Source organism: Paraburkholderia sp. GAS206C (assembly GCF_050435645.1).
In the GTDB taxonomy this organism is placed as follows: domain Bacteria; phylum Pseudomonadota; class Gammaproteobacteria; order Burkholderiales; family Burkholderiaceae; genus Paraburkholderia; species Paraburkholderia phenazinium_B.
Genome location: NZ_JBNDKR010000009.1, coordinates 56,033 through 113,703 on the forward strand (window position 1 = coordinate 56,033; position 57,671 = coordinate 113,703).

50 protein-coding genes, 3 tRNA genes and 1 pseudogene (2 of these 54 running past the window's edge) are annotated in these 57,671 nt (G+C 55.6%); 38 read left to right on the forward strand and 16 right to left on the reverse strand.

From position 1 onward, the window contains the following. From P3T20_RS24850 to earP, 3 genes are all read right to left on the reverse strand, one after another. A protein-coding gene (locus tag P3T20_RS24850; protein ID WP_074263853.1) for a CsbD family protein crosses the window boundary here: on the reverse strand, nt 1-10 show its beginning. Its footprint begins 194 nt before the window's first position; 10 of the gene's 204 nt are visible here — the first part of the coding sequence; it begins with the start codon at nt 8-10; the stop codon falls past the left edge of the window. Nucleotides 11-298: 288 nt separating this feature from the next. Further along, nucleotides 299-856 carry an elongation factor P gene (gene efp, locus P3T20_RS24855; RefSeq protein ID WP_074263854.1) on the reverse strand — a complete coding sequence of 186 codons (558 nt, stop codon included), beginning with the start codon at nt 854-856 and terminating at the stop codon, nt 299-301. A gap of 141 nt (nt 857-997) precedes the next feature. Further along, the gene (gene earP, locus P3T20_RS24860; RefSeq protein ID WP_074263855.1) at nt 998-2,164 is read right to left on the reverse strand and encodes an elongation factor P maturation arginine rhamnosyltransferase EarP; all 1,167 of its coding nucleotides are present in this window, start codon (nt 2,162-2,164) and stop codon (nt 998-1,000) included. Nucleotides 2,165-2,357: 193 nt separating this feature from the next. Here earP and uvrC point away from each other — a divergent pair, with 193 nt between their 5' ends. The 7 genes from uvrC (at nt 2,358) to P3T20_RS24895 (ending at nt 7,780) form a co-directional block, all read left to right on the forward strand. Beyond that, a complete protein-coding gene (gene uvrC / locus P3T20_RS24865; RefSeq protein WP_074263857.1) occupies nt 2,358-4,664 on the forward strand; it encodes an excinuclease ABC subunit UvrC in 2,307 nt (768 codons plus the stop codon). 188 nt (nt 4,665-4,852) lie between these two features. Next, nucleotides 4,853-5,446: a CDP-diacylglycerol--glycerol-3-phosphate 3-phosphatidyltransferase gene (pgsA, locus tag P3T20_RS24870; protein WP_074263858.1), complete on the forward strand. Its 594-nt coding sequence runs from the start codon at nt 4,853-4,855 to the stop codon at nt 5,444-5,446. Nucleotides 5,447-5,608: 162 nt separating this feature from the next. After that, nucleotides 5,609-5,684, forward strand: a tRNA-Gly gene (locus tag P3T20_RS24875). An 85-nt stretch (nt 5,685-5,769) separates the two neighbouring features. Then, nucleotides 5,770-5,845 (forward strand) — tRNA-Gly (locus tag P3T20_RS24880). Nucleotides 5,846-5,959: 114 nt separating this feature from the next. Continuing rightward, a tRNA-Cys gene (locus P3T20_RS24885) sits at nt 5,960-6,033 on the forward strand. 302 nt (nt 6,034-6,335) lie between these two features. After that, nucleotides 6,336-7,085, forward strand: coding sequence for a TraB/GumN family protein (locus tag P3T20_RS24890; RefSeq protein ID WP_074263859.1), 750 nt, complete (start codon nt 6,336-6,338; stop codon nt 7,083-7,085). A gap of 200 nt (nt 7,086-7,285) precedes the next feature. After that, on the forward strand, nt 7,286-7,780 hold the full coding sequence (locus P3T20_RS24895) for a GNAT family N-acetyltransferase (RefSeq protein WP_074263860.1): 495 nt from the start codon (nt 7,286-7,288) through the stop codon (nt 7,778-7,780). A 59-nt stretch (nt 7,781-7,839) separates the two neighbouring features. Here the strand turns inward: P3T20_RS24895 and P3T20_RS24900 are convergent, their stop codons facing one another. Continuing rightward, nucleotides 7,840-8,301 (reverse strand): copper chaperone PCu(A)C, encoded by a 462-nt coding sequence (locus tag P3T20_RS24900; RefSeq protein WP_074263861.1) that lies wholly within the window; start codon nt 8,299-8,301, stop codon nt 7,840-7,842. Between the two features lie 39 nt (nt 8,302-8,340). Continuing rightward, nucleotides 8,341-8,985 (reverse strand): SCO family protein, encoded by a 645-nt coding sequence (locus P3T20_RS24905; RefSeq protein ID WP_083611503.1) that lies wholly within the window; start codon nt 8,983-8,985, stop codon nt 8,341-8,343. 417 nt (nt 8,986-9,402) lie between these two features. On the opposite strand from P3T20_RS24905, the gene otsB reads away from it, so the two are divergent. Together otsB and otsA are read left to right on the forward strand one after the other, a co-directional pair. Continuing rightward, nucleotides 9,403-10,152, forward strand: coding sequence for a trehalose-phosphatase (gene otsB, locus P3T20_RS24910; protein WP_074265973.1), 750 nt, complete (start codon nt 9,403-9,405; stop codon nt 10,150-10,152). Between the two features lie 55 nt (nt 10,153-10,207). Then, nucleotides 10,208-11,650 (forward strand): alpha,alpha-trehalose-phosphate synthase (UDP-forming), encoded by a 1,443-nt coding sequence (gene otsA, locus P3T20_RS24915; protein ID WP_429288162.1) that lies wholly within the window; start codon nt 10,208-10,210, stop codon nt 11,648-11,650. A gap of 152 nt (nt 11,651-11,802) precedes the next feature. On the opposite strand, the gene P3T20_RS24920 is transcribed toward otsA, so the two are convergent. Next, nucleotides 11,803-13,638, reverse strand: a complete 1,836-nt coding sequence (locus P3T20_RS24920; RefSeq protein ID WP_074263863.1) for an ABC transporter ATP-binding protein — start codon at nt 13,636-13,638, stop codon at nt 11,803-11,805. Between the two features lie 715 nt (nt 13,639-14,353). Here P3T20_RS24920 and P3T20_RS24925 point away from each other — a divergent pair. Then, entirely contained in the window at nt 14,354-15,418 is a 1,065-nt protein-coding gene (locus P3T20_RS24925; RefSeq protein ID WP_074263864.1) for a glycosyltransferase family 4 protein, read from the forward strand. A 235-nt stretch (nt 15,419-15,653) separates the two neighbouring features. Further along, nucleotides 15,654-16,553: a hypothetical protein gene (locus tag P3T20_RS24930; protein ID WP_074263865.1), complete on the forward strand. Its 900-nt coding sequence runs from the start codon at nt 15,654-15,656 to the stop codon at nt 16,551-16,553. 61 nt (nt 16,554-16,614) lie between these two features. On the opposite strand, the gene P3T20_RS24935 is transcribed toward P3T20_RS24930, so the two are convergent. The 6 genes from P3T20_RS24935 to P3T20_RS24960 all read right to left on the reverse strand — a co-directional run bounded on the left by P3T20_RS24935 (nt 16,615) and on the right by P3T20_RS24960 (nt 24,262). Continuing rightward, a complete protein-coding gene (locus P3T20_RS24935) occupies nt 16,615-17,643 on the reverse strand; it encodes an alpha/beta hydrolase (RefSeq protein ID WP_074263866.1) in 1,029 nt (342 codons plus the stop codon). 33 nt (nt 17,644-17,676) lie between these two features. Beyond that, on the reverse strand, nt 17,677-18,102 hold the full coding sequence (locus P3T20_RS24940; protein WP_074263867.1) for an organic hydroperoxide resistance protein: 426 nt from the start codon (nt 18,100-18,102) through the stop codon (nt 17,677-17,679). Nucleotides 18,103-18,276: 174 nt separating this feature from the next. Beyond that, a complete protein-coding gene (locus P3T20_RS24945) occupies nt 18,277-18,843 on the reverse strand; it encodes a TetR/AcrR family transcriptional regulator (protein WP_074263868.1) in 567 nt (188 codons plus the stop codon). A gap of 105 nt (nt 18,844-18,948) precedes the next feature. Beyond that, complete coding sequence (locus P3T20_RS24950) at nt 18,949-20,850, reverse strand: ABC transporter ATP-binding protein (protein WP_074263869.1); 1,902 nt, start codon at nt 20,848-20,850, stop codon at nt 18,949-18,951. Nucleotides 20,851-21,203: 353 nt separating this feature from the next. Beyond that, nucleotides 21,204-21,938 (reverse strand): hypothetical protein, encoded by a 735-nt coding sequence (locus P3T20_RS24955; RefSeq protein ID WP_143787480.1) that lies wholly within the window; start codon nt 21,936-21,938, stop codon nt 21,204-21,206. Nucleotides 21,939-22,732: 794 nt separating this feature from the next. Continuing rightward, nucleotides 22,733-24,262: a hypothetical protein gene (locus P3T20_RS24960; RefSeq protein WP_429288163.1), complete on the reverse strand. Its 1,530-nt coding sequence runs from the start codon at nt 24,260-24,262 to the stop codon at nt 22,733-22,735. A gap of 219 nt (nt 24,263-24,481) precedes the next feature. Between P3T20_RS24960 and P3T20_RS24965 the strand changes: the two genes are divergently transcribed. The 3 genes from P3T20_RS24965 (at nt 24,482) to P3T20_RS24975 (ending at nt 28,035) form a co-directional block, all read left to right on the forward strand. Beyond that, nucleotides 24,482-24,886, forward strand: a complete 405-nt coding sequence (locus P3T20_RS24965) for a hypothetical protein (protein ID WP_429288164.1) — start codon at nt 24,482-24,484, stop codon at nt 24,884-24,886. Nucleotides 24,887-24,909: 23 nt separating this feature from the next. Then, the gene (gene trfA, locus P3T20_RS24970; RefSeq protein ID WP_429288165.1) at nt 24,910-25,866 is read left to right on the forward strand and encodes a plasmid replication initiator TrfA; all 957 of its coding nucleotides are present in this window, start codon (nt 24,910-24,912) and stop codon (nt 25,864-25,866) included. Nucleotides 25,867-27,321: 1,455 nt separating this feature from the next. Beyond that, entirely contained in the window at nt 27,322-28,035 is a 714-nt protein-coding gene (locus P3T20_RS24975; protein ID WP_429288166.1) for a site-specific integrase, read from the forward strand. 398 nt (nt 28,036-28,433) lie between these two features. Here P3T20_RS24975 and P3T20_RS24980 read toward each other — a convergent pair whose 3' ends face one another. Both P3T20_RS24980 and P3T20_RS24985 read right to left on the reverse strand, forming a co-directional pair. Continuing rightward, nucleotides 28,434-28,652 (reverse strand): hypothetical protein, encoded by a 219-nt coding sequence (locus P3T20_RS24980; RefSeq protein ID WP_429288167.1) that lies wholly within the window; start codon nt 28,650-28,652, stop codon nt 28,434-28,436. 683 nt (nt 28,653-29,335) lie between these two features. Beyond that, on the reverse strand, nt 29,336-29,581 hold the full coding sequence (locus P3T20_RS24985; protein WP_429288168.1) for a hypothetical protein: 246 nt from the start codon (nt 29,579-29,581) through the stop codon (nt 29,336-29,338). A gap of 910 nt (nt 29,582-30,491) precedes the next feature. Here P3T20_RS24985 and P3T20_RS24990 point away from each other — a divergent pair. From P3T20_RS24990 to P3T20_RS25030, 9 genes are all read left to right on the forward strand, one after another. Continuing rightward, on the forward strand, nt 30,492-31,004 hold the full coding sequence (locus P3T20_RS24990) for a hypothetical protein (protein ID WP_429288169.1): 513 nt from the start codon (nt 30,492-30,494) through the stop codon (nt 31,002-31,004). A 99-nt stretch (nt 31,005-31,103) separates the two neighbouring features. After that, complete coding sequence (locus P3T20_RS24995; RefSeq protein ID WP_429288170.1) at nt 31,104-31,802, forward strand: hypothetical protein; 699 nt, start codon at nt 31,104-31,106, stop codon at nt 31,800-31,802. Between the two features lie 91 nt (nt 31,803-31,893). Further along, nucleotides 31,894-32,175 carry a hypothetical protein gene (locus tag P3T20_RS25000; protein ID WP_429288171.1) on the forward strand — a complete coding sequence of 94 codons (282 nt, stop codon included), beginning with the start codon at nt 31,894-31,896 and terminating at the stop codon, nt 32,173-32,175. A 416-nt stretch (nt 32,176-32,591) separates the two neighbouring features. Beyond that, nucleotides 32,592-32,852, forward strand: coding sequence for a hypothetical protein (locus P3T20_RS25005; RefSeq protein WP_429288172.1), 261 nt, complete (start codon nt 32,592-32,594; stop codon nt 32,850-32,852). 117 nt (nt 32,853-32,969) lie between these two features. Continuing rightward, nucleotides 32,970-33,647, forward strand: a complete 678-nt coding sequence (locus tag P3T20_RS25010; RefSeq protein ID WP_429288173.1) for a hypothetical protein — start codon at nt 32,970-32,972, stop codon at nt 33,645-33,647. A 45-nt stretch (nt 33,648-33,692) separates the two neighbouring features. Beyond that, on the forward strand, nt 33,693-34,214 hold the full coding sequence (locus P3T20_RS25015) for a hypothetical protein (RefSeq protein WP_429288174.1): 522 nt from the start codon (nt 33,693-33,695) through the stop codon (nt 34,212-34,214). A 15-nt stretch (nt 34,215-34,229) separates the two neighbouring features. Next, nucleotides 34,230-34,472 carry a hypothetical protein gene (locus tag P3T20_RS25020; RefSeq protein WP_429288175.1) on the forward strand — a complete coding sequence of 81 codons (243 nt, stop codon included), beginning with the start codon at nt 34,230-34,232 and terminating at the stop codon, nt 34,470-34,472. 14 nt (nt 34,473-34,486) lie between these two features. Then, nucleotides 34,487-35,002, forward strand: a complete 516-nt coding sequence (locus P3T20_RS25025) for a hypothetical protein (RefSeq protein WP_429288176.1) — start codon at nt 34,487-34,489, stop codon at nt 35,000-35,002. 207 nt (nt 35,003-35,209) lie between these two features. Then, nucleotides 35,210-35,623: a hypothetical protein gene (locus P3T20_RS25030; protein ID WP_429288177.1), complete on the forward strand. Its 414-nt coding sequence runs from the start codon at nt 35,210-35,212 to the stop codon at nt 35,621-35,623. 741 nt (nt 35,624-36,364) lie between these two features. On the opposite strand, the gene P3T20_RS25035 is transcribed toward P3T20_RS25030, so the two are convergent. Further along, nucleotides 36,365-36,856 carry an Lrp/AsnC family transcriptional regulator gene (locus tag P3T20_RS25035; protein ID WP_429288178.1) on the reverse strand — a complete coding sequence of 164 codons (492 nt, stop codon included), beginning with the start codon at nt 36,854-36,856 and terminating at the stop codon, nt 36,365-36,367. 159 nt (nt 36,857-37,015) lie between these two features. Between P3T20_RS25035 and glmS the strand changes: the two genes are divergently transcribed. From glmS to P3T20_RS25100, 13 genes and pseudogenes are all read left to right on the forward strand, one after another. Beyond that, complete coding sequence (gene glmS, locus P3T20_RS25040) at nt 37,016-38,845, forward strand: glutamine--fructose-6-phosphate transaminase (isomerizing) (RefSeq protein WP_429288179.1); 1,830 nt, start codon at nt 37,016-37,018, stop codon at nt 38,843-38,845. Between the two features lie 574 nt (nt 38,846-39,419). After that, a pseudogene (gene istA / locus P3T20_RS25045) lies at nt 39,420-40,942 on the forward strand (IS21 family transposase). 6 nt (nt 40,943-40,948) lie between these two features. Next, nucleotides 40,949-42,046: an IS21-like element helper ATPase IstB gene (istB, locus tag P3T20_RS25050; RefSeq protein WP_429288180.1), complete on the forward strand. Its 1,098-nt coding sequence runs from the start codon at nt 40,949-40,951 to the stop codon at nt 42,044-42,046. 959 nt (nt 42,047-43,005) lie between these two features. Further along, nucleotides 43,006-44,277, forward strand: coding sequence for a hypothetical protein (locus P3T20_RS25055; RefSeq protein WP_429288181.1), 1,272 nt, complete (start codon nt 43,006-43,008; stop codon nt 44,275-44,277). A gap of 20 nt (nt 44,278-44,297) precedes the next feature. Continuing rightward, on the forward strand, nt 44,298-45,560 hold the full coding sequence (locus tag P3T20_RS25060) for an aspartate aminotransferase family protein (RefSeq protein WP_429288182.1): 1,263 nt from the start codon (nt 44,298-44,300) through the stop codon (nt 45,558-45,560). 24 nt (nt 45,561-45,584) lie between these two features. Then, complete coding sequence (locus tag P3T20_RS25065) at nt 45,585-46,988, forward strand: HAD-IA family hydrolase (protein ID WP_429288183.1); 1,404 nt, start codon at nt 45,585-45,587, stop codon at nt 46,986-46,988. A gap of 57 nt (nt 46,989-47,045) precedes the next feature. Next, nucleotides 47,046-48,569, forward strand: coding sequence for a class I tRNA ligase family protein (locus P3T20_RS25070; RefSeq protein WP_429288320.1), 1,524 nt, complete (start codon nt 47,046-47,048; stop codon nt 48,567-48,569). Between the two features lie 17 nt (nt 48,570-48,586). Continuing rightward, nucleotides 48,587-49,441 (forward strand): hypothetical protein, encoded by an 855-nt coding sequence (locus P3T20_RS25075; RefSeq protein WP_429288184.1) that lies wholly within the window; start codon nt 48,587-48,589, stop codon nt 49,439-49,441. Nucleotides 49,442-49,875: 434 nt separating this feature from the next. Then, complete coding sequence (locus tag P3T20_RS25080; RefSeq protein ID WP_429288185.1) at nt 49,876-50,007, forward strand: hypothetical protein; 132 nt, start codon at nt 49,876-49,878, stop codon at nt 50,005-50,007. A 74-nt stretch (nt 50,008-50,081) separates the two neighbouring features. Then, a complete protein-coding gene (locus P3T20_RS25085; RefSeq protein ID WP_429288186.1) occupies nt 50,082-51,251 on the forward strand; it encodes a hypothetical protein in 1,170 nt (389 codons plus the stop codon). Nucleotides 51,252-51,334: 83 nt separating this feature from the next. Continuing rightward, entirely contained in the window at nt 51,335-52,627 is a 1,293-nt protein-coding gene (locus tag P3T20_RS25090) for an HlyD family secretion protein (protein ID WP_429288187.1), read from the forward strand. Then, on the forward strand, nt 52,627-54,765 hold the full coding sequence (locus P3T20_RS25095) for a peptidase domain-containing ABC transporter (RefSeq protein WP_429288188.1): 2,139 nt from the start codon (nt 52,627-52,629) through the stop codon (nt 54,763-54,765). The genes P3T20_RS25090 and P3T20_RS25095 overlap by 1 nt, the downstream gene beginning before the upstream one ends. Nucleotides 54,766-54,818: 53 nt before the next feature. After that, nucleotides 54,819-55,844: a hypothetical protein gene (locus P3T20_RS25100; protein ID WP_429288189.1), complete on the forward strand. Its 1,026-nt coding sequence runs from the start codon at nt 54,819-54,821 to the stop codon at nt 55,842-55,844. Between the two features lie 340 nt (nt 55,845-56,184). On the opposite strand, the gene P3T20_RS25105 is transcribed toward P3T20_RS25100, so the two are convergent. Further along, nucleotides 56,185-56,367 carry a hypothetical protein gene (locus tag P3T20_RS25105; RefSeq protein ID WP_429288190.1) on the reverse strand — a complete coding sequence of 61 codons (183 nt, stop codon included), beginning with the start codon at nt 56,365-56,367 and terminating at the stop codon, nt 56,185-56,187. A 761-nt stretch (nt 56,368-57,128) separates the two neighbouring features. Between P3T20_RS25105 and P3T20_RS25110 the strand changes: the two genes are divergently transcribed. Together P3T20_RS25110 and P3T20_RS25115 are read left to right on the forward strand one after the other, a co-directional pair. Then, nucleotides 57,129-57,641: a hypothetical protein gene (locus P3T20_RS25110; protein WP_429288191.1), complete on the forward strand. Its 513-nt coding sequence runs from the start codon at nt 57,129-57,131 to the stop codon at nt 57,639-57,641. Further along, nucleotides 57,638-57,671, forward strand: partial view of a hypothetical protein gene (locus tag P3T20_RS25115; RefSeq protein WP_429288192.1) — the start only. Its footprint extends 254 nt past the window's final position; only the first 34 of its 288 coding nucleotides appear in the window; its start codon is at nt 57,638-57,640; its stop codon lies off the right edge, out of view. The genes P3T20_RS25110 and P3T20_RS25115 overlap by 4 nt, the downstream gene beginning before the upstream one ends.

The following is a 57,671-nucleotide window of genomic DNA, read 5'->3' on the forward strand; positions in this document are numbered from 1 at the left end:
CGTTGTTCATGACGCGTCTCCACATAGTGAGAAAAAAGAAAAGCCTCTTGGGCCTGTCCTTCCCGAAGCAGGGAGCGTGCCATCCACAACTACTTAAGCTTATCAATGGTTTGTCGCACGGGATGCGTTCTGCGATGCAATCGGCTTGGCAAAATCGAAAACCGCACCGGTAAAGTTTTCCTCAACCATACACGGTCACGCAAAAAAGAAAAAGCGCCCAGGGGGGCGCTTTTTTAATTCGACCCGGATCCCGCAGCGTTGCGGGACGGGCCTGGCAGGATCCGGTGCCTGGTGAAGCTTAGGCGCGGCTGCGGTATTCGTGGGTACGCGTGTCGATTTCGATCTTGTCGCCGATGTTGCAGAAAAGCGGCACTTGCAGTTCGAAGCCCGTGTTCAGCTTGGCGTTCTTCAGCACTTTGCCCGACGACGTATCGCCCTTTACAGCCGGTTCCGTGTAGATGATTTCGCGGATCAGCGTGGTGGGCAGTTCCACCGAGATGGCCTTCTCGTTGTAGAACACGACTTCGCAACCCATGCCGTCTTCGAGGTAATGCAGGGCGTCGCCCATCATTTCGGCCTCGACTTCGAACTGGTTGTAGTCGGCGTCCATGAACACGTACATCGGGTCAGCGAAGTACGAGTAGGTCACTTCCTTGCGGTCCAACAGGACGACGTCGAACTTGTCGTCGGCCTTGTAGACGGTTTCCATGCCTGCGCCGGTCAGCAGGTTCTTGAACTTCATCTTGACGACGGCGGAGTTACGGCCCGATTTGTTGTATTCGGCTTTTTGCACGACCATCGCGTCGCTGCCGATCATCACGACGTTGCCGGTGCGGAGTTCCTGTGCGGTCTTCATAAAACTGTCCTGTACGAAATAAGTAGCTTCAAACTGTGCTCAACGGCATACGGCGCAAGCGGGCTCGGCGCTGATCACACCCCGGCGCCTAGGTGCGCCGCCATCGTGCCGCGCTTGCGTCGTCGGCCGTTGGATAACCGCTTATTTTAACTGACTTTTTGTGAATCCGGCCAGATTTCCGGCGAGGTCGCCGAGTGCCGCCAGTTCCAGCGCCCATTCGGCCGCGCGCCGCGCGAGAGTCGCGCGGTGGCGCTGGAAATCCGCCCAGTCAGGATTGCCGACGCCGTTCCATGCGTGCCAGAAGCGCGCTAGCGCGGCGTGGGCCTCGGCGGGCAATGGGTCGGCATAGTGGGCGAGAGCAGCGTCGAGCTTCGGCAGGTGAGCGGCGTCGGCTTGCGGGTAGATATGCCAGACGAACGGGCGCGCCGCCCATTGGGCGCGCACAAACGAGTCTTCGCCGCGTACGAAGTTGAGGTGGCTGGCCCATAGCAGCGCGTCGTAGGCCGGCTGCTCGGTGAAGGCCAGCGCGTGGGCGCGCAGGCTGCCGCGCTCGACATGCGAACCCGCGGCGAACGACGTCGGCGGCAGACCGAAAAAGCGTGCGACCGCACCCGAAATTCGGCCCTCGGGCACCAGCAGCACGATGGGCGTGGGACTGTCACGCCATTGATCGAGCAGGCTGTCGACGGCCGGATTCTCGTACGAAAAGAGTGAGATGACCGTGCTGTCCGGCCCGGGTGCGGGTTGGCCGGTTGTCTGGCGCCACCATGCGTCGCGCGTCTGAGGTGATGCTTCGAAGGCTGCGCGGGCGGCATCCAGATGGCGCTCCTTCAGCACGCCGCCCGTGCCGGCGCCGAGTCCCGGGAAAAAGAACGTCTTGGTGAGAGGGTAGCGCGGATGCGGCGATTGGCGCAGATGAAAGTCCGCGACCCAGTCCTCGGCGCTCAGGTATTCCAGATTCAGCCACACGGGCGCGCGCTCGCGGCGGGCCATCGCGGCCACGTAGACGTGCGGTACTTCGCAGCCAAACGCTTCGATGACGACGTCCGCCACTTCCAGCGTGTCGCCCACGTGAGCCGGTTCGTGCCAGTGCTCGACGACGATGCCGCTCACCGTCTGGCGGCTGCGATCGACGGCGAGCGCGGGGCAGAGCTTCTGGAACGCGTGGAGGTCGTCGACGAAAACGCGCACCTGCCAGCCGTGCTCGCTCGACAGTTGGCGTGCCAGACGCCAACACACGCCGATATCGCCGAAGTTGTCGATCACGGCGCAAAAGATATCGCAGGCGATGCCGGCGTTTGCCGGCATCGGCGTCGGCGTCGGCGCAGACGCCGACTCCGTGGCTTGCGGGAGCGGCGTGGACGAGGCGGGCGGGCGGCGGGAGGGCATGATGGCCGGCATCCGGGTCTCGGACGCGTGCGGAATGTTCTAAACTGGCGATTCTAAAGCACTCACCCCAATCTCCGCGTGAACCCTGACGCGGTGCTCAGTCCGATTCTGCATGACCTACTCAGACGTTCCCGAAGCGCCAGACACGCCTGAAGCGCCCGAGGCATTCGAGCCGAAGAAGGTGCTCGCGCAGCTACCGCATCTGCCTGGCGTCTATCGTTATTACGACGCGCATGACGCTGTGCTGTACGTCGGCAAGGCGCGCGACCTGAAAAAGCGCGTCTCGAGCTATTTCACGAAGACGTTGCTGTCGCCACGCATCGCAATGATGGTGACGCGGATTGCCCGCATCGAAACCACGGTCACGCGTTCCGAGGCCGAGGCGCTACTGCTCGAAAATAACCTGATCAAGGCACTCACGCCGCGCTACAACATCCTGTTTCGCGACGACAAGTCGTACCCGTATCTGAAGCTGACCGGGCACAAGTTTCCGCGCATGGCGTACTACCGGGGTTCGGTGGACCGCAAGAACCAGTACTTCGGACCGTTCCCGAGTGCGTGGGCGGTGCGAGAGAGCATCCAGATCCTGCAGCGCGTGTTCCAGTTGCGCACCTGCGAAGACTCGGTGTTCAACAACCGCACGCGGCCTTGCCTGCTGCATCAGATCGGGCGTTGCACGGCGCCGTGCGTGGGCGCGATCAACGAGGAAGATTACGCACGCGATGTCGCCAATGCCTCGCGCTTCCTGCTCGGGCGGCAGAGCGAAGTGATGAAGGAGCTCGAAGAGAAGATGCATGCGTTCGCCGGCGAGTTGAAGTTCGAGCAGGCCGCGGCGGTGCGCAACCAGATGAGCTCGCTTTCGACGGTGCTGCATCAGCAGGCGATTGAAGTGGGCAGCGATAGCGACGTCGACATTCTCGCGGTCGTCGCTTTGGGTGGCCGCGTGTGCGTGAATCTCGCGATGGTGCGAGGTGGACGTCATCTGGGTGACAAGGCGTATTTCCCGGCGCATGTGGAAAGCGCGTTGACCATTGATGAAGGCGGTCTCGAAGACGAAGATGCCGATGCGCAAGGTGTATTGAAGGCGGCGGTGGCGCAGGGCCTGCGGGTGGCGGAGGAGGCCGCATTGGCGAGCGCAGTGGCGAAGCGCAGAGCGGATGCCGCGGACGTTGACGACGACACGATTGATGCTCTGGCGATAGCGCGTGATTTGCCTGCTGAAACTGATGAGTCCGATGAAACCGCCGAGACCGAGGACGAAATCGCCGATGCGGACGACGAAGCCGGTGAGTCTGTCGATGACGAACCCCAGGACACCGACAACGAAGCCGCCGCGACACCCTCCGGCAAGCGCTCGCGCAGTCTCGCGACGGGCATCGAATCAGAAGTGCTCGAAGCTTTCATCGCCCAGCACTACCTGGGCAACCGCGTGCCGCCGGTGCTCGTGGTCAGTCACGCGCCGTCGAATCGAGAACTGGTCGATCTGCTGATCGAGCAGGCGGGCCACAAGGTCACGGTGCTGCGCCAGCCTCAGGGACAAAAGCGCGCGTGGCTCGCGATGGCCGAACAGAACGCGCGGCTCGCGCTGGCGCGGCTGTTGTCCGAGCAAGGCTCGCAGCAATCGCGTACACGCACGCTCGCCGATACGCTGAGTCTCGAATGCGACGACCTCGCGCATCTGCGGATCGAATGCTTCGACATCAGCCACACGATGGGCGAGGCCACTCAGGCGTCGTGCGTGGTGTATCACCATCACAAGATGCAGTCGTCTGAGTACCGGCGTTACAACATCACCGGCATTACGCCCGGCGACGACTATGCCGCCATGCGCCAGGTACTCACGCGTCGTTACGAAAGAATGGTGGCGCAAGCCGCCGCGAACGCCGCGGATGAAGCGCTCGAGCGGCCCGCAGCAGACCCCGCAGCCGATCCCGCCCTCGCGACCGATGCCGTCGAACCGGCCGCTGGCGGCACGTTGCCGAACATCGTATTGATCGACGGCGGTAAGGGCCAGGTGGAGATTGCGCGCCAGGTGTTCACCGAACTGGGTCTCGATTGCGGGATGCTGGTCGGCGTCGCGAAGGGCGAGGGACGCAAGGTCGGCCTCGAAACGCTGGTTTTCGCGGACGGCCGCGCGCCGCTCGAACTCGGCAAGGAAAGCGCGGCCCTGATGCTGGTCGCGCAGATTCGCGATGAGGCGCACCGTTTCGCGATTACCGGCATGCGCGCGAAGCGTGCCAAAACGCGGCAAACCTCGCGCCTCGAAGAACTCGAAGGCATCGGCGCGAAACGTCGTCAGCGCTTACTGGCGCGCTTCGGCGGCTTGCGCGGGGTGGTGGCGGCGAGCATCGACGATCTCGCGAGTGTCGAGGGGATTTCACGCTCGCTCGCCGAGCAGATTTATCGGCAATTGCACTGATTGCGCGAAATACGGCGCGACCCCTGGTGGGCGCGCGGCATCCGCGCAGCGTCTCATAGGCCAGTTTGACCGATGTTTGTGTGCCGTTTGCGGCCGGTTTGCCGTGTGTTTGCCGCCTGTTTGCTTGTGGCAGGCCTGATGACACGGCACAATTGCAACTCCTCTCTTGTCAGACCCTGCGCCTGCCCATGCCGTTTAATTTCCCGATTTTCCTGACGTGGCTGCGGATTGTTCTGATTCCGCTTGTCGTCGGCGTGTTTTATCTGCCAGACATGATGATGAGCCCCGCCCACCGCAATCTGGCGGCCGCGACGGTTTTCATCCTGGCTGCGCTGACGGACTGGTTCGACGGTTACCTTGCTCGCAAGTGGAATCAGACCTCGGCATTCGGCGCGTTCCTCGACCCAGTGGCGGACAAGCTGATGGTGACCGCCGCGCTGCTCGTGCTGGTGCAACTGGCGCGGCTCGACTCAGCTATCGCGCTGGTGATCGTCGGTCGCGAGATTGCCATCTCGGCGCTGCGCGAATGGATGGCGCAAATCGGCGCCTCGAAGAGCGTCGCAGTGAATTCGCTCGGCAAGTTCAAGACTACCTGCCAGATGATCGCGATTCCCATGCTGCTGTTCTATGGCCCGCTGCCGCTTGCACCCGGTTTCGCGATCGATACGCGCGTGTGGGGCATGTGGCTCGTCTTGTTGGCGGCGTTCCTGACCATATGGTCGATGCTTTACTACATGAAGCTCGCGTGGCCGCAGATTCGTGAACGGGGCGGGATCGTGTGAGCGAAAACTGTTCGGAAGAACACCCGCGTCAAAGGGGTTGACACGTTTCAGCGCTTTATACATAATCTCGTTTCTCCGATGCACGCAGGTTTGAGTCGGAGTGCAGTAGTTAGCAAATAAGTTGTAATTGAGTGGCAAATACGCAGTAGATAGCAGCAAAACGCGGGAGTAGCTCAGTTGGTAGAGCGCAACCTTGCCAAGGTTGAGGTCGCGAGTTCGAGACTCGTCTCCCGCTCCAGATTTTTGAAGCAGCGTTTTGTGTGATGCCTTGGCATAGGGCATCAGGTAGTGACGCAGTAGCAGAACGTTGTTAGCAGCACCATGCGGGAGTAGCTCAGTTGGTAGAGCGCAACCTTGCCAAGGTTGAGGTCGCGAGTTCGAGACTCGTCTCCCGCTCCAGACATTCGGGGAAGCAACGCTTCCCTTTTTGTTTGGTGGACCGACCGGCCATCGAACAAATCTGCGAATCCGTTGTACGTGCAACTTGTTGCGACGGTTCAGCAGTCCGCTTACGGCGCGATAGCAAAGCGGTTATGCAGCGGCCTGCAAAGCCGTTTAGGCCGGTTCGACTCCGGCTCGCGCCTCCAGAAGTTAAAAAGAAAAGCCCCGACTTGTCGGGGCTTTTCTTTTTCTGCGTCGATTTTTGCGTCTGATTCGATCATCGAGACATGCTTCTCTAACGTGGTGGAGGGCTGTCTGTAGTTGATCAAGAAGGAAAGCGTAGAGCGACAGGCATATCGGCTCATTGGCAGTCGCGCGAATTCTCGCCCGTAACTATTTGAGAGATCGTTCGCATAACGAAAGAGATACTCACCGAAGACATCGCCCGCTCTCTCCGGCTGTGAAATACTGTCGTTCAATCCCAAACCTACGGCGTCGATCTCGATCCATGTATTTTCAGCTCACCGGTACCCATGTGCGGTTGCTCGGCTCGATGCATCTGTTTTCCGCTTCCAGTCCGCGAACGCCCGCTTGGGTCGTGCAGGCGTTCGATTGGGCGGAAGCGCTGGTCTTCGAGTCCGATGCGCAGGCCATCTTGCCGTTTCTCAAGCGAGAGGGCGGGCAGTCGCTTGAGCACGCGTTGCCGCAGGAGGTCTGGCGCAGACTGGACGCATCGTGGCCGTCCGCCGGGGTGCTGGCGCCGCTCGGCGAGTTGCGTCCTTGGGCCGCGATGATGGCGGCCCCTACGCTGTGCCAACGGGTGGTAGAAGGTGTCGAGCCAAGGATGCTCAGGGAAGCCGCGGCGCAAGCGAAGCCGTACCGGTATCTGGAAACCGCCGAGGAGGTGGTGGCCTCGCTCGAATCGATTCCGTTGTCGGCGATCTGCACCGGGCTCGAATTGCTGCTCGCGGATGTGACTGAGCCGCAGCGCACGCTCGAGCGCATGCAGGCCGCGTGGCTGCAGGGTGATCTCCAGGCGATCTACGATGTAGCGGCCGAATCGCCGATATTCAGCTTGCCTGGGATTCGCAGCGCGATCCTCGACGCGCGCAATTGCGCGTGGGCGCCGCGCGTGCGGGAAACCTTGGATACGCCGAAACGCACGCTGGTGGTGGTTGGCGCGCTTCATCTGTGCGGACCAGGCAACCTGATCGAACGACTGCAATATCCCGTCGAGCAGATTCCCTTCAGCGACTGACCGACCGGCGGCGAAGGGTCGGCGTCGCGACGTAGCGCGATGCTTAGAACGTGGCATACGTTCAGCGCAAGTTTTTTGGCAAATGAGCCGCGATTGGCGGTTGGCAATTGCGGTTGATAACGTGGCAATAAGCGCTGCATTCGCGGCATAATTCCGCATCCACCCGCCCACGAGGGTGTAGCCCTTTTGACGTGTTTCCCATGAACGAGCCGCAGCATCCCACAGCCAAGCCGCATCCAGGTTTCGAATGGCGCTGGAAGTATTTCGACGACCTGACCACCGCCGAGGTCTACGCGATGCTGGCCGCGCGCAGCGAGGTATTCGTGATCGAGCAGAATTGCCTGTACGGCGATATCGACGGCCTCGATATCCAGGCATGGCATCTGTTTGCGTTGGGTCCTCACGAAGGCCGGCCAAAGCTGGCGGGCTACCTGCGCGTATTGCTACCTGACGACAGCGATGCCGACATCCGCATAGGCCGCGTGCTGACCACTGCGAATTTTCGCGGCATGGGGCTCGGTAACCAGCTGCTCGAGCGCGCGGTCGGGCACATCGCCAAACAATGGCCCGGCGTGCCGATGCGCCTGCATGCTCAGGCACACCTGCAAGCGTTCTATGGCGCGTTCGGTTTCAAGCCGGTCTCGGACGTACACGAGGAAGACGGCATCCCGCACGTCTGGATGCGCTCGGCCTGAGCCGTCTCGCGCGGTCGCATTGCACGCCGCGCTTTCCCCTTCTGCCTCAACGCCTGTTGTCAGTTAGCCTGTGCAGGCGACTTGACGGCAAATGGTGCGTTGAGCGTTTCCCCATCCGAGAACTGCAGTTTCAGATGCACGGTATCGCCGGGTGCGATCTTGTGCTGCGCGTGCTCCAGCATGATGTGATATCCGCCCGGCGCGATGGCGACCTGGCCATGCGCGGGCACCGTCAGCTTGTCGACCATCACCATCTTCTGCGTCGAACCGTTGGACACCGTCTGATGCAGCATCGCACCCTCGTAGTCGTCGCTCGAGATGTCGGTGAGATCGACCGGCTTGTCGCTCGAGTTGACGAGTGTCACGTAGCCGGCGGCGGGCAGATCGCTCGGCAGCCAGCGCACCCACGCGTGCTGCGCCGAAATGGCCTGTGGTGAGGCCGCTTCAGCGGTGGCGGCGAAGCCAAAGGAGAGGGCGAGCGTGCAGCCCAGCGCGGCGAGAGATCGGGTTTTGAGGTTCATAAACGCAGAGGCAGAAAAAGCGGCCGAAGCCGCGAATGATCAGGAATGGTTGTCAATGATACGACGCAGATCGGCGGCGACCGCGTCGGGTGCATCGCGATCGGTGGCGAGCAGGCGCGCATGGCCTTGCGCATCGAAGACATAGACGGCCGAGCTATGGGTGACTTCGTAGTTGCCGGTCGGATCGCGCTTTTCCATCTGATAGGCAACGCGATATTTGCGCGCCATCGATTCGATCTGACCGTCACTGCCGGTCAGGCCCACGACGTGCTGCGCGTCGAAAGCGCCTACGTAATCATGGAGTTCCTTGGGCGTGTCGCGCGCCGGGTCGACAGTGATGAACAGGATGCGCACGTGCTGTGCGTCCGGGCCGAGGGCGGCGAGCACCTGCATCAGTCGCGCCATGGTTTCGGGGCAGACGTCCGGGCAATGCGTGTAGCCGAAGTAGACGAGCGAGATATCGCCCTTGAAGGCGTCGCCTGTGACGGGCTTGCCGTCATCGCTGGTGAGCGAGAAATCGAGATCGGGCAGATGGCCGGTCACGTTCGTCAGGTGCCATGGCTCTTCCTTGTGCGTACAGCCGGCGAGCAGCCCGAGCGTCATGGCCATGCCTAGCGCCAGCAGTCCCCGCGTCAGGAACCGTTGCGGCAACAGACGCTGCGCCGCACGCGGACGACGAACCATGCGCAGCAACCGCGTATCCGGTTGCACCTGTTGCCGAGAGATTCTGGGGAACAAAGCAGGCATCTATGACTCGATTTAAGGCGGTACGTCGCGAGGGCCGAGGTTGGTATTTCCCGGTGTTGCGGCTCGCGCGCAGACCGGTCAGAGTGGCTGGGACTGTATCGCAAATCGTTGAGCCGCGTCATATGCGGGCCCGCAAGGCCGGCATTGAGAGGCAATTTGACGCATAGTGGTGGGCGTTGTGCTGGACCGGAACCCGCACGGAACGCGCGGTTTTCAAGCGGCTTTTTGCATGACGGATGGGCGGATGCCCCTGCTGGCGTTGCACTCAGCCTTACTTTCCCGAAAAATAGCGGGATGCGCGGTAAGATGCGCACACTTTTGCAGCTCCAGGCGGCTGAAAGGCAAGATAAACCGATGCAAGCACCTCCGGCTGTTCTGTCTCTGAGCGAGACGGCATTTTTCTTCGATTTCGACGGCACCCTCGTCGAATTGGCCCCCACGCCCGATGGCGTGCTGGTGCAGCCTGAGGTCGTCACACTGCTGACCGAGCTGCGCCGCCTCACCAACGGCGCCGCGGCGGTGGTGTCGGGACGTGGCATCGAGAGCATCGACGGCTTGCTCGGCATGCCCGATTTGCCGATCGCGGGGCTGCACGGCGCTGAGCGGCGCGATTCGAACGGTGACACGCAGCGCATCGGCTTTCATGACGAACGCCTGTTGCGCATGGAACAGGTGCTGGCGGAGGTCGTCAACGCAAACGCCGGCATGCTGCTCGAAATCAAGGGAGCAGCGCTCGCGCTGCACTATCGCAACGCGCCGGATCGTGAGCCCGTGGCGCGTGCCGCCACTGAGCGGCTGGTGGCCGACTACCCTGGCTCCTACGTGTTGCAGCCCGGCAAGATGGTCTACGAGATCAAACCGAAGGACGTCGACAAGGGTCGCTCAGTGCGGGCGTTTCTCGATGAGCCGCCGTTCACCGGCCGCCGGCCGGTTTTTGCCGGCGACGATCTGACCGACGAGAAGGGCTTCGCGGTCGTCAACGAACTCGGCGGCGTGTCGATCAAGGTCGGCCCAGGCGACACGATTGCGCGCTCGCGGCTCGATTCGGTGGGCGCCTTGCTCGGCTGGCTCGACGCCATCGTCACCGCGGCGCGCAGCGCATGACTCGCGCTGCGTCTCGCTGCACTCCGCTCGTTCTTCTGCACGGAAACCGCGCTTCATGAGCCGACTGATTATCGTATCGAACCGGGTCGCGCCGATCTCGGAAGGCGGCCCGGCGGCAGGCGGTCTGGCGGTCGGCGTCTACGATGCGCTGAAGGAAACCGGCGGCATGTGGTTTGGCTGGAGCGGCGACGTGGTCAGCTCCGGGCAACCGCAGATCAGCGTGGAAGAGCGCGGCCCGGTGACTTTCGCCACCATTGCGCTGGTGCGGCGCGATTACGACCAGTACTACCGCGGCTTTTCGAATGCCACTTTGTGGCCGGCGTTTCACTACCGCGCGGATCTGCTGCAATACGACCGGCATGACTTCGGCGGTTATTGCCGCGTCAACACCTGGCTCGCGCAGCAACTCGTGCCGCTGTTACGCGCTGACGACGTGATCTGGGTTCATGACTATCATCTGATCCCGTTTGCGCAGGCCTTGCGTGCGGCGGGCGTCAAGAATCGTATTGGCTTCTTTCTGCATATCCCGTTTCCGGCCTCGCAGGTGTTGCTGGCGGTGCCACCGCATCGCGAACTTGTCGAAGCGCTGTGCTCGTTCGACCTGCTCGGCTTCCAGACCGCGCCCGACCTGCGCGCGTTTTGCGACTACATCGTCAACGAGGCTAACGGCAGCGTCGAAGCGTCCGCTGGGGGCCCGGCTGTCGTGCAGGCGTTTGGCCGGACCTTGAAGGCATCGGCGTATCCGATCGGCGTTTATCCGGACGAGATCGCCGAACTCGCGAAAGCAGGCGAGCGCGGCAAGCCGGTGCGCACGATGAAGGCGACGCTGCACTCGCGCAAGCTCATCATGAGCGTCGACCGCCTCGACTATTCTAAGGGGCTGGTGGAGCGGTTCCGGGCCTTCGAGCGTCTGCTTGAGCATTCCCCGGCGCAGCGCAACAAGGTTTCGTTTCTACAGATTGCACCGCCGACCCGGGCCGACCTGAACGCCTATCAGGACATCCGTCTGCAACTGGAAGGCGAATCGGGGCGTATCAATGGCCGTTTTGCCGAGCTCGACTGGGCGCCGATTCTCTACATTCATCGTCAGTACGAGCGGTCGGTGCTGGCGGCGCTGTTTCGCACGGCGCACGTTGGTTTCGTCACGCCGTTGCGTGACGGCATGAACCTCGTCGCCAAGGAGTATGTGTCGGCGCAGGATCCGGAAGATCCGGGCGTGCTGGTGCTGTCGCGTTTCGCGGGGGCAGCGCAGGAACTGGACGGCGCGCTGATCGTCAATCCGGTGGATATCGACGGCATGGCAGAGGCGCTAGCGACTGCGTTGTCGATGCCGCTGGTCGAGCGTCAGTCGCGTTATCGCGACATGATGGTGCGCTTGCGCGAGAACAACGTCTCGGTGTGGCGCGATAACTTCATGCGCGATTTGCAGGCGTCGGGCACGGTGGTGGACGGCGAGGAGGGGACGCCAGCGGTCGGCCGTGAGTCGCTGGCGGGGTGACGGTGCATGCCGCGCAGATACCCAGCCAGCACAACACACTGCCTCCGGGCGCAAAAAAGCCGCTTCAAACATCGAAGCGGCTTTTTTCGCATTGAGGTAGATCGTCACGGTGGCCGCGGCGGCTCCGAACCTGCCCGCCACCAGGCCAACGCTCAAACCACGTGCTGTTCGTCGACCTTCTTGCCGCCCGCATGCAGCGTGGCGCCTTTGCCATACTGCTTCGCGAGCAGATCACGGTACAACCCCGGACGGTTGCGCAGTTCTTCCGGCGTGCCGTCGTCCACGACCTTGCCCGCGCTCATCACGATGATGCGGTCGAAGCTGTTCAGCGTAGACAGGCGGTGAGCGATGGCCACCACGGTACGGCCCACCATCAACCGGTCGAGCGCCTTCTGGATCGCTTCTTCGGACGCGCTGTCGAGCGCCGAGGTGGCCTCGTCCAGCAGCAGGATCGGCGCATTCTTCAGGATGGCGCGCGCAATTGCAATGCGCTGCCGCTGACCACCCGAGAGCTTGACACCGCGGTCGCCCACGATCGTGTCGTAGCCTTCCGGCATGGCTTCGATGAAGTCCGAACAGCGCGCCTCGCGGGCCGCCGCGAGCACTTCGTCGCGGCTTGCCTCAGGGCGGCCGTAGGCGATATTCTCGTAGACCGTGCGGTGAAACAGGGCGATGTCCTGCGGCACGACGGCAATGGCGTGGCGCAGGCTGTCCTGCGTAATCGATCCGATGTCCTGACCGTCGATCTTGATCTGCCCGCCTTGCGTTTCGTAAAAGCGCTGTAGCAGCGAAAGTACAGTCGACTTGCCTGCGCCCGATTTGCCGATCAGCCCAACGCGCTGTCCGGCCGGGATATGCAACTGGAAGTGATCGAGAATCGGCCGGCGGCGCGGATACGCGAACGTCACGGTTTCGAAGTCGATGCGTCCGCCCTGCGGCACCAGTTCGACGGCGTCCGAGCGGTCCGGCATGCCGTGCGGTTCGAGCAGCGTGCGCACCGCTTCGGCGAGACGCGCGACATGCTGCGTGACGTCGACGAGTGCGACGGCAAGGTCACGCGTGCCGTGCAGGATGGTAAAGCCGAGCGAGCTGACCAGCACGATGTCGCCGGAGGTAGCCCGGCCGTTGTCCCACAGCCACAGCGCCCAGCCGAGCAGGCCCGCCGATAGCATGGCTGTGATGACCGCGTGCAGGAGGCGCAGCTTCTCCAGATAGAGCAGACTTTGCTGGCGCGCGTCCATCTCGGCCTTGACCGTTGCGCCGAAGCGCGCCTGTTCGCGAATCGTCATACCGAAAGCGCGCACGAGGCCCATGTTGCTGATCACGTCGACCAGCTCACCGTCGACCGAAGCCGCCTTGGTGGCGAAGTGATGGTGCCTTGCTGAACCGCGCCCGGCCAGTTTGTAGAGCACCACCGAGAGGATCGCCGAACAGACCATCAGACCGCCCGCCATCAACGGGTTGACGGCGGTGATCATGACGATGGCGCCGAGCACCGCGATGCACGGTGGCAACACATTCCATGCTGTAGTGTTCTCGGCCGTGTAGACCGCGTTGGACGTGGCCGTGATCCGGCTCGCCAGCATGCCGGGCTGCTTTTCCGAGTAATAAGTTGGCGAATGGCCGCTCAGATACTGGAACAGGTCGCGCCGTAGATCACCGGTAACGGCGACGAACGTGTGCGCAGCGACCCAGCCGCCGACCCGCCACAGAAGATTGTCCGCGGCAATCAGACCGACAAGGATGGCGAACGCGCCCCACAGCGGGCCGGGATGATGCCGGCCTCCGCCGAGCACGTCGATCAGATGCTTGATCGCATATTGAGAAGCGAGCGCACAGCCCACAGCCGCGAACACGCTGCACAGGACGATCGCATGCGCGAGCGGGTGGCGGCGGATATAGCGAAAAAGAAACGCAAGCGGCCTGTGCGCATAGCTCGCGAGCTTGGCGTTGTGGGCATTGCGCTGGGCGATGGTGAGATGTTCCAATTGATCGGTGTGGTCGGTGTGTTTCAGGTTATGTCATGCAACGGCATGGGCCACGGGACGCATCGCCACAAAAGGCAGATGCTCGCATTGTAAACACGCAAAAGGCATTCCGCCCTGTTCGAACCGCACGGGACGCGACTCATTTTCGCGATGAGCATCCGCAACACCCTGTTTCCTCGACCCCGCGAGGCGGCAGTCGTTCATTCAGTTTGCGGAATAATTTCGAGATATAATTACAAAAGCCATTCAACGCGCAAGCACTTTCGGCCAGGCGGCGAAGGGCAACACGTTGGAAGCATTGACGGAAGAAGTTGCAAGCAGCCGTCTGCAGGCCATGTGTCGTGGCCAGCCCTTACTCTAGAACTGTCTTAGAAAACAAGGGTTTGCAAAGTGTTTCGGCTTTGTAACAACGTAAAGTGTTTGAAATGTTTTGGGCTGCGCAGGGGTGTCGACACCCATAATGCAGCCTCGATGATCCCATGAAAATTATCTGACAAGTTGTCAACGAGTCTGCCCTATATGCGTTTTAAAGCACATGTGCAGCCTGGTGACGATGATCAGTCTGGGCATCCTTACCAAGCGATCCATCGCAGGATTTCTCGAAGAAACAGGCCCGCGCCAGGTAGTCCCGGCGCGACTGGCAAGGCGAGCAAAGCGAGTCGCTTTTAACAAACCGCAGTACTTTTGCCTGATTTTTTTACGAGGAGTTCTCTCTATGCGAATCGCTCAAATCGCTCCGTTGCACGAGGCGGTTCCCCCCAAGCTGTATGGTGGAACGGAACGGGTAGTGTCCTACCTGACTGAAGCTCTGGTCGAACAGGGACACGATGTGACGCTCTTCGCGAGCGGCGATTCGCAGACCTCGGCGAAACTCGAAGCGTTCTGGCCGCAGGCGCTGCGCCTGGACCCGACGATTCGCGACGTGATGGCTCCGCACATGCTGCTGCTGGAAGAAGTGCGCCGTCGCGCAGACGAATTCGATGTGCTGCATTTCCACATTGACTACTATCCGTTCTCGCTGTTCGCCCGTCAGCCGGTGCCGTTCCTGACCACGTTGCATGGCCGTCTCGATCTGCCGGAACTGCAACCGATCTTCAACACGTTCAGCGACGTGCCGGTGGTGTCGATCTCGGACAACCAGCGTATGCCGCTGCAACAGGCCAACTGGCTGTCGACCGTGTATCACGGTCTGCCGGAAAACCTGCTCAAGCCGATCCCCAACGTCAAGCCGAGCTATCTCGCCTTCCTCGGCCGTATCTCGCCGGAAAAGCGTCTCGACACGGCCATCCGCATCGCCGAACAGGCCGGCCTGCCGATCAAGGTTGCCGCCAAGCTCGATAAGGCTGACCGCGCGTACTACGAAGAAGTCATCAAGCCGCTGATGTCGCTGCCGCACGTCGAATACATCGGCGAAATCAGCGAAGCAGAGAAGACCGAATTCCTCGGCAACGCCCACGCGCTGCTGTTCCCGATTGACTGGCCGGAGCCCTTCGGTCTGGTGATGATCGAAGCCATGGCTTGCGGTACGCCGGTCATCGCGTTCAACCGCGGTTCGGTGCCGGAAGTGATTGAGAACGGCGTGTCGGGCTTCGTGGTTGAAGACGAAATCAGCGCAGTCGCTGCCGTCAAGCGTCTGAACACACTGCCGCGCGAAACGGTCCGCAAGGCGTTTGAATCGCGTTTCTCGTCGAAGGTGATGGCGCAGAACTACGTTGCTTCGTACGAAGAGCTGCTTCGTCAGAAGCGCCGTACCGTGCTGCGCGAAGTCAACGCAAGCTGACACTCTCGTAAGCTGTCCCGTTCGGCGCCGTTGCCTGCAGACGGCTTGCTGGACACCGACAACGCCCCGCGTGCTCGATGCACGCGGGGCGTTGTTGCATGGGCGCCGCGCATTGCGTCATGAATGTGTTGAAAGTGGTGTTTTGGAGGGAGTAACCGTGAGCCGCCTCGGTAATATCCCTATAATGGCCGTGCCGCAAATTGGGCTGCGGCGTCGTCAACGACAGGAGGATGCCTTGGCGAGAACGAAAGAGACGCGTGCGAACGCGGCGCCAGGCGCCGGAACGATTTTCGCGTTGCGTGCCATCGGTCTCGTGATTCTGGCGCGGTGGCTGTTTTCGATGTCGACGATGGACTTCGTGTCGTCGTTGGCCGCTATGGCTTCGTCGCCATGGGCCTGCATCAACCTTGTCTTTCTGTTCCTGCTGATCTTTTTGCCGGGCGCGCGCGCCCGCGCCGAGCGCCCGTTCCATCCGCTGCCGCAATGGCTGCGCCAGGCGTTGCGAGTGTTCGCTTTCCTGGGATTCCTGTTCGCGGTCTTTTCGGTGGGCGCCTTCGTCTGGAGCGCGGGCGGGCGTCGCGCGCTGCAGACGATAGCGGCAACCAACGGCTGGCTGGTGGCGGCGCCGGCCTTGTATGCGGCAGTCATGTGGATCTGCCGTCCGCGCGCACTGTGGCGCACCAACGTTGCGGCGCGCCGCTTTGCGATAGGGCGCTACGCGATCTCTGTCGATGCCACGACGCGCACGGTGGTTGTCTGGGTGGAAAGCCGCAAGCTCGGCCAGTATGACGCGCGCGAGTTGTCGGTGCGTTGGCCGGACGGGCAGGCTGGCGGTGCAACGCCGGCGCCGGTGTCTGCGCCAGTTCCTGCGAACGTTGCCGGGAGCGCTGCCGCAGCGGTTGTTGTCAACACTGCCGACACCCAAAGCGCACCCGCCTCGCCTGCGGCCGCCGCGTCGGTGCCGCGCGCGGCAGCCCAGGTGGGCTGGATGCATCGTCGGCCGAAGGTTGAACTGCTGTGGGATTCTCCCGCAGCAGCAGGGCACAACCGTCAAACGGTGTTTCGTGCGGCGCTTGCCACTGAAGGCGACCGTGTCGCCGCCCGTGCGCTCGATACTTCGCTGCGCCAGGCCTGACACGGCGCAGTGTTGCCTGATGATGCGCCGTTGCCGGATTTGCCTTTCTTTGCTGCGTGACTTACTTCAGCCGCGATTGCAATTCGTTGGCGAGTTGTTTGATCGCGGCCTTCGTCGGTGCGTCCTCGGCGAGTGCGTTGAGCAAGCCGAAATCGTGGATCGTGCCGTTGTAGCGGACAGTGGTCGCGTCATCGCCTGCTGCGTCGAGCTTGCGTCCGTAAGCTTCGCCTTCATCGCGCAGCACGTCGAACTGGGCGACCTGAATCAGCGCAGGTGGCAGGCCCTTCAACTCATCCAATGAGGCACGCAACGGCGATGCGTAAATCTCGTTACGCTGCTTCGGGTCCTTCGTGTACGCGTCCCAGAACCACTTCATCATCGGAGCGGTCAGAAAGTGCCCTTCCGGATAGGCCTTATACGAGCCGTCGTTGAAGTTGTTGTCCGTGACCGGCCACATCAAACCTTGAAAGCGGATCGTCGGGCCTTGCTTGTCTTTCGCCATGAGCGAGACCACCGCGGCCATGTTGCCGCCCACGCTATTGCCGACCACCGCCAGGCGGCTGCCGTCGACGCCGATGTCATTGCCATGTTCCGCAACCCATCTGGTCGCCGCGTACGCCTGGTTAATCGCCAGCGGATAACGTGCTTCCGGCGACGGCGTGTAGTCGACGAACACCGCCACCGCGCCGGACTGCACGACGAGATCGCGTACCAGACGCTCGTGGGTCTGGAAGTCGCCAAGAATCCAGCCGCCTCCGTGGAAGAACATGAAGACCGGCAAGGTACCCGTTGCGCCCTGCGGACGTACGATCGTGATCGGTACGGTTATACCGTCCTGTTCGATAGTCCTGTTCGACACCTCGATGCCCGACAGATCGACCTTGACGCTGTTCTGCGCGGCGATCAGCACCTGACGCGCTTCGGCCGGGGTCAACGTATTGATTGCCGGTCCTGTGCCGCTGTTGAGGGCATGGAGGAACTGGCTTGTCACCTGGTCGGGCGTGGCGGGTGCTGCCGGCGTCGCGGCAACGGCAAACGTCGTGCTGACAGCAAGAGCGACGGCGAGCAGCATGGGTTTGACGGTCTTCATGGTGGATTCCGGTTGATGTAGTTGAAGTGGGGCTTAAGCGATCGTCAGCGTCACGTCGATGTTGCCGCGCGTTGCATTCGAGTACGGGCAGACGATGTGCGCACGGTCGACCAGCGTTTGCGCCGCTTCGCGTGCCATGCCGGGCAGCGAGATCTTCAGTTCTACTTCGATGCCGAAGCCGTTCGGAATTACGCCAATGCCGACGCTGCCGTCGATCGACACATCCGCCGGGATGGCGATCTTGTCGCGTGCGGCGACGAACTTCATCGCGCCGAGGAAACACGCGCTGTAGCCGGCCGCAAACAGTTGTTCAGGGTTGGCGCCTTCGCCGCCGGCTCCGCCCAGCTCTTTCGGCGTGGTCAGCTTGAAGTCGAGATTGCCTGCGGGCACAACAGCACGACCGTCACGGCCACCGGTTGCGTGGGCTTGGGCGCGGTAGAGAACTTTGTCGAGGGACATGGTGAAACTCCTTTCAAGAGGTTGAGTTGCTAAAGTTTGCTATCTACTACTAGATAGATTTCCATCTACAAAAAGTGCGTGCTTCCATTTCACATCTCCCGGTTATCTATCTACTCAGAGATAGATAACTCGGCCAACTAAAGAGGTGGCGTACCACCTCGCAATTCGACTGCGTTACCGCGAGATTCTCACCGAAGCTTCGATATCTTCGAGCCGAGCCTTGGTGTGAAACAACCTGCTCGCCAGCACGCTGCCCTGGAACGCGGCGAAGAGCGTGCGCGCCGCGTTTTCCGGCTTGCCGTTCACTGCCAGCGTCTTTTCCTGCGCACCTTGCGCGAGAACTTTGGCCAGCCAGTTTTCGTTCGCCTTGAAAAACGCCTGTATTGCGTGGCGAATGTTCTCGGGCAATGACTCGATGTCCGCAGCCAGCATGCCACACAGGCAGATCTGATTGCCGTCACCGAGGGTTCTGCCAAACATCTTTGCGTACTTGCTGAGCTTTGCATCAGCCGGCAAGGAAGCGTCAACAGTGTGGATGGCGTCGAACACCTCTTTGCTGTACTCGTTCACCGCTTCCAGTACCAAGTCGTCTTTCGACGGAAAGTAGTAGTGGATGCTCGAGGTCTTTACGCCGACCAGACTCGACAGATCACGGTAACTAAATCCGTTATAGCCGCGCATCATCATCAGCGTGATTGCGTGGTTGAGGATCTGTTCGCGGACCGTCGATGTCGTTTCCATGGATCGAACTTTATCTACTGATAGATAGACTGTCAAGAGGTGAGGTGAAAATTTTTTTGCGGAGCAGGGGAGGGATGCTGCGCATCCCTCCCCGCTGCTTGCGGATTATTCGTCCACCAGCATTTCCGGGTCGTCGATCTGCCGGGCGCTAGCATTGGCATTGCTGCTGGTGCTGACGCCACGCACTGCCGCTCTCACGTCCGGTTCGGACAGGCCCTTGATTAACTCCAGCGCCTGGCGTTCGAACAACCTGCGATACAAGCCTTTCTCGAGCTGGATCAGCGCTTCATGGCTACCTTCCTCGATGACCTTGCCCTTATCGAGTACAAGCAGCCGGTCCAGCGCCCGAACAGTCGACAACCGGTGCGCGACGACGAGCGTCGTGCGTCCCACCATCAGCCGTTCCATGGCTTGCTGGATCAGCAACTCGCTTTCACTGTCGAGACTCGAAGTGGCCTCGTCCAGAATCAGGATCGGCGCGTCTGCCAGGAACGCCCGCGCAATCGCCACGCGCTGACGTTCGCCGCCCGAGAGCTTGACGCCGCGCTCGCCCACCAACGTGTCGTAGCCGTTGGGCAACGTCACGATGAAGTCGTGAGCGCTGGCGAGCTTCGCAGCCCGCTCGATCTCGGCGCGCGTGGCGCCGGGACGCGCATAGGCGATGTTCTCCGCCAGCGTACGGTGAAACAGCACCGGCTCCTGCTGAACGATGGCGATCTGGCTGCGCAACGACGACTGACTGACCAGGGAGATGTCTTGTCCGTCGATCGTGATGCGGCCGCCCGTCACATCGTAAAGCCGCTGGATCAGCTTGATGAACGTCGTCTTGCCCGAACCCGAATGCCCCACCAGTCCGACGCGTTCGCCCGGCGCAATGCGCACCGAGAAGTTGTCGTACAGCGGCGTGGCGAGCGAGCCATAGTGGAACGTGACGTGCTCGAAACGGATCTCGCCCTTTTCGATCCTGATCGACCGTGCGCCGGGCTTGTCCTCGATACCGAGAGGCTGCTTTTCGAGCGAGACGAGTTCTTCCATGTCGTTGACCGAGCGCTGCAGGTTGCGTATGTGCATGCCTACTTCACGCAGATAGCCTTGCAACATGAAGAACATCGTCAGGGCGAACGTGATGTCGCCGACGCTGGCCTCGCCGTGAGCCCACAGGTACAGCGCGGCCCCGAGGATCGACGCCTGGATCACCACGAGCATGCCGCCCTGAACACCGCCGTTGAGCGTGCCGCGCACCCACGTCCGTCTGGTGCGATGGCGCCATTTATCGATGATGCGGCCGAGTAGCACCTCTTCGCGCGCTTCCGCGCCGAACGCCTTGACGACTGCGTTGCAGCTCACCGCATCGGCGAGTGCGCCGCCCATCCGGGTGTCCCACGCGTTGGCCAGACGCGCCGCCGGTGCGACGAAGCCGAGCGACAGCATCGCCGTTATCGCGATGTACAGGATCGAGCCGAGCCCGACGACTGCACCCATCAGCGGCCAGCGCACGCCGAGCAGCACGGTGGAACCCACCAGCATGACGAGCGACGGGAACAGCGCCACCAGCAGCGTGTCGTTCAGGATGTCGAGCGCCCACATGCCGCGCGTGATCTTGCGCACTGTCGAGCCGGCGAAGCTGTTGGCGTGCCAGTCGGTCGAAAAACGCTGCACCCGGTGAAAGGCATTGGCGGCGATCTTGCTCATCATCTTCAGCGTCAGCACGATGATGTTCATGAAGACGCCCTGGCGCAGCAGGGTGGCGCCGAGACCGAGTCCGGCCAGAATGGCGAATGCGGTCACGGCCGCATGCCAGGCGGCCGGGTTGCCGGCCGAGCCCGATGCGATCGCGTCGACGAGGTGCCCCGCGAACAGCGGCGTGAGCACGTCGGCCAATGCCGAGAGCAGCACCAGGCTGGTGACGGCGAAGATGCGCCAGGGTTGTTCGCGCCAGTGTCGAACGGTGAAGCCGAGGACGTCCTTAAAGACCTGTCCGCGTAAGTCGAGTTTTTTTGTAGTCATTGGTCACGGCCTGGGGACGCAGAGACCCCGGGATTCCAGTCAGAAGCAATAGGAATAGACAGCCGAAGCGGGCCAGACCGAACTGGCAAGCTAGTGTTAGACCGTCTGGAAAATGCGCAGGCTTGCCGAAACGGCGGACCTGCGTAGGCGACTAGTTAAGGTCGCGAGGCCACGTAAAGGGTGGCAATGTGCACGCTGAACAACATGTGATGCCTCCCTTTAGAGTTGAGTGAAGTGAAGAACAACGTTGGACGGAACTGATGTCCGAAGCTCGAATATATAGTGGCTTTATTGTGGTTGCAAGAGCGGGCGGCGTGGATGTGGTTGATTTGATACGAAGAATGGAAGAGGTCTCAGAATAAATCTGCGAGACGGTCGCGGAATCCACGGAAAGTCTGAGTGATTCGTTGGAGTCCAGCGGTCAAACCAGGGTCGTAGTAGTGGATGATCAAGGAGCGTCGTTCCCCTGACTCGACGTCGAAATTGCTGTGCAGCGTAACAAAGCCGTTGAACACGTAGACGTTGCCGGGTAAGCACACTATCCGATCGCATCGCCCTCTGGACCGGTCACGATCGAGCAGCGCGCGGCGGACGGGGAGCGGGAGTACATGCTCGATCATGAGCCAGGTCTTGGTGCGCACGTTGGCAATCAACGAAATCGACTCGCGCTGGCGCTTGTACACGACGAGATCGCCGCATCGATCGTATCCGTCAGCAAGCTGCAAAATAATCAGTATCGTCAGGATGTGGGAATCGTAATGCCGCAGGTAGCTCTGTGAAGGCATGCCAGAGTCGACGCAACGAAGTACATAAAGCGGCTCGCCGGTAAGTTCCTTGCCGAGCACGATGGCCGCCCAACCGCGAGCGGCAGAGCATGCCCGACTCTCCATCGCATTGAAGCTGTCGGACGCCCGCAGCAACTCGGCGAAATTCCTTGCCATCGATGCGGCGCGTCGACCGTCGGCCGGGCGCCATTCATGTCTTGCAGTATCAATGGAGCTATTCATGTATTCGAGCAGGCTGCGAGGCACCACGCCTTCGAATACCCTGACTGGATCCCGTTGGTCTGTTTGATTGTTGTCATTCATAGGTCCACCTTACGCGGAAGGCGTCGCTGCACGTTGACCGATAGTGTCGGGATCCTACGTCACCCATTACCACGTCGACGATACCCGGCGGGATATCCCGTCGCCGCTACGATTGAGCAGGATACGATGCAAGATCCCGCGCTGAATCGGCCAGGCAAAGTCTTTCCGCCTCGACAACATTTGCGAGCCGCTCCGGGCGATATGGACCGTTGGCTTCTAAACTCCTCGCGGCGCAGTGGCGGTTACCAGTCGAATGCTACTGTGAATTGTCTGATAGATGACGGACAAGCTATATGCGCTATCCGCCGTGAGTCGGTGAATTCCAGTGGCAGAAAGGCGATAGGCGACCTCATGCGAGCGAGCGGCCGTGCCACTTTGATAGCCGACGCTGCGGCCATGGTGACTCGAACGACTGCAAGAGGTTGACCCGATCGGCTGCGCGGTGCTGCCGGAGAATATGGGCGAAAAAAAGCCCCGCGGTTGCAGGGCTTTTTTGTGTTGCGTTAGCAGAAGCTCGCTGCCGGCCGGAACAGTTGGCCAAACCAGCGCTGGATGCGTTTCCAGAGACTTCGGCTGAATACTGGTGGGTGGTACAGGGATTGAACCTGTGACCCCTGCCGTGTGAACCCGAAAACTGCCCCAGAAATACGACTTCAAAAATCCGAACACCCCTATCTTACAGGGGTTTGGCGTTGCATGGGTGGTTTACCCATTGCATGGGGTTGCTTGCTGGTGCGCCACTTTTGCGCCAGTCCGACAGGCATGCGCACGCCTGTGATTCGGGCAGTACCGCCTCATGATGATTGACGCAGCGAACTGCTGTGCCAAGAGGATAATCGCTCGAAAAGCATCGAGACTTCACCAATTTCCGCGGCGAAATCTTTGACTTCCGGCCGTGGATGAAGTCGCTTACCCGGATGAGGGTCCGGGCGAAGAACAACCGTTACTTCTTCGTTGGTATCAAGGCGAATTCCGAACACTGCATCGCGCCCTTGGGCATCCTTACCGTACCTCGAGACCTTCATTGCGAAGTTTTCTGTCGGTGGTTCTAAATTTATCGATTGGTCGGACGCTTTTCCCGATTCAACCAGCGGATGTTCCATGGCAACAGGTGCCGACAGGGGAGCCTTTATGCGCATCCAAGCTTTGGACGCAGGGATTTCGCGCACTGTCATATCCGGAAACACCTTGAACAGTGTGCCGGCCAGCAAATCAGCCCCTTGGCGCACGAGGGTGCGGCCAGAAACCGAGGGCACAAAACCCAAGGGCTCAAGGCCTTGGGCTTCGGCCGTACCGGCTTCTATGCCGATCAAGACGAGATGAACGGTATTGTCTGGGAGGCGAGCGATCTTCAATCGCGCACCATACATTGAGAGGTCCGGCCAGTATGTAAGCCTATTAGGCTTCGCTAGGTTGAGCAGTGACCTTTTCTTGGCATTATTCTTTGCTACGGTGATTTTGCGTTTTAGCACCCTGGCGCGAATTCGGGAGTCTTCCGCGCTTCCAATGCCTTGTGTGAAAGGTGCGGATTGGTTGGGCGTCCAAAAGGCGGAGAATTCTCCTTCGTCAAGAAGGGAATATGGTAAAGCGGAGTAGTCTCGTCCGCCAACCCACAAGCGCAGGTTTACGACCTTGCTTGGATGGTAATCGGGAACGAAGACGTCGGCAGTAGCCTCATGGTCGGCGAAGCGTTGCTCGCGGCATTCAAGTTCGTACGCCCACCACCCCCCACCTCTAGGGACGAATTCAAAATCATCCAACAAGTTCTTATCTTGGGTCGTCGGCCTTCGCACGTATGGCAGGTACCTGATTTCCCCCCCAAGGCACCGAATTTTCGCGATCCACCCTTGGAATGCCTGCGCCATTTTATCGTCGCTAAGGCCCTCAAGAATTTCATTACCTCCCGATCCTAACTCGGGCATCGGTGGATAGCCGTCCTTCATGTGATTAACGCCATCAATGAAAAGCGTCAGGATATCCCATCGAATTTTAAAAATGTCTGCCGGCTGTTTGTTGAACAGCGCTTCATCCCAGAAGCCGAGTTCCTGGAGGTCTTCAAGAGTAAGCCAGTTCTTCGCTGCAGCACGGCGAATTGTCTGGACGAGCGTTGCCGGAACGCCTTTCCATCCACAGTCTCGATATTTTTCAAATGTCGCGCCGCGCCGTGACGTATCGGAGCGTGGATTGATACACAAAGCGCTTTCTAGGTCAGCGGTGGTAATTCCCGGATTGATCTCGGTCGCCCGGCTCTGGATGCGTCGCAATATGCTGCTTGCAGCATCTAAGAGGTGCTGATGTTCGGGCGTGCCGCAGGGTTTTGTCATGCTCGATCCAAGCTCGGAGGCGGTGCGAACAGCATACCTAATCCATGCAATGCCTCGCAAGGGCGATTACGCGCTCGCAAAACCATTCTGCGGTTTCGGGGGTAATCGGAGGGACATGTTAAACAGCGGGGTAGTCGAGCCTAAGTCGCCCACACGGCAATGGTCTACTCTGCGGGCCGTACCTATGCTCATCTCTACGTCATTCGGACAAGTCGGGGGATGCAAATGCAGGCAGCAAAGTGGTTGGCGAAGGAATCGATCAAGGAAGGCGACAACAATAGTTCCACTCAGGAGCAACGGGACTTTCGTGCGCTCTTCTGGGATCTGGATCCGGCAGCGATGATCACCGGCGATGAGTTTGCGGCGCTCATGTGCATTACGCGAGCAGCATTCGATTTTCGGCTGCACGTCGGCAAGATCGTTGATCCGGTCATTCGCGAGAGCCGCTGCGTGCGGTGGCGTGTCAGCGACGTGCGTGCGTTCCTCGAAAGCATGCAGAAGGTGCCAGTTGATCCGGCACGTGTGCTCGGCGGGCGGGCGCAGCGCGTCCTGGTTCGTGAAGCGGCCGGACTGCCTCGCCGTGGCCGTCCGCGTCGTGAAGTATCTGAGACGGCAGAGCAGTAACACCGCTAAACCAGAGAATGACGATGGATCTCGACAGCGAAGTTCTGCTGACAGCGGCGGCCGTGAACGGTGCTGACGAACCGGCTCCGATTGCGGAGGCTCTAGTGAAGTTTCCAAGAGTGCGGGAGAGAGGGGCCGAAGCAAACGCGAAATCAGTTGCAAAAGCCGAGGAGGTCGATGCACAGCAGCTTTTGCCGTTTTGGCCCGAGAAGTTCCGGGCCCTACCGAGCGAGATTTTCCGGTCGGCACTCTTCAACGCGCGCAACAAGCGATCCAAACGCGAATACAAAAAGGAGCGAGAGATTGCCGTCATCGGCCCCGGTCATGTGACGCATACAGGGGAGGATCTGCGCCAAGACGATGAAACAGTGTGGCTCCAACTGATCCAGCTCGCGAAATCTCAGCCGCTGGGCTCCTTGATACAGTTCACGGCTGGATCGTTCCTCAAGGCAATCGGTTGGCCGCGCACGAAGGAAAGCTATGAACGATTGCGTACTTGCATGATTCGGATGCAGGCTGCATCGCTACAGATCGTTGCTACGAGGCTCGGCAAGGAAAGTGGTAAGGCGTTTTCGATGATCCCCGAGTTTGAATGGCAGGATGCTGAGACGAAGAAGCCACTGCGCCGCTATACCGCGAGACTGGCACCGGCGCTGGTTAAGTTATTCGATGGAAAAGGGTATTTCACCCGAGTTGAGTGGGCACAGCGGCTCGACTTACCAGTGGGACTCGCGACTTGGTTGCATGGCTATTTTGCGAGCCATAGCCAGCCGTATCCGATCAAGCTCGAGACCATTCGTGACGGTGCTGGTCTCACTACTGTACGCCTCGCGCACCTCCGCGAACTCGTTGAAGACGCTCTTAACGAGTTGAAGCGCGTGAAGTTTCTGGCGAGTTGGCAATTCGATGGTCAGAACAAGGATCTAGTGATCGTCGAACGCGCCCCGGTCTCGGCATTGGAGCTTGAAAGCGACGAATAGTGTACAAGCCGTGAAATCGAGCATCCCCGAATCCGGCCGAGGCTCACTTCGTTTCCACCGCTGCAATCTTTGACCGACAACGATGCAACGTTTGAACGACAGACTTGATTTGGGCCCGTGCAATTGGCCCTGCGCAGAAAACTTTCCGATCAGGCAAATTGCTTCTCAAGCAAATTTCTGGGGAATTTGCGCGTATTTCGGGTACTTCCTTCCGATGCAACGTTTGACCGACAACAGCAACTAATGACCGACAGCAGTGCAATTTTTGGCCGACAGGTATGCAACTTATAGCCGACGGAAATGCAACGTTTGACCGACGGGTCAAATCGCCAAAGCCTTATCGGATAAGGGTTTTCGTCAGGAAAAGTCAGCGTTAACCGTTACTAACCTGTCTCTAACCGTTTTTAACCGGCGGTGTCTTTGTGGATAACTCGCGTTCATCAGGAAGGCCCATGGATCTGTGGACAGCCTCGCTGTCGCGAGGCGCCAGTCTGAACGCTGCGCGCTCCCCCGTTGACAAGCTTGATTCATCTTGCCAATCGGTCGCAAGTTCAACCGGCTGTTACAGCCGCATGGCGTCGCATCGCCAGTGGCGTAGCGTTCCATGGTGCCTCCTTAAAGCCTTGCTCCCTCTGAGTTTGCTCGACGTGAAAACCCGTAACCACCCGTAACCTTTTTTTGACCACGACCTCGTGTGGAAAACTCGCCTGCTCTTAACCAATTTGTGATGTGAGAAACAACTGCACATGCACACCGGGCACGCGTCATCAACCCCTGGTCAAACACCACCGGTCAGCAACTGCCCAACCGGATCGTCCCGCTGCGCGGGCCGCCGCTCTCCCTACGCCTTCGGCGCGGTGCCCGTGCGGCTCGATCCGGGCGCGACGGCGCGCGCGAGCCGTGGTCGGCAATCAACGGCTATGGCTTGCAGGAATGGGGGCTAGGTCACTCTTGCACCTTGGGCAAGCCGTACCGCAGTGCGGCGCGTCAGGCCGAAGGCAATCATCGCGAGGAGACGGTGGGCGGTTGCGGAACACCGGCCAGCGAAGCGAGCCGGTGCTGTCCACGCCCACTGCGGGGTGGGCAGCGCAACGGTCCACGGGCGGGCGCGGGTGTACCACGTGCCACTGCATATCGGCAACTTGATACCAAACCACACAGGAATCCTCACGTGGTCAGATCGCTCGCAATGCCGATTTCTACCATACCGAAATCTGTGTCGGACTCTTGTCCGAGATTTATGTCGGACAAGAGTGGGCTTGGCTGTTTTCGGGTGCAACTCAGACATGCGAATGCACGGCGAGTTGTGCCCGAAAACAGCCAAGCCCGCACCCCTCAGGGGTCGAGGCGCGAAGCAACTCGGGGGTGGTTCTCAGCCGATTTCTAACCACATCGAAATCCCCCACAACAGGTACCGCCCGAATCAGCAACCCAATTTGTATGGAGCCAACGAAAATGGGGAAAGCCAAAAAATCAGCACTCAAATCACTGCCGCCTAACTGGCGCGAGCATATGTGGGAGCGGGCAAGCGAGCCCGAATGGCGGAACTCCCGCCCGCAGTTGCTTCCATCGTTGGCGGTGCTCTGGCTGACCGGATGCCGGCCCGCAGAGATCGAGCAGGGCATCACCATGCTTTTGCGCGGAGACCTCCTCGTCATGGAGATCACAGGGGCGAAATGTACGGACGCCGACGGACGAGAACGGGGCCAACCCAAGCGACGTTATGGGTTCAAGATAGACTCGAATTTCGATCCTGCATTGTTGTTCCTGCGGACGTTGGTGGCCCAGAACGTGGTTAATGGCACAGGGCAATGCCGGATCGCCCACAACGCGGATTATCTCTATAACAGCGTTGTCACACTTGGCAAAAGCGTGTTTCCAAAGCTAAGGACGAGGGTGAGCCCATATTGTTTTCGGCACCAAATGGCCAGTGATCTAAAGGCCGATCCTGCGGTGCCGTTGGAGCATGCGGCCAAGTACATGGGACACTTGTCCGACTACTCTCTCGGAAAGTATGGGCATGCTGTTCACGGGAGGAAAGGCGGCAGGGGCGTCAGATCTGTTGTCGTTCAGACTTCCCGACCAGTCAAACATTCACCCAAAGTCGACCGGCTTGCGCGCTTCAAGATTGCTAGCGCTGCGCGACGAGACCTCAAACCGAAGCCATGACGCAACGACGACGCAAGCATGCGTCATCCGCTCGCGGAACGGTAGATTTTGGGCACTCGACTCCCAACTACGCGTCGTCAATGACGCATGCTTGCGTCATGGGCTTGGATTTGAAGACGAACGGTCGCTGAAAGGGCGAACACAGTCGCTCAAAAGGCGAATGGATCAGCCCTGAAGCCGAACAAGCGCCTCGGTGCACTCCCACTCATCGAGAACCAGGGTGAGGGCTTGCTCCGCGAACAAGGAAGATTGCCACCAATTACGCAGAGGGAAAGCAGATCTGCACGTCTAGGGTCACGGCACTGGACGGCGAAATAGCAACGTCTACAGCAGGCTCTTGTCCGAGGCGGTCATACGCACGCCATTTGCGCGACCAAATAACCTCAGCGGCCCAGTAGCTATACAAATGCCCAAGGTAGCACGCGAGCGACGTTGAGCGCGTGATCGAGCGCCCGGTGTAGTGTGCCGCCAGGTGTCAACCCAATCAGCTCAAGCGCCTTGGCCATGCCGACTTTCTTGCCGATACGCCGAGCCTTTGCAAAGCGCCGCTCAACGTTCTCATGCCCAAGTGCGATTGGCGCGGTCAGGCGCGCAAGAGCGCGACCAGATAACCTCACGGAAGCTCATAGGCCTGCCAGCGTTTCGCTCGTTACGAGTTGCAAAACCAATCAAATCAATGGGTTGGAAATCCAGAAAGCCGGCGCCGATTCATGTAGTCGGGGATAGGAGGTGTCGTCCGGTTTTCTGCTACCCGCGAGGAAAACGGCCCTCCAGTCAGTCGGCCCAGTCAGATGCCAAGTGTAGTGGGCGACCGCCGTCGTGCGAGAAGGCGTTTATCGATTCAATGTTGAGGTGATGAGCAAGTCCTGTTCGATCACTTCGCTTTCAAAGCGAGTGTCGCCCGGCGCCTCGTGATCGCCGTAGTTGGCGGGATATTGGTTGAACTACCGAGACCGGGACGGGGGCGATGGTTGACTGTCAGCGTCTTTCCGCTACACTCCGAAGTGATCCACTTTGTCCTGTTCCAGCCGGGGAGTGTAGCGGGCAAGATTCCAGTCAAGCCCGAATATTCAAACGCCTTCGATTCCAGTCGAGGGCGTTTGTCTTTGTGGCGCCTGCGATTACATGGATCGACTCCTACACTCTCGATTCTCAAGTCATTGATGTAATTGCACTTCCTACTAGGAGGTGGGCAATTGCAGGCTATTCCTTCATTTCCGGTTCGGTGCGCAAAAAATGACTCGCGGGAATCATCACGCCGCGCCAACGGCGGTCGCCAAGCGGATCAGCTTGCGTTTGATCATGGCAACCCGTACTTGTCGTCTCTCTGTGCGGCCTCGGCCAGCACGTGCAGCGTGTCGGCTACGAATGACCGAGGCAAATCCGGGTTGTCGCGAGCCGCGCGGGCTATCGTGGCGTCCTCAATCTCGGGCGGTTCGCCGAACTCACGGCCTACGGGTTGCGCCTCGACCCACACTTCGCCGGCATAGGGCGCGGACGGATCGCATTGCGTGAGCAGATTGGCCGGTTGTGTGCCGCCTGTCATGAGTGCGCCAAATGATGTTTGCTACCGATCCTACGCAGGGGATACTAGGCTCGAAAGAGCGCGACCAGATAACCCCGTGAACGCAACAGGAAAACGATGTATTTCGCGCGGTGCCGTTGAATTGTCGGCTCAACAGTAAATAGACTATGCCGGCAGTGGGCGTGTGCCACACGGACATCTCTATCAGGTGAAATACATATGGAAACAAACCTTCAGTCATCGTTCAACTGTTTGCAGCGACTCCCAACGGCAACCTGCCGGAAACGAAGCTGTGCCTGCCGTACGGCATGCGCTTACCGCGATCTACGTCCGATGACGCACTGCGCGAGCTGATCGACGCGAGTATTGTCGAGCGCGGGCCGCCGCTGCATGTCAAGCTCAAGTAATCGCGTGCAACCGGGGACAAGTGAGTGTGCGTGGTCTGCAATAGTGGCCGCCTCTCAGGTTCTGGCACGGCCTTCGGAATAGCCAGAATCGTTTGGCCGACCCTCAGCCGGTCGGCCTTTTTTTTCGCGCGGACGATGCGTAAAAGTTTCTGGGCACGTATGGACTCGGGGTCGGCTATTGCGGTCACAGTGGTCGAAGGGCGTGTGCGAGCCGCATCATTGCGCAGGGCCGCTCGCTTGGCACGGTGCAGCTACTGCTTGGGCATTCCCATCTGGACCACGTCGCCCCCTATGTGGAGGTGACTCGGCGGGAACAATGGGTAGCTATCGCGGCAGTCGACAGCGTTCTTGATAAAGATTGACGCGTGGATGCCGTTAACGATCGTCAGGTGCAGATTCCACGTTTAACGCAGATTCATGCAATTTGCATAATCAACTGAATAGGCTATCGTGGGGCGGAAATAAGCCGAATTCGCCGCGTCATTCTTGTCAATTACTCGACGACGTATCAAAGAGATTTGGACATGCAAACAGCAAAAGCTGGTTTCTTTTGGATTGGATCGATGCTCGCCCTCTGCACGCATGTGGCAGGTTGCGCAATCGACCCCTCCGCTCCCACGCCATCGGCTCAAAACTTTTCGCCCGAGATTACCGGGGCATTCGATGTGGTGGAAATGAGCGATAGCAGAGCTGGATTTTCCCGGCTGACCACCTCTTTCAGTCCAGACGGATCCAATGGATCGTTGCGGTACGACTACTCCGATGGGCACCGCATGGCCGTCGAACTCACCCGCTGCGCGTCCTACACTCGTCATATTCTCCCTGGAGTAATGCATGACAACGCGACGGTTGAGCAGGACATCCATGAGGTCCGTTGCCGGTCCACGGGATCTGTATGGAGAGTCGCTATCTTTCGGAAGGGTGAACTAGGAACGGGCATCACTGCGTCTTTAAAGGCGGCGACGGGCTACGAATTTTCCTTTGATGTTCCCTTTAAATCGACGGTTGCCGTCAAACCAACTGGAGGCGTACGGTGACCGTCTTTGATCCTCGTGTCAAAAACACGGAAAAGCGGGTCGAGGTCAGATCAAGGAAAACAGCCACCGCCGCTTAGGCGGTCCAAAAGGGGAACAAGAATGAACCAACAGCGAAGACTCAATCCGCAGATTGTGCATGACATTGCTGCGCAACTATTCTGGTTGCTGGCCGAATCCGCTGGCGTCGAAGCCACGTCTGAGGCGGTTATCGACTCCGGAGGGCGCTGCCTCGTCGAGGCTCCGTTTTCCACGTCGGTGCTGGGTCAATACGGTTTCGACAAGCTCTCGCCGGACGAACGGAGGGGTGCCTGCGAGGCGATCGCCGCAGAGGCAGAAGCGTTCACACTCAACGGCGAAAACATGAACGGGATCGTCTATGGCGAAGATGCCGCAGAGGGGAGAGCGCCGAGCGCCCAAGATGTGGAGACGGCGCACCTGAAGGTGCTTCCGAAGGACCTGAGCTACAGCGGCCAGGCACTGGAGAAGACGGGGCGGCTGTGCCTTCGCCACCCGCTTCCGGCCGTCGTTTTTACGAACGTGGCGCCAAGGGGTGAGGTCCTAGAGGTGGCAGACACGTCCGACGCACTGGGATTTCATCTGCCTATGTTCCTTTCCCATGTCGCGACGACCCAGCTGGACGACAATCTGTATGTGTCGATGGGGATTTTCCACATTCCGGTGCCCGACAGCGAGCATGGTGACCAGTGGGTGAGGGCGATCGCCAATTCGACCCGCTTCATCGACGGCGTACAGTTCGGCGGGGCAGGCGGCGTAACCAGCGTCGACGTTACTTGGTAGGCCGCTGGAGGCGATTGCAGACATGAACGGTGCCGTAGGGGTCAGTTCGGAATAGATCGGAAAATCACAACTCTGGACCAATTGAAAACACATGAAAAAAGTTATTGTTGCAGCGGCAGTATTCATCATCGGCGGAATACAAGGTTGCTCGCGGGGCCCTGCCTCTGAGGGCGATGTGCGTATAGCGCTGTACACGCAGTGTGTTAACGGTCCGACGTATGCCGGCAACGTCGACCTCGGCCATATTAAGGGCTACCAGTGCAACCGCGCGAGCATTGACGAATTCTTGGCAGGGCTATACGGTCACTCGTTCATTCCGCCTGTAGACCCGACGCCCTACGAAGAAGAAATCCTGAAGTACAAGCGGAACTAGCCAGAGGTCCAAGAAAAAAGCAAAAGCTCTTTCATCACCAGAACTTTCCAACTTACCCGATGTAATCGATCACTGCGGAAAAGCCGGTCGATGCCGGCTGACGGGCAAAGCGTAACGCACGAACATCGCTTCATGTCCGCTGAATTGTTGTCGCGGGTCACTTATCCAGCCACCGTTGCATGTACGCATTGCAGCGGAAGCGAGGGGTATGATGAAGTCGTTTGGACGGGCGACGATGCTGAGGATTACGGCGGGAAGAAAAGTGGCTGGGAGGTATGGTTCTGCTGTCACGCGCGCCACGACACAAACGAGCCTTGCGAGACGTTTTATCCGATGCGGTTGAAATCGAACCCAGCGAATTTTTAACCCACGGAAAAGTACGATGAAGAAAGTTAAATTGTCCACTATGGAACTGCTTGGGGCTTTCGGTATTTCTTGGCGACTGGTTCTCTCTCGCGGTGATGGCGGGACTTATCGCCGCGCTGGTTGCCGTCGGGGTAGCGACGCATCACATTAGCATTGCTGAAGGCCTTCAGCGCTACCTCGAAACGATGCTGGTGAGCGCGGCCATCGTGATCGTCTCTGTGGGCGCGACCAGGGTGCGCGCGAGAATCCAAGAGGCAATGGAAAAGCAAACAGATGATCCAATTTCTACCCAACTTCGAGACGGCATATGACGCTCGCGTTGCGAATGGATCGGAGCCAACGGGCATGATTGTTAGTGGGGCACTGTGGCGCGAATTGACCGATGCCGGACAGATCATTCTCGTTAAAGCGCCAAGCACGGAAGCTCCATGATCATCGAATTCGATATACCCGAAATTCCCAACCAGTCGAATCCGTTCGTAGGATATTGGGGCTCGCAAATGCTGATCGGACACTTCTCGGACTCGCCCCGGGTAATCTCGCTCTCAGCGACCTTCGTCCGGTGTACGTTTTCGGCGTTGGAAGACTACAGATCCGCAGACGAACATCTACGGGCATACTTCGGTTCGCACGACACCATCAAAGTAAGCGAATCCTATAGATCCGTGTCACGGTTCGAATCCTGCATAACAAACGTCCATCTTGCCATTCGTGCGTTTGGCGCACTGCGCCGCCGATCGGAACTGACGGCTAAGGCTCGTTCGGTCATCAACGAGAAAAAGCCGAGGTTCATTTCCAGTGCCATCAGCGATCGCGTGAGAGAAGTCAGAAACACCATACAACATATCGAAGACCGTTTGGCGAACGGTTCGCTTGAAGGCGATTTGACATACATGATTCAGCCGACCGGTCCCGAAGTACCGGTAGACGATATTGAAATCTCTAGGCAGACGAAGAAGACGATTGATCGAATAAAAATTTTTGAACACGAAGTGAGTTTTCGTGATCTTGCGGGCTGGATCGGCGAGATGATCCAATACGTCGAAAAACTTCGCACGTTAATGCCAACGTCATGGACATCTACCAGCGGCTCGACAACAGACTGATTGTTGAGTTTCAGTGATTACGGAAAAGGACATAGATACTAGATCATGAGTGCAACGTTCCATCACTTTCTTGCGGCGCGTTTTCTGATGTTCCGCTTGCCGGCGGACCAAGCGTTTTACACGAGCGTCTCGATGTTCCCAATGCTGGCGATCTGGCTTGGGGGACACGAGGGGGCGCACTGGTTTGCCGGTCGCATGTTCGGCCTATCTGGAACGTTCGTCGTGTTCGGCCGCAGGGGCATCTCGAAACTCTGGTTCCTCTCCGTGTTCGCAGTCAGCTTCGACGATGGGGCCTATTACGCGCTTCCGCGGGCGAAGCGGCGCGTCATCGCCGGCGCAGGCCCATTCTGGGACTTGGCGTGCGCCGTTCTGTGTTTATCCGTCTACTATTCGGTATCGCTGACATTCGCGATGTCTTGGGTCATGGCCAGCTGTCAGATGTTCGGTATTTTGCTGTTTTGCACTTCGCTCCTCGGAAACATCATTCCGCATGCGGGCCGCAACGATGGTTGGCTCGTGCTTTGGCCGGACGATCGAGTTGCCGTTAGACATAGCGCGGGCGCCTAGCGCCGAGGAAAAGACATGACTGAGTATCAGGTTCTCCAGTACGCAAGGTTCGTGGCCGTGGGTAACGGGACGCTAACGAAGTCGATGAACGATCGACTGGGGGCTGGCGACCGCCAGCTTGCGATTGACATCATGAACGGACGCATTCGCGAACTTCAAAACGGAGCGGTGGTGGGGCTCGGACCGAACGTGACGGCCGAGGACATCGAGACCATGATCGAAAGCGTGCGTGAAGCGATAGCAGCACTTCAGTCATAACCGGGAAAAGCGCGATGGCCATTTATTACACGGTCGATCGATTGTGCCTGCTTTCGCAGGACCAAGAGATTGTGTTGCGGATGCTTGAACTGCCCGAATTTCCAGACTTAGCTGCCCACTCCTCCTATCTTTTCCCTGACGGCCTTACAGATCACGGAATGCGATATTTGAATGGCTCGGCCAATCAGCCGGACCCGTCGAGCGAGCTGGTCTGGGAGTATGTTAGACGCGCCCATTTTCCAGATAAGCCATCGCGGATGACATCTTTCTTTGTTTGGCGAACGGAGGATGAAGCGCGTAGTTTTCGTCTGGAAAGCGGCTCACACAAAGCGCCGATTTGGCGCGTTGAGAGCGGCGACGGCTTTGTCGCAAACATGTCGCTGCTAAACGTTAGCACGTCCGTGTTGCGGGTCTCGCAGTTAGCTCACTTTTACTGGCGTGGCGAGTGCGGTCCGCAGATAGGCGCGATGCGCCTTCCTAGGTGGGAAGTCCTGCTGCAAACACCGGTGAGCGTTCTTGGTCAGATATAGGAAAAGCGCAAGCGCTGTGGCACTCCGCTCCGGTCGGCTGCCGGATAGGAAAAGACCGAGACGAACAATCGAGAAGGCTCCGAGTTTTCCCCAACGACGAGACGTCATCTCGCGATGCGTGCCGGCTTTCGTTGCTCAATGCCCACCTGCCGTGCTTTAACGGCGGGACCAAGTGACGAGTCGCCTAACTCGGTTACCGATGTGGGCGTGGCCGCGCATATCAACTCGGCCGCACAGGGTCGCCGCTACGATCCGAACATGCCCTCGGAAGACCGAAAAGACATCCGCAACGGTATCTGGCTTTGCGCTACACATAGCATCGAGATCGACCGCGACGAGGCTAAGTATACGGCGAACATACTTAAGCAAATGAAGGTCGAGCATGAGCGCTTTATAGCCGATGAACTGAACGCGGGGCGCGGGTGCTTGCGTGGCTCGGATCTCATCGCCATTGGACCCAATATCGTCGGTGTCGGTGAAACCGTAGGTACCGCCGACAAAAACTGGTCATTACGAATTGATCATTTCGTCGAAGGAGACTTACGAGCGCTGATTGACTTTAGCGAGCGCGGTTCGACACTATCGATTCCTACGATCGGTATCTGCTGGACAACTCGCTAGGTGATGGCAGGCAGCTTGCGAAGGGGCCGGCATGGCGCCGGACAGGTACTTCGATCGAGCTCAACTGCACGGTCGAGGAGCGCTTTCAGCGAGTGGATGCTCACAAGCTCGGGCAAACGATGGCGACGAATGCGGCGAATGATCCGTTCGCCAAAGACGGCAACTTTGCGATGGTTTCCGGACTCGATTCATTGCCACAGCGGATTAAAGACGCGTTGTCCATGCGCGCTAGGCGAGTCTCGTTTCTATCCGAAGGCAGGTTCCCGTTTGAAGGAGTATTTCGACGCGTTTGAAAAGTCACCGTGGTTACCGCGGTGGGTCAAACTTGAAGTCGTTAGGCTTGCCTGCGTTCCCTACTACGATCTAGTGCAACGGAAGGCTTATCCGCTGATTCCAAGTGTATTGCAGGTCCTGGAGGTTGAGCAAATCACCGCGGAGCGCACAACGGGGCAACCAGTTAGTCACCAGAGGTCGTGGCCTGAGCTGGTCCGTGAATGCAAGGGTTGGCCCCGTTAGCGGGCGCGTGCCAAGCGCTCTAATCGTGTCCGACGCGTTCGGACCGCTGGCTGCCACCAGAATGCGCTCATATTAGCATCATTGTGCACCCGGAGAAGTCTTGGATCCGATAGAAGCTTGTCGCTTCTTGTCGAGATTTGGCCAAACAGGATGCATTTCGTTTTGCGATTTTAAGTTAAAAATAGCGCGTCTCGCACGACCCGGCGGGCCGACAAGAGAGCAGGTTTATTGAGCGCTTTCGAGTGAGAGCTGCACGGGCGCACTCGCCTCGAACTTGTATTGACACGTCGAGAAAAAAGTTCGTACGTTACGGATGTTCGATGCCGAAGTGAATAGTCGGCGAGCGAACCTGTCATATGCCGCCATGTTCGCAACGTGGGCGATCACAATGAAATCCGGCCCCGGCGATACTCGATAGCACTGTGTGATCGGGTGTTCGCCGCATATATACGTCTTGAAGGTCTCATGATCTTCCTCTGTCTGCCGGTCTAGAGTCACCTCGATGATTGCCGTCAGGGTTTCACCGAGTTTTTCATGATCGATTATCGCGATCTGGCGTTTTATCACGCCGCTGTCCCGCAGCCTTTTCACGCGCCGTAAGCACGTTGGTGGTGATGTGTGCACGCGTTCAGCTAGGTCAACATTCGAAAGAGCACAATCGGTTTGTAGGACGCTAAGGATTCGCAGATCGAGGTCATCCAGCCTATCAATGGGCATAGTCACACCGAGAAACAAGAGCAAAGAATGAAATTAAATTTCATTTCCGAATTCACATCGACAAATATACCATTTTTTCCAAAAAAATGAAATTAAATTTCTCACGAGCAATCATAGTATCGAGACATCGGTCCCCAGGGACCCTTTTGGAGAAGATCGATGTGTGGAATTGTCGGTGCTGTGGCACAACGGAATATCTTGCCGGATCTCGTCACTGGCCTTAAACGGCTTGAATATCGCGGATACGACTCGTGCGGCGTTGCGCTGTACCAAGACCGCGGATTAGTGCGCGCACGCAGCGTCGATCGAGTGGCAACTTTGCAGCAGGAAATATCGAATCTGTCTTTGTCCGGCTATACGGGCATCGCTCACACGCGTTGGGCAACCCACGGTAAGCCCGTCACGGATAACGCGCATCCGCACTTTTCGCCCAACGCCGAGTCGCCTCGGATTGCTTTGTCCCACAATGGAATCATCGAGAATTACGAGGAGCTGAGCGCGACGCTCATGGCTCGTGGCTATGTGTTTTCAAGTCAGACTGATAGCGAAGCAATCGCACACCTTATTGACCACTTATACAACGGCGATCTCTTCGACGCGGTCAGAGAGGCGGTCAAACAATTGCGCGGCAGTTATGCAATCGCGGTCATATGCCGCGACGAGCCGCACCGACTAGTCGGCGCGCGCGACGGTATGCCACTCGTCATCGGTCTCGGCGATGGCGAGAACTTTATCGCTTCGGATGCGCTTGCGTTGTCGAGCGTGACAGACCGGATCGCATATTTGGAGAACGGCGATGTAGTGGATATTCAACTCCATCGCCACTGGGTGGTAGATGCTGACGGGCGACGCGTCGAACGTGACATTCACACGGTCGCAGCACATAGTGGTGCGGCCGACCTTGGCCTATACCGTTACTACATGCAAAAGGAGATTTTCGAGCAACCACGTGCTGTGGCGGACACTTTGCAGGACATGTCGTCGATCGAGCCAGAACTGTTTGGGGACAACGCGTGGCGCGTGATGAAGGACGTCGACTCTGTCGTGCTGCTCGCCTGTGGTGGCAGTTTTCATGCGGCGCTAACGGCCAAATACTGGATCGAGAGCCTCGCTGGTTTACCGGTTAGCGTTGAGATCGCGAGCGAATATCGATATCGCAAAAGCGTCGTGAATCCGAACACGCTAGTTGTTGCGGTGTCGCAGAGCGGAGAGACCGCCGATGTCCTCGGAGCGCTTCATGTAGCTAAGCAACAAGGTATGCTCAAAACGTTGGCTATATGCAATGTACCGACGAGTGCGCTAGTTCGTGAATGCGCGTTGAATTTCATAACCCGCGCGGGCATTGAAATCGGCGTTGCATCGACAAAGGCATTCACGACTCAACTCGTAGCGCTGTTCATGCTTGCCCTCACCTTAGCAAAGGTCCGCCGCTGTCTTTCCGAGGAAGACGAGAGAATCCATCTACGAGCGCTGCGTCATCTTCCCGACGCGATGAGTAAAGTGCTTGCACTCGAGCCTCAAATCATCGCGTGGTCGGAAATCCTCAACCGTAAAGAGCACATCCTTTTTCTCGGGCGAGGTATGCACTATCCCGTCGCTCTTGAGGGGGCGCTGAAGATGAAAGAGATATCTTACATTCACGCCGAGGGCTACGCTGCGGGTGAGCTGAAACATGGGCCTTTGGCGTTGATCAGTGATGAGATGCCCGTAGTCGCGGTCGCACCAAATGACCGCCTTCTCGAAAAGTTGAAGTCGAACATCCATGAGGTACATGCCCGTAACGGAAAACTCTTTGTTTTCGCCGACATAGATTGCGGACTATCACCCAGTCCGGAAATTGAGATAATACGGCTTACGGAATATTACGGTCTATTGTCTCCGATTTTGCATACCATCCCCATGCAATTGCTGGCTCTTCATACTGCACTCATGCGCGGCACTGATATTGATAAACCGAGAAATCTTGCCAAATCCGTGACCGTAGAATGATTTTGCTAGTCGCAGCGTGAGCCGTAGCCGTTTCTAACAGTTCACTTGGCGTAACGACGAAACAGACCGGACAAGGCTTAAGTGAAACTAATCCAAATGCGGCAAGGGTGGTTACCAAAGAAGTCCCACTAGGCCGGCGTCGCCGCCGTCCGTGTCTCGCCGAGTTCAAAGCCAAGGCCGTGGCACCTGCCTTGGCGTCGTTCTCTATCGGCCACGCACCGCCGGCATGCAGCGTTCAACCGATTGTAATTTTCATTAAAGCTTCCCGAAAATGCAAGGTTTTCGACGTGGTCTACCTCAACCCTACGCGGTTGCAAAAAAGTGTAGCGTAGTGGGGGCGGTCATAGCATGTTGTCACGGATCGCCGTATAGGAGCCAATTGATGATCGCCGCATAGGCGCCAGCGCAGGATCGGCGTAATGGAGCCAGTCCATGATCGCCGTGATGGCGCCACTCGATGATCGGCGTATAGGCGCCATCTGTGCCGTGTAGCAGAACGCGGTTCGAACTTTCCCAACTGCGTAAGCTTCGCTCTTTTCTGAGCGGAGCGCCCATGGCCAACCGGAGGTTCGAATTGTTTGAGTACCGCCAAGTCCTTGTCAGCATGCGGCAAGGCGATTCCGACCGCGACATGGCGCGCGCCGGGCTCATGGGCCGCAAGAAGCTCACCGCCGTAAGGCGCACGGCGCAGGATCTCGGCTGGCTCGATCCGGCGCAGCCGCTGCCGCAAGACACCGTGATCTCCGGTCAGTTCGGCCGCACGCCGCACCTGCCCAGCACCTGCGTGTCTACTCTCGAGCCCTTTCGCGAGCAGATCAGCAACTGTTTCGAGGCTGACGTGCAGGGCACGACGATTCACAGTGCGCTCAAGCGTAACCATGGTTACACCGGCAGCTACTCGGCTGTGCGTCGCTTCCTCAAGCATCTGGAGGCCGAACGCATTGTCACCGCGACGACGATTCTGGACTTCCCGCCGGCCGATGCCGCGCAGGTTGACTTCGGCGCCGGTCCCGCGCTCATCCACGAATCAGGTTACACGCTCAAGACGTGGTTCTTCGTCATGACGCTATGCTGGTCGCGTCATCAGTATGTCGAACTCGTGTTCGATCGGACCGTCGAGACGTGGCTGGCCTGCCACCGGCGCGCCTTCGAGTGGTTCGGCGGCTGCCCCGGGCGAATCATCATCGACAACGCGAAGTGCGCAATCATCAGGGCATGCACGTACGACCCCGAGGTCCAGCGCTCCTACGCGGGCCTCGCTGAAGGATATGGCTTCAGGATCGATGCCTGTCCCCCGCACGACCCCCAGAAGAAGGGCGTCGTTGAATCGGGCTTCAAATACGTCAAGAAGTCCATCATGCCGCTGCGCGCGTTTCGCGATCTGCCGGATGCCAATCGGCAACTGCGCGGATGGATCATGTAGGAAGCCAGCGTTCGTGAGCACGGCACGACACGCGAACAGCCGCTGGCGCGCTTCGCCATCGAGAAGCCGCTGTTGACGGCGCTGCCCGATGTGCCGCCGGTGCTCGCAGCATGGTCCACGGTCACCGTTCATCGCGACGCTCACATCCAGCATCACAAGGCGCTCTACTCGGTGCCGTTCGCCCTGGTCGGCAAGACGCTGTGGGTGAAGGCGACAGACACGGTCGTGCAGCTGTTCCATCAGCACGAACTCGTCGCCCCCATCCCCGGCTGCGCAAACCCGGTGCGCGCTCAACCGTTCGCGATCATCAGCCGCCGGCAGCACAGGCGTGGCTCGAACACGATCCGCAATGGTGTCTGGCGCAGGCCAAAGAAATCGGTCCGTCCTGCCACGCGCTGATTCTGGCGCTCTTCAACGATGAGGTGCTCGTCAACCTGCGCGGCGCGCAGGGCATCATCCGGCTTCGCGGCAAGGTTGGTGACACCCGGCTGGATGCCGGATGCTGCGTGCGAACGGGCGCTAGCGCATGCCAGCACGAGGTGGCGAACCGTCAAGACGATTCTGGACAAAGGCCTGGAGAGCGAGCCCATCGCAGAGTCCCCGAAAACGCTTACCGATACCTACGTCAACGGCGGCCCTTCGGTCGCAATCTCCAATCCCTGCTGATCCACTAAAAGCCCTTGAATCCCAGTCCTGAACTGAACACGACCCTCAATCAGTTGCGCCTGTCTGGCGTGCTCGATTCCCTTGAGCAGCGCAACCGGCAGGCCATTGACGGCCAGCTCGCCTACACGGAGTTCCTCGCCATGCTGCTGCACGACGAAGTCGCCGGACGTGACCAGAAGAAGCTGCGCACCCGCTTGGCCCGTGCTGGCTTCGCAATGCGCAAGACTCTCGAAACGTTCGACTTCGACCGGCTGCCGAACCTGAATCGAACCCAAATCCACGACCTCGCTACCGGTCGCTATATCGATGAGAAGGTCGCGATTCTCATTGCCGGGCCAACCGGTACCGGCAAATCGCACTTAGCCAGGCGCTCGGCAATTGCGCCGCCCGGCAGGGGGCGTGATGTTGTGTCCGCCACGCAGACCAGGCTATTGAACAGTCTGCAGGCAGCGCGCGCGACCGGTACCTACGAGCGCAAACTGAAGCAGCTTGCAGGCATACCGGTCCTGATCGTCGACGAGTTCGCGCTCAAGCTGCTGCGCTCGCCGCAGGATGAAGACTTCCACGACCTGATCGCGGAACGCTATGAGACCGCCGCAACGACCCTGACGAGTAACCTCGACTTCAGCGAATGGGGCGATGCGTTTGCCGGCAACCGCATCCTCGGCGCCGCCACACTCGATCGCATGCGATACGGCGCCTATCGCATCGTGCTCGATGGTGACAGCTTCCGCACGCCCAGGCCGATGCCTGAACCCGACCAGACACGACTTGCGAAATTGACCAAAAAAAGCATCCTTGAGTTCGTTCGAATCCGCGTTTTACTTCACTTCAAACTGGCGCCATTACGGCGATCATCCCCGGCGTCATTACGCCGATCCGTGACACATGTAAATTACCGCTTCAAGGGCAGCTTGCCATTTAAGTCTTATCTTCGCAGAGTGGGCCGACAACTTTACGCTGAAAGTACTTGTTACACCAGTTCCGGGCACACAATCGCGATCGGCCACTCAACGAGACGTACATCAATCCGGCTTTTCTACCTCCTCGAACACACTGCGGTACCCGCTGCTGTTCTGCCCACAGGGCAGCCATCAAACGCCTCTCATTGACGCGAGCCGACCCGCCGCTGCATTGGGCCGCAGCGACGCCACCGGCGGCCGATAGCCGCAAATCTCGGTGGTCGTATATCTACTTTCACGGCAAATCTAGCACACCATTAGTGGAAGACAAACCGCACAGCAACCGAGATCAACCGTATTCCGGACATTGCAGCGGCTGCGCAGCCGATACGCGGTGCTATCGAGCGTGGTCAAAGTCACGTTTGCGTATAGCCGATATGAGATTTGAGTTGGATTACAAATGCTCCCTTCACAAAATATGACAAAAAATTATCAAATATTTCACGCATTGCTATGCAAACCGCATGTAAATCCCTAGCGCCACCTCTGCTTATTGCTGCTCTCAAATTGAGTTTTCAACCATGACGATATCTGTTCACCGGCAACGCTGCCGACAGGTAAAGCTCTTTGAAAGCAATTGGGGGCTATGCGTAATTATTTTCGACTTGCATCTATAAATTATGCAAGCATAGAATCACCGGCAACTCGTAACTAGAGGCAATAGGCACCAATGAAAGTGGCGTGGGTCAAAGGTGAAGCTCGAATCGCAGGCATTCAATTTTTTCGCATTCCTAACAGAAAGCCGACGAAACATCCATATCGGAGGCAACTGGAAGGTGGTGGACGGCCCTCGTTGGCTATGCGAAGTGGATCTTCGCCATTCAAGCACTCGTGCCCATCATGACAAAGAGCTCTGTGTTATGACGGTTAGGGGTCGTTTAATAGGGAGTTGTAAGCCCTTGGGGTTGAGTATCCACAGATCCGCCTTGAGGTCGGTGAGGTTCGTAGAGTAGTATCTTCATTTTAAGTTAAATATGGCAAACCACATAGAAGATTAAAAACGCGGAAAGTTCGTTTCACGGGTCCAAATTTCTCAAATTCATGAAATTAGGTATCCATAGTGATTTTCGACCCCTTAGACCGCAAAAAAGAGGGAGGAGGTGGTGGTTTTGAATGAACGGCTCGCTGAAAATTCCGCCAATCCGAGTGCTTCGGAGGATTTGGCCAAAGTGTATGACATTGTATTCATTGGAGCAGGTTATCGCACGACCAGCTTTCTGCTGTCGTATCCCGAAATCTTGCGTCGAAATATTCTTATTATCACCGATCAATCCGAGATCGGACCGGGGGAGTACGCTAAGCTCGGTGGAACCTCAAGCACAGTCGGAAGAGATTTCTTTCGGCACTTCCAATTCTCTGGTGAGCTAGCACACCTTCTGGATACTTCTGCATTTTCGAGAATCGCCAGAAGTGAGACCCCAGTAGCCTTACAGGAATTGGCTTCAGCACTTCGTCACGCAGGATCCGAAATCACCAAGCTGATCGGCCCCGAAAAACTTCTTCTTAAATGTAAAGTGATAAGAATTGACACTTTCCATTCAGAATCGCCTCAGTCAGTTTTGACTCTCTCAGATGGACGCAGAGTGACGACTCGTTTCTGTGTGATTGCGAGCGGCCGAAGTGAAAGGCTAAATGAATCCCTTGTACACTGGAAAGAAAAAACATTTCTTTCCAGTGAAGTCTTGGCGGCGCGGATGAATGTTAAGTTATCAAATCGGTTGCTTGCGGCAAAAAAAATTGCCATCGTTGGAAGTTCGCATAGCGCATTTTCATCGGTACTTGCAATTAAAAAACTAAAAGAATCCAAATTCAGCAAGTCAATAACTTTCCAAAACTATACGCTCTCAATTATCCACAGAAGCAAATTTCGGATTTTATATCGAAATGAACAAGAGGCACAAGGTGCCCCTCAATTTGCCGACCTGGAAGTTTTCGATCGAAAAGTGCATTTATGCGCTAAAAGTGGCATTGTGTTTCGAGATTCAGGGTTACGGCATGATTCTCGACAAGCATGCCTCGATTTGCTAAATAATCGTCTCGACCACGTCGAAAGTCATAGGGTTTCGAACATATCCAATGCAAGCTCGGTGCTTTATGTGGCGGATGTCGTAGTTCAGGCCATGGGCTATCAAGGTAGGTGGCCAAAAATAGCGATTCATTATGAGAGCGGAGAGGTAGAAAACCTAACTTCGCCAATCAATATTACCGAATCCGGCATTTTGTTAAGTAAGAAGAATTTACTCGCTCCGGGAGTCGGCGTCCTTCGTGTCAATCCAACACCAAAGGAAAGTCGCGATAAAGCCGCGTATGGGCACCGCTTATATGAAGGCGTGAGGTTGCATATAGATGCCATTTTCCGCGAAACCTTGGAAATCGGCTAATACATATATTGCAGAGAGCTATGGATAACGAAATTAACGTGTATTCTCGAAATACTCAGCCCTCCCAGGTAAAACTGGTTTCGGGGAAGGGCGCACAAGTGTTCGACTCGAATGGGAAGAGGCTAATTGATTGTTGTTCCCAAACACTCAATAGCAATTTAGGTCAATGTCACCCGGAAATTATATCTGCGGTCGAAACGCAGGTAAATAAATTGACCTATGCTTCATCCCGTTTCTCAAGTGATGTATCTGAGCAATTGCACAAACGGCTAGTACAAATTACTCCGGAGCCGCTTACAACAGTCAATTTGGCAAATGTAACAGGGAGTTTGGCGAACGAGGGTGCGGTTAAGATGGCTCGGAAAAAGACAAATCGGAGCCTAGTGATTTCTAGAGAGAGAAGTCATTTGGGACAATCTTTCGAAACGATGCGAATAAGCGGGAAACACGAAAATACCAAATTTCTTGGAAAGCGGAATGTGGAGTTTTTTCCGGCGCCATATTGTTTCAGGTGCCCTCTGGGTCTTAAATCAGAGACGTGCGATGCGGAATGTCTGACGCCCCTTGAAAACATACAAAAGATATGTGGAGATGACGTGGCTGCTGTCATAGTTGAGCCTATCATGGTGGATGCAGGCGTATTAATTCCGAAAAAAAACTATCATAAGAGATTGCAATCATTTTGTAAATCAAATTCGATTCCTCTAATATGGGACGAAATACAAACGGCGTTCGGGTGGTTATGTACCACATTCGCCATGGATTTGTATGATGTAGTTCCCGACATACTGACTTTGGGTAAGGGGTTAGGGGCTGGTTTTCCAATAGCGGCAACCGTCTTCCGAGCGGAATTTGACGTTTTGGAATACGGTGATCACGAATTTACAGCTGGCGCTCACCCGGTGAGTTGTGCAGCAAGCCTCGCTATGCTCAATGTTTTGAAGAAACCAGGTTTCTTCGAAAAAATCTCTGTTGTCGCACAATACATCGAATCTAGATTACGGGCGCTAAAAAATATTTCCTCAGTTATTGGGGATGTAAGAGGGCATGGATTTTTATTCGGCGTTGAATTTGTTACAAAGGAAGGAAATTATCCAAACACAGAAATCACCAAAAAAATATTCGAGGAGCTGATGCGAAATGGCGTTGTAACCAGGGTGAGTCGTGTTGGGGCGCATAGTAATGTAATTCAATTCAAGCCGCCCATTATTATGACAATGGACCAGGCTGAGGAAGCGCTTACGATTTTTGAGAAAGTGGTAAGACAGGCCTCAATCGCGTAGCATAATCCGACAGGATCTAAGTATATGAGTAATTGCGAAGCACTCATGCAAGAGGTCTTTTCGGCCATGACCAAAGGTTGGCTGCATTCGGAGCCGCTTTTCGTGTTTATCACGGGCATGGACTGCTCTGGAAAATCACATTTTGCAAATCTACTTGCGTCGTATATCGAGGAAGAGGGATTTCGCGTGCAATTGGTACATGTGGACGATTTTCATAACCCGCGACATATTCGTTATGATAAAACGATGGAACCGCCTGTAGCCTACTATGAGCGAAGCTTTGATCACAAAAAGCTGATTAACGAATTGCTTATTCCAATTCGGCAGTCTTCCAAAATAGACATAACACTAAGACTTTTAAACGTCGACACAGATAAAATGGAGGTAGTTCGACAATTTTTTGTCGAACCCCGATCTATAGTAATAGTCGAAGGGGTATTTCTTCTTAAATCTGAATTCTTTCAATTTAGAGATTTCACAATTTACGTTGATGCTTCGCTCGAGACGGTACTAAAGAGAGCAAACGTTCGTGATCACGCGCGGTTTGATGAAGAAGTTGAACATCACTATTTGTCGAAATTCATCCCCGCACAGATCGCATACGAAGCGTTGTTTAAGCCCGTTGAGATAGCCAATATCATTATAAATAATGAAGACTATTCGAATCCAACCATTAAAAGGATAAGTCATTCTATCGGTCATATCAAACAAGTTGACAGGCAAGCAACATCTACTTTGCATATACAAAATAAATCACCAAACCGCAAAGATAGAAAATTTGACGCAGTAATCTTCGATCTTTGGGATACTTTGGTGCCTCTCCCAAGTGCAGCCAAACAGATAACGAGGTCTGAAACAGCTAGAATTCTGGATTTGCCACTTCGTGAATTCGATGAACTATGGCATTCAACTCGCCACATCCGTGAAACTTCAGATCTTAGTGACTACCTGCGTGATTTATGCGAAACCTTGGGCAAACCCAATCCCGCGCGCGTCATTAGTGCCATCAAAGAAGTTAGATCTCGGATTCACGGTGCTTGTTTTCTTTCCCCCCGCGCGAACAGCGCCGCTTGCTTGAGACTATTGCGGGCAAATGGCGTAGCAACTGCGATTTTGTCCAACTGTACGAGCGATGTCGAGGAATTGATGGGCAAAAGCGCTCTATCGGGTCTTGCAAACCATCTATTTCTTTCGGCGAAACTTGGATTTCTGAAACCAGACCCTGATTTTTATCTCGCAGCGTTGTCCGTGCTTGGAGTAGCCGCGGAACGTTGCTTGTATATTGGAGATGGTAACGACCGTGAGTTAGAAGGCGCTAAAAGTGTCGGCCTGGAGGCCGTTTTGTATAAAACGGACCGCGATGTTCAGTGGGAAGGTGCTTCGATCGGAGATTTAAAGGAAGCAGTTAACCTGGCACTTAACTCTTGAACAGTGTTCAGATCATTAGACATTATGAAACAGATAGACCACTATATCCTGCTACCAATGCAGCCAACGCCGAATGGGCGTCTCCACATAGGACATATAGCGGGTCCATATCTGCAGGCGGACATATTGAGTCGCGCGTTGAAGCGTGAGGGTCACGCCGTGACGCTAGCCTGTGGAAGTGACGCGTGGGAAAACTGGGTAGTACTCGCGGCGACGCAAGCTAAGATGGATCCGACAACGTTCGCTAGAGAAAAGAGCGCACAAATTCGTGATGATCTTTCAAAGATTAATATTCTCCCATCCATTTGGGTTGATCCCGTTTCCGATGAGCACCGAGATAGCTATGGGTTATCACATGAACAGTTTTTGCAGCGGATGATTGGTATCGGGGCATGCCAAAGGATCCCAGAGCAGATGGCCAGGTCCATCGCAACTGGGAAATACGTCATAGGCACTTGGATTACAGGAAAATGTCCCGAATGCAAATGTGACGTTGCCGGCAACTCGTGTGTGCGCTGTGGTGCGGGCTTCCAACCAAACGAGATAATTGATCCCAAATCCCGGATAGACGAAAGCGGTTTGGAGTGGGTTAGCACCCCAGCGTATTTCGTTGAGGCTTCAAACCCACATGAAATACTGAGAGCTTTAAAAGAGGCAGGTGTAGCGGAACGGTATCTGCGGATTGTGCAGCGCCATCTTCAGCGCTCCAAGTTTGTGCGCCTAAGTCAACCCGGGGATTGGGGTATTAAAAGCGAACTGATTGGAGCCGAGAACGTTCTGACGAATACGTATTTCGGATTTTGTCGATATCTGATCGATCTTGTCTCGCGAAATTTCGAAGCAAAAGAAGGTGCCGAAACACCAGAGTCAAACATCGAAATAGTCGCATTATTTGGCATGGACAACGCGGGAGTTGGTCTTGTGGCACCCGCGGTGCTGTCTCTGGCATCGTCGTCCAAACTGCTGTTTGACACCATCGTTGTGAATTCCCTTCTGCACTTCGAGGGAAGTAAATGCTCCACCAGCCGAAAACACGGCATTTGGATAGCTGAAGTCTTTGGCGAGGATATCATAACCGCTGACGAGCTTCGTTTTTGCTTGTCACAAATAAGTCTCGATCTTGAGACTTTCGATATTACAATAGATTTCATCGTTGAAAGAGTTAACCTTTTGAGAAACTGGATTCGGGCGAGGGTGATTCCAAGTTTGATGGATTTGCCGGATGAATTTAAAATCTCAATGACAAAGAAATTGACAGCCGCTTTCGCAGCCCAAAGGGCCTTCCTTAGGCCTAAGAATTTTAACAGGGAACTAGCTTGTCAGATTTTCATCGACTGGATGCATCAAGAGTCGTCATCTAACGCGTGCTGGTTGTACGGTGTGGCGATACTAGGATGCCCATTTTTACCGCACTTGACTGCCAGTATATGGGAAAGTCTTGGGTTGGCAGGGGAAATTCGCGTAACTGAGTTTTCCGGCTTGGTGTGTTCAAAAAGAAATGTCACTGTCCAGAATTTTGAATGGGATCTCACAGCGGATAAGCTGACGAGTATCTGTCACATTTCCAAATCTGAAATTTAGTAAAATTGAGTGAGAAAATGACGGAAAGATCTCTGTTTTTATTAAAACCGGACGGATATGATTCGATTGCCGTGCGGAAAATGCTGGAAGCTGCTATCGAGCTGAACGGTCTATCGATTTTACAACGAAAAATAGTTAATTTCAAGCGCGAGGATATTCCACGGCTGTGGCCGATCTTCTCAGCCGGCCTACATCCGATAAATGCCGCTATCTACGTCGAATATATGACTAATGGCTTCTGCGAGGCCATCTTGGTTGAAGGGATGCTAGCGATTGAAAACTCTCTAGAAATCAAGAAGCAAATAAGATCGAGATTTGAAACTTGTGCTTATGAAAACGCGGTACATTGTCCGGGTGATGCAGAAGAATTTCTTGCAAATTATGAAATACTTTTCGGTGAAAACTCTTACATTCCGAGCACGAAATGGCCAGAATGGTCTAAGAAGGGTGTCTTCGGTCGACTGTCAACTATCTCGCCCGCCGAGGCGGCCCAACTCGCATCTGAATTATGGAAGATACGACAAGAAAAGGGCTGGGCTGGTCTCTTTACGTCTTTAGAACAAAGTTTAGATCTAGGTAGTCAGGCAATCCTGTATCCCGGTGATCCGAACAGCATTGACTATGGGCTATCCGTGCTGGCCGAAGCCCTTCCGAACCGGTCGACTTGGGATGTGGTCCGTCTATATATCCAAGCTGAGGTGCACGGTAGCGCGGTCATAGCGAACGGAGACGAACCTCAGTTGCAGTTATTACAACCAGTTTTTGACCGCCATAACATGAAGCTGAAGGTGATTAGCCGGTTTGACACTGAAGGAAGCCAGAACGAGCTGTGGTCTGAACGCCGTGCTAATAATGAAGGATCACCGGAATAAGAGTTAGGTGAATAGGGACTTTCAATTACTTATCGGAGGGGTGCGATGGAGGAGAGGTGGTCAGGTGTCTCGCGGAAACGGATTCATATACCCTGAATTGGAGATGGAAAATGTCTGTTATTCCCACTTTGTGTCTGACGAGTAGTTGTTCAGAGTCGCCGGCAGCAACCCGATCGTAGACAGAGTGTCGGCGGTCCCATCGGTGTAAGCCATTTGAATAACCAGTGCGCGAATGCTGTAATACACTTTCGTGAGCACATTTCAGAAGATTATTGATTTCAGATTTGAATATAGATGTGTTAAGCTCAATATTGCATTCATCGTTGTGTGCTGATCGAATTTTAATGCGCGATCGGTGATTGCCAATCCCCCGTCTCAGAAGGAAGTCAGGCAAGAAGAGGCGGATTTTGTAATGTAACTGTTAGGAGTACTAAATGGAAACGTCAAAAGAAACATTTGGCTTTGATTCGGAAAGCGAAGAGTATGAAATTCGCGAGCTGACCGCAGACGAAATTCTGTGCATCTCTGGCGGACAAGCGCTCTATGATCGGGCACCGGGCGACTAACAGGAACTTGTAGCGTTGCCGGCGGGGCGACTTTAAGTCGCCCTGTTTTCTTAACAGATCGATTGTCAAATTCTATGTTGATCAACGGCTTTCCATTTGCGATTTCCAGTTTGTTTCTCAAGAAACGTATTGCGATGGCAATGTTTCAGCCAATCGATGGCCTGGATGCAGGGGGACGTCCACTGGCAGAAGGTCGATCTCGCGGTTTTCCGATATCCCGGACAGACTTTTCTCCTTGCCGTTATCAAGATTCCAGACGGGACATTGATAAGCCGATGAATACAGGGGCCTTGCGTAGGTTTAGCCAAGATTATGATGGAATAGTAAAAAAAGTAAACCGGCTTTCAGTTGCCGCCGAACACTGTTCAGGGCTTTCAATCGGCCCGAGTGTGTCTTTGTTAGATTTGTGGAAAGTGTTTTCTGCCTCAAAGGCAATCCCCATAATTGGTATCCTTCGTGCGAATGACATGGGAACAGTCCCGAGCCCGTTGTCTTTAGTCGAAAGTTCGTTTTATAAGTTTTCGCTAGGAATGCTTGACATACTATCTTGCGCCTTTCAGGAAGGGCTTGAAGCGCACGACGTACTAACTGGGGAGGAAATGTATAAGCTCGCAAACACCCGGGAAAGATTGATAGGAAAGAAGGAGGTTTGCCCGGCTTCATCAACCCAAATTGTTAAAGTAGTTGATCAAATTATCCTTCAGATTTCGAACAGCAAAGGCATACGACCGACATCTGAGATAGAGCAGGAGGATAGGAGCACTATTGAAGTTAATTATGTGTTGTGGGTATTGCAGCGCGCCTCTGTCCTTTATGAGGCATTGCGATGCTGGTTATTCACGCATCAGAAAAGGTCTTCGAACAAAATGCCGAAGGAATATAAGTGTCGGTATACGATCGCACATTTTCAAATTGCCATTGAGGCTGGTCAACAGATTTCGCCTTTTGAGTACCGGGGACTCAGATCCCTTTTACGTCCAGACTGGGCCCTGAAAGAAAAAGGAAAAATATATACAAGTTATTGCGAATTTACAGAAATGTATTCAATAATTCAGAGTAGGCTTAACGAATTTCTCCAAAATCAAGAGATTTTGCAGGAGATGTGGGCGTCGATAAGTGTATGTATTTTTGAATTATTTTCTGCAGGGGACGTTAAGCTTAAGGAGATATTGGGTCTACAAGCACATCCTCACGTGTACGTACAAAAAGACGTGGAAGTCTTTTTTGGAGAGAGCCCTGCATGACTAAATTCGCAAACTGGGAACCTGTTTATTTTTTCAGCTGTGAAATTTGTGCCAAATTTTAGAGCCAAGTGGAACCTGTGTCTTTGTCCAACGAAAATAAAAAGAGTCCATCCCCGTTGTTTCGAAAGGAGGCATTACAAAATGCCTCAGTCGGCGGCTATGGTTCAATTGTCATCTTCACTTCGAATTTTCAAATCTGGGCTGCGCGACTTGCCTCAATCTTCAGTGTTGCGCTTGTCTTTTTTATCCTTTTGGTTCCATATAGCCAAAAGGTGGAAATGTCGGGATATTTAAGGCCCTCATTGGGTGTTGTTACTGTGGAGTCGGCTGAGTCGGGAGTAGTTCATACAAAATATGTGAGCGATGGAAGTTACGTGCATGCGGGAGACCCTTTATTTTTACTTGTGAACGACGAGTCGAATGAAAATTATGCTAGCGCAAATTTGACATCCAAGCGAATACTTATAAGTAAAAAACTAAGCTTGATTCGAGAGATACAGCGATTGCAAAATGAAGTAGACATTGAAGGCAAAGTAGCGGATTCAGATAGGCAAAATTTAATTATTCAGACAAAAGATATTGAGGAGCAAATTGCTCTCCAAGTGGCTCATATCTCGTTCTCCGAGGAAACTTTGCGGCGATATAAAACGTTGCTCGACGCGCACGCGGTTTCGATTCCAGTGGAAAGAGAAAAAGAAATCGACGTAGCGGTACAGAAAGCAAAAAAAATAGAATTAGAGCAGGTTGCCTCGGAAAGGCAGGAAGAGATCAGCAGTCTCGAAGAAAAGTATCTGCTTGAGAAAGAAGAAAATGGGGTGAAATCAGAAGAGTTGGGGCGCGAAATATCTCAAATCGATCAAGAGCTTTTGGCCAACAGTGTTCGAGCTGGGTGGCTGATACGTGCGCAGACTGATGGAATTATAAGTGATGTGAATTTTGATTTAGGTCAGGTGGTGAATAGCCGGCAAACTATCGCGGAGATTGTACCGCGCGGCTCGATCATGGAGGGTGAGGCATATGTTTCGTCTCAGGCAATTAAATCGATGAAGATCGGCGATGATGTGATGATTCGTTACTCGTCTTTTCCGTTCCAATCCTACGGACAATTCCATGGGGCCGTGGTGAATATATCGGAGGTTGCGACGCCGCCTGATAGCATACCGGATCTTTTGATTCATGACAGAAAGGAACTCGAACAGTCTGAAGACTCCTATTATAGGGTGAGACTGAGAATTCCGAGTCAAGCCATTAAGAGTGGAAATATTGACGTTGTGTTAAAGCCCGGTATGAAATTCGATGCAACGGTCGTTGTTGAAAAACAGCCAATTTATCGATGGATGTTTTATCCGGTAAAAAGAATGCTGAGAGGATCCTGATGGAAGTTAACAAGCAACCAATCCTTCGATTTTGGGGTAAAAAGCGAGTTCCATTGATTCTTCAATCGGAGGCAGCTGAGTGTGGGCTGGCATGTGTTGCGATGGTCGCATCATATTGGGGCCATCAAACTGATCTTCGGTTGATGCGTCAATCTTTTTCCATTTCCTTAAAAGGTTCAACTTTGAAAGGAATCATGACCATCGCTGGAAAGTTGGATCTCAAGTCTCGGCCGATTAGGGTGGATCTTCTTAAGCTCAATATGGTTAAACTTCCATGTGTCCTGCACTGGGATATGAATCACTTCGTCGTGCTAACACGTGTTGATCGAGGTTTTATCACCGTCAACGATCCGGCGTTCGGGGAGAAGACCGTGTCTGTATTAGAGGCCGGAAAACATTTTACGGGCGTTGCGTTGGAGCTGGAGCCAACCGAACGGTTCGTCGCTAGAAAGACGTCTCCCAGAGTAAAAATATCAGATCTCACCGGACGAATAAGCGGCGTTTTAAAAGGATGGATTGTTCTAGCCAGCTTAGGCGTTGGCATTCAACTGTGTCTAACTGTGACACCATTTTTAATGCAGTGGGTTGTTGACCAGGTTTTAGTTAGTAAAGATATTGGTTTGCTTTGGATTTTAGTTATTGGATTTTCGTCGATTGCGATTTTGCAGGCATTGTTGACTGCCATTCGGACGTGGTTTACGGCGTCAATTTCGGCCAATATTAGTTTTCAGTGGTTCGGTAATGTTTTTTCCCATTTGATGCAATTGCCGCTGACATTTTTCGAAAACAGGCATTTGGGTGACATTGTTTCTAGGTTTGGTGCCATTCAAACGATCCAAAAGAGTATCACGACGCAAGCTATCGATGCGCTCTTGGATGGTATGCTCTCGATCTTTATAATTTTTGTTATGTTTTTCTACAGTTCTGTTTTGACTTCTATTAGCGTTGGTGCTCTAGTGCTATATGCGTTGTTAAGGGAAGTCTTATATCGACCCCTTAAAGAACGAGCCCGCGACCAGGTCATTTATACTGCTAGACAACAAACGCATTTTTTTGAATCATCGCGCGGAATTCAAAGTATAAAGCTATTCAATCGGGCGTCCGAGAGAAGGGTGGGCTGGATGAATATGCTAGCGGATCAAACAAACGCGGAACTGTCGGTTTCTAAATTGAATATCGTTTCTCAATTCTCTAACAATGTTTTGTTCAGCTTGGATCGGATATTGATAATATGCATTGGTGCCCGGCTGGCGTTAAATAATGAGTTTACTGCCGGAATGCTGATAGCTTTTGTTGGTCTTAAGGAGCAGCTCACAACTAGAGCGTCTACGCTAATCGACAAGTTTTTTGAATTCAGGATGCTAAGTCTGCACAGCGAAAGGCTTGCGGATATTGTGATGACCGAAGCGGAGACTGAGGACTTAGCGGTGAGAGATGAAGAAGTATCTCAAGTTCCTTCTCTGGAGTTACGAAATATCAGCTATCGATATTCCGACGATGAGCCATTTGTATTGAAGGATGTGAATTTAACTGTATCGCCGGGCCAGTGTGTTGCTATCACGGGAGTATCGGGCGGAGGGAAAACAACCTTATTAAAGATTTTACTGGGGCTTTTGAAACCAACCGCGGGAGAGGTCTTAATCGACGGAATTCCCTTGTCACAGATCGGTATTTCAAAGTTTCGAGAGATGATCGGTACGGTGATGCAAGACGATACGCTTTTTTCTGGCTCCATAAGGGATAATATATCCTTTTTTGATCCAGATCTAGACAGCGAGCAGATTGAGGCGGCTGCTAGGCAAGCGGCAGTTCATGACGATATCAAACGGATGCCAATGGGATACGCGACTCTTATAGGAGGGATCGGAACTGGCCTATCCGGAGGACAGAAGCAGCGTGTGCTTCTAGCGCGAGCTTTATATAGAAGACCGAAAATTTTGTATTTGGACGAGGCAACTAGTAATCTGGATATAGGAAACGAGAAAATTGTAAATGAAGCCTTGAGGTCGATGCGCTTAACACGGGTCTTAGTGGCTCATAGGCCAGAAACCATTTCTATGGCGGAGCGAGTTGTAATTGTCGAGAAAGGTACAGTCTCCGAGTCTCACCCAACATTCGAGCGCTCATCGGTTGATTGATTGTTTAGATCTTCATTGGAGGGATACTGTAATGTGTATTCGGTGGATGATTTATGTGTGAAGATGAATATTTAAAATTGGTCGAGGGAATTCCGTCGGATCGCTTAAAAGGCGGATCTTGCGTCTTGCTGATAAATTCTCGGGCTGAAGGATTTTCCAATTCTACGTCCGATATCGATTTTATGGTGATCGTTGAAGATTCGCCCCTGACCGAGGAGTGGTCGCAGTTTTCTGTTGCCGGGCATGTCATCGACGTATATTTCGTCGCATGGGAGATTTTGCGAGATCGAATTGATATCGAAAATAACAGAAAATTGCATCCCCAAAGAATTGATTTCCTTCACAAAGTTCGAACGGCAATCCCTATTGTCGGACAAAACGTGTGGGGCGGCTATATAAGGGACGTTAAGTGGGCGCTGTTCGACGAAGCTCTAGTTGACCTTTGTTCATTTGAATGTGTCCTGTCTTCGGAGGATCTCATAGGCAGTGTCTGTGAAGGTGACTTCGAGACTGCCGCGCTTACCGGTCAAGTGCTAATGGGGTACGCTTTGGATGGACTACTTGCAGCTCGCGCAGAGTCCCAACCTCGCCAGAAGTGGCGCCTGAAGAAAGCTCGTAAGACTTTCGGTTCAGCCTCACCTCTTGTCGCGGAATACGTATCGCTACAATTTTCTCGCGGTTTAGAAACGAAAGAGTGGATGCGCTGGATTGATGATATTTTTAACTTTGTTAGAAAGATTCAAGCATTCACTTTTTTTCCTGATTTGGCTCGCTGTGTTGGTGATTTGGAACCAATAGCATTTAATAAATCACTATTGTGTGACAGATTTACATTGTGTAACAGGCGCGATGGAAAATATATTTTTTATGTTGGAAAGCCGTTTATGGGCAGTAGTAAAAACGTTGCGCTAATTTTTTCATTCGCCTTGTTTTCTAATTCTATTGATGACCTGGTCACCTTAGGCCTGCGGTACGGGAAATTGGCGGGCCACGCGATTAGAGAAGAGGATCTGAGGAAAGTTGCGGCCTTACTTATCAAATCCGGAATACTTAGGGAATCAGCAAAGAACCATGCGTAGGGTTTTTATTCACCTTTAACAGTCGTAGGCATGTCTGCGCGGCACTCGAGCATAATGTATCGCATTCGTAACAAGCGCGCCGTCCAATGCGTGCGGGCAAAGAGAGGAGATACCGGAAACGAAAGCCTGCTGCGCTGCGAAAAACGATGGACCGACGCCGCATCAAGGCCGCGACGGCGATAGCGTCGCCGTGCCGCAGTTTGCTCAGATTGCGCCGTCTCCCCCGTACCACTCTTTTCCAGAGATACATAGACACTCCATGCTCACCATGCCGGCCCATGTATCGGCACGAATAGACGTCGATATGCTAATTCGATTGATCTGCGTTTTTTGATTATCGTCAGGAGAGTGGTACACCACCCGTCGCCGTCGCGGCCCGCATATCAACTCGCATCATTTCCAACGTCTTGTCGAAAGCCGCTGGGGATATCGACGGTTCAGAAGAACAGGTTCTGACGACTACCGTCGACGCTGCGATGATGGCAACGAATCCGACGAGCGATACGCTCTCGGAGAGTTTCATACAGATAGCCTTCCTTCCCGGTTGCGGAGAATCACTCGGCCCATAATTGTCGACGATTCGCGTCGACCGGCCGCTTGTGGCCGACCGCTGCCGGATGAGCCCGCAATGTTGGACGTAGTGAAGGTCCACTGATGCGATCGGGGATTTTGGGGTGCTACAGATTTGCTATAGCGATAGACCGAGGTCTTATCTAACAAGCCTTGCGCCTATCATTCCACCCCCTGAACTAGGGGGCGATCTGGGTACGAAGCTGCAATCATACCGTGAGCGGTGACCCTCGTCGATCCGACGGACCTACGGGCACCTTAACGTGATGTGTTGCGCTGGTCCTAGAGATGTGCCCGTTGGGATCGCGGTAGAGGCCTTATGTACCTCTTGAGGCGGCCCGCAGGCAGGGCCCGATGTCGCGGTAAGCCACGTCCGCCTGTGGGAGTGATGCAAGTCAAAGGCCGTTTATGCAACGCCAACTTGGTCCCGACAGAATTCATATCTCTCGCAGGGTAGGGTGTTTCTGGGGATTTTTGAGAATTTATGCCCCCAAGAATGCCCCTAAAAGTCGTCTCCTGAGGAAATACGGGTGGATTTCTGCGTTGCGCGGTCACGTCACTCACGGATAGAGTACAGCGTCGTTCGCTCCGCCGGCAATTGACCCAATATCTGCCGGACCGACGACGGATAAATAGTCTGTTTGCTCACACGCGCGTGAATTTCCGGCAGGTTAAACTCTGCGGCGGTCACTACGAAAATAATGGGGACAGGCAATGGCGACGCCTCCAAAGGTGCTCGATGACGATGACGGCTCTATTTCTGACGAGTTCGTCGCATGGATCGTATGTGAAGCGACGATGCCGATTCTCATCCTCATAGGTACATGGCTTTCGGCGCAATACGCGTTCGACATCCACCACCCGTTCCTGTCCACTTTTGGATCCGGTGATCTGTTACCTATTGCCACGCTCGTGCTCTTGGGGGCCTCAGCTGAGATCGTGCACTTCGTGGTGTTTACCAACGTCACCGCGAGTCGGCGGGTGCTATCTAAGCACATGCTGGCGCACCTGGTAGCTGTCGTGGTGCTGGCGTTCGCGTATGGCGGCATCAAAGGAAAGGGGCTACAGTTGCTGGATACGCCGACCCTGAGTGCGGACGCCACACAGAAACTCATCGGATTCGCTACTCTTACGATCTGCCTTACAGTTTCGGCGTTCATTTTGGCGTTTTATTCGAAAAACAGACTTTTGGACCTAAAAGTAAAGGCAGCACGGGAGAAATCGTGAACTTACATTTGATCTATCTCTTGAGCGCTT

Bases quoted from the DNA above. Each gene is read 5' to 3' on its own strand.
- P3T20_RS25025 (WP_429288176.1), top strand. From the start codon at position 34,487: ATGGCCATTTATTACACGGTCGATCGATTGTGCCTGCTTTCGCAGGAC.
- P3T20_RS25085 (WP_429288186.1), top strand. From the start codon at position 50,082: ATGTTGATCAACGGCTTTCCATTTGCGATTTCCAGTTTGTTTCTCAAG.
- P3T20_RS24900 (WP_074263861.1), bottom strand. From the start codon at position 8,301: ATGAACCTCAAAACCCGATCTCTCGCCGCGCTGGGCTGCACGCTCGCC.
- P3T20_RS25105 (WP_429288190.1), bottom strand. From the start codon at position 56,367: ATGAAACTCTCCGAGAGCGTATCGCTCGTCGGATTCGTTGCCATCATC.
- P3T20_RS24905 (WP_083611503.1), bottom strand. From the start codon at position 8,985: ATGGTTCGTCGTCCGCGTGCGGCGCAGCGTCTGTTGCCGCAACGGTTC.
- P3T20_RS25035 (WP_429288178.1), bottom strand. From the start codon at position 36,856: ATGCCCATTGATAGGCTGGATGACCTCGATCTGCGAATCCTTAGCGTC.
- P3T20_RS24890 (WP_074263859.1), top strand. From the start codon at position 6,336: ATGTATTTTCAGCTCACCGGTACCCATGTGCGGTTGCTCGGCTCGATG.
- P3T20_RS24950 (WP_074263869.1), bottom strand. From the start codon at position 20,850: ATGACTACAAAAAAACTCGACTTACGCGGACAGGTCTTTAAGGACGTC.
- P3T20_RS25075 (WP_429288184.1), top strand. From the start codon at position 48,587: ATGACGGAAAGATCTCTGTTTTTATTAAAACCGGACGGATATGATTCG.
- P3T20_RS25065 (WP_429288183.1), top strand. From the start codon at position 45,585: ATGAGTAATTGCGAAGCACTCATGCAAGAGGTCTTTTCGGCCATGACC.
- earP (WP_074263855.1), bottom strand. From the start codon at position 2,164: ATGCCGGCAAACGCCGGCATCGCCTGCGATATCTTTTGCGCCGTGATC.
- P3T20_RS25060 (WP_429288182.1), top strand. From the start codon at position 44,298: ATGGATAACGAAATTAACGTGTATTCTCGAAATACTCAGCCCTCCCAG.
- P3T20_RS24925 (WP_074263864.1), top strand. From the start codon at position 14,354: ATGCGAATCGCTCAAATCGCTCCGTTGCACGAGGCGGTTCCCCCCAAG.
- uvrC (WP_074263857.1), top strand. From the start codon at position 2,358: ATGACCTACTCAGACGTTCCCGAAGCGCCAGACACGCCTGAAGCGCCC.
- pgsA (WP_074263858.1), top strand. From the start codon at position 4,853: ATGCCGTTTAATTTCCCGATTTTCCTGACGTGGCTGCGGATTGTTCTG.
- P3T20_RS24990 (WP_429288169.1), top strand. From the start codon at position 30,492: ATGCAAACAGCAAAAGCTGGTTTCTTTTGGATTGGATCGATGCTCGCC.
- P3T20_RS24960 (WP_429288163.1), bottom strand. From the start codon at position 24,262: ATGACAAAACCCTGCGGCACGCCCGAACATCAGCACCTCTTAGATGCT.
- P3T20_RS24995 (WP_429288170.1), top strand. From the start codon at position 31,104: ATGAACCAACAGCGAAGACTCAATCCGCAGATTGTGCATGACATTGCT.
- otsA (WP_429288162.1), top strand. From the start codon at position 10,208: ATGAGCCGACTGATTATCGTATCGAACCGGGTCGCGCCGATCTCGGAA.
- P3T20_RS25100 (WP_429288189.1), top strand. From the start codon at position 54,819: ATGTGTGAAGATGAATATTTAAAATTGGTCGAGGGAATTCCGTCGGAT.
- P3T20_RS24895 (WP_074263860.1), top strand. From the start codon at position 7,286: ATGAACGAGCCGCAGCATCCCACAGCCAAGCCGCATCCAGGTTTCGAA.
- P3T20_RS25000 (WP_429288171.1), top strand. From the start codon at position 31,894: ATGAAAAAAGTTATTGTTGCAGCGGCAGTATTCATCATCGGCGGAATA.
- P3T20_RS25015 (WP_429288174.1), top strand. From the start codon at position 33,693: ATGAGTGCAACGTTCCATCACTTTCTTGCGGCGCGTTTTCTGATGTTC.
- glmS (WP_429288179.1), top strand. From the start codon at position 37,016: ATGTGTGGAATTGTCGGTGCTGTGGCACAACGGAATATCTTGCCGGAT.
- P3T20_RS25020 (WP_429288175.1), top strand. From the start codon at position 34,230: ATGACTGAGTATCAGGTTCTCCAGTACGCAAGGTTCGTGGCCGTGGGT.
- efp (WP_074263854.1), bottom strand. From the start codon at position 856: ATGAAGACCGCACAGGAACTCCGCACCGGCAACGTCGTGATGATCGGC.
- P3T20_RS24985 (WP_429288168.1), bottom strand. From the start codon at position 29,581: ATGACAGGCGGCACACAACCGGCCAATCTGCTCACGCAATGCGATCCG.
- P3T20_RS25095 (WP_429288188.1), top strand. From the start codon at position 52,627: ATGGAAGTTAACAAGCAACCAATCCTTCGATTTTGGGGTAAAAAGCGA.
- P3T20_RS25010 (WP_429288173.1), top strand. From the start codon at position 32,970: ATGATCATCGAATTCGATATACCCGAAATTCCCAACCAGTCGAATCCG.
- P3T20_RS24940 (WP_074263867.1), bottom strand. From the start codon at position 18,102: ATGTCCCTCGACAAAGTTCTCTACCGCGCCCAAGCCCACGCAACCGGT.
- P3T20_RS24975 (WP_429288166.1), top strand. From the start codon at position 27,322: ATGGGGAAAGCCAAAAAATCAGCACTCAAATCACTGCCGCCTAACTGG.
- P3T20_RS24935 (WP_074263866.1), bottom strand. From the start codon at position 17,643: ATGAAGACCGTCAAACCCATGCTGCTCGCCGTCGCTCTTGCTGTCAGC.
- P3T20_RS25110 (WP_429288191.1), top strand. From the start codon at position 57,129: ATGGCGACGCCTCCAAAGGTGCTCGATGACGATGACGGCTCTATTTCT.
- P3T20_RS24945 (WP_074263868.1), bottom strand. From the start codon at position 18,843: ATGGAAACGACATCGACGGTCCGCGAACAGATCCTCAACCACGCAATC.
- trfA (WP_429288165.1), top strand. From the start codon at position 24,910: ATGGATCTCGACAGCGAAGTTCTGCTGACAGCGGCGGCCGTGAACGGT.
- otsB (WP_074265973.1), top strand. From the start codon at position 9,403: ATGCAAGCACCTCCGGCTGTTCTGTCTCTGAGCGAGACGGCATTTTTC.
- P3T20_RS24965 (WP_429288164.1), top strand. From the start codon at position 24,482: ATGCAAATGCAGGCAGCAAAGTGGTTGGCGAAGGAATCGATCAAGGAA.
- P3T20_RS25070 (WP_429288320.1), top strand. From the start codon at position 47,046: ATGCAGCCAACGCCGAATGGGCGTCTCCACATAGGACATATAGCGGGT.
- P3T20_RS24955 (WP_143787480.1), bottom strand. From the start codon at position 21,938: ATGAATGACAACAATCAAACAGACCAACGGGATCCAGTCAGGGTATTC.
- P3T20_RS25080 (WP_429288185.1), top strand. From the start codon at position 49,876: ATGGAAACGTCAAAAGAAACATTTGGCTTTGATTCGGAAAGCGAAGAG.